This window comes from Paenibacillus sp. J22R56 (assembly GCF_056269375.1).
The window spans coordinates 288,358-345,284 of sequence record NZ_JBWDNV010000008.1 but is presented as its reverse complement, the minus strand read 5'-3'; the positions used below and the strand labels follow the sequence as shown (position 1 = coordinate 345,284).

The following is a 56,927-nucleotide window of genomic DNA, read 5'->3' as shown; positions in this document are numbered from 1 at the left end:
ATTTAGTATTGGGGTTTGACGATATAGGCTGTTTACTATCAACAATGCGTAACAATAAAAAAGAACCTTCTACATGGGACATTATAAACAAACAAAACTATGACCTGCATTTTAAAACATTTATATTGCACAGACTGACTAAAGTTATCTCAGAATATTCTTTTAACATCATTATTGATACTGTTTTAGATGCAGAAAGCGATATCGCGGATTTTTTAGAGCAGTTCAAGGATGAAGATGTATTATATGTCGGCGTGCATTGTCCGACCGAAGAATTGGAAAGACGTGAACGCCTTCGTGGTGACAGAACTATCGGTATTGCAAAGGAACAATTGAAAATTGTACATCAAAATATGAAATACGACGTTGAGATCAATACATACGAGAATTCAACGGAAGAATGCGTATCAAAAATATTGAATACCTTAACAGTTAACCAAATTGTCTAGTTGAGAGAAGATCGAGGATTGAGTTTTTAAATACCTTATAGCAACTTTGATTATTACGCTAACTGGGAACGATAGTTTAGAACACGACAGCAGCTGATTACTCGGCTGCTGTTTTTGAAAGTGAAGGCAATTCTGCCGCATGGGTTCCTCACTACGAACGGGCAGGTTAACGCAACAATACGATGAAAGCTTCGTCTGTATAAGTAAGATATTGAGGGGAAGTGAAAAGTTGCGTAAAGCGATACTTTTTTGGATAGTGCTGTTGCTACTTACGGCATGTTCAAATGGAAATGGTGCTTCGCAAAACACCGAATTTTCTGAAAATCACGCAATTTCCAAAGTGATTACAAGCGAAAGAAGTGTAAGTTTTTCTTCAAATGTAAGTTTTCCTACTGAGGCGAGTAGAGTCAAAGGTATCATACACGGCGGGGGACCAGCTCCAGGAATAACGATTCCTGGGGAGTTTGAGTCCTCTGCAAAAAGGGTGAGTGAGGATACATTTATCGTTACTTTAACAGAATATTGGAAGGCAGAAGACTTTCGAGATTCAGCAGGAAAAAAAGGTACTCTGAGTGCATATTGGAAATATGAAGTTACACCAAATAAGATAAAATTTCTCGAACAAGGTGGGGACTCGTCTCCTGAACTTATCGAGTAGCATGAATCGTGTACGCTAATACTTCATCGATTAAGCTAAATGGAAACAATAGCGGAACAGCGGATGCCGATGAATCCGTTTTTTGTTCGCTGAGCGAACGGGCAGGATAGTTGAATAACTCAAAAAACCATTCAACCTTCTAATTCCATTTATCGTCTACAGATTAGAGGTTTTATGGAGGTGATTATTGTGAAAAAGTATTTACTTACCTTCTTGTTGCAACGAGAAGAATCAGGACTCTATTCAGGAAAACGGTGGAGTTTCAGTTAATCTGATATGTAGTCGGCAGGACAATACAAATAAATGCACAGACCAGCAATTCAATGATATCCAATCATTCCAAGTTTTCAAAACAGCTATAGATGGTGCAGAGAAAATGCCGGGTATACTTAATTATATAGCAGAATACAATTTGAAGATTAAATTTCAGGATCAAACAACAAAAACTTACCATCTATCATTAGGTACAAATAGTGATATGAAAGGGCTATTGGTAGACCTTGAAAATACTAATCAAGGTTATGAAATTCCTGTAGTAGATGCAAATAAATTAAGGGAATTGATTAAGGGTTAGTAAATTTTGCATTAAGCTATCGGTGAACTTTAGCTTAATCAATAAAGTATGGCAGTTGGGCAATGGCCGGAAGATATTATGGATGATACAGAGCTAATTACCTTAGTCACTCATGATCCTAATCTCTTCGATTTACTCAATATTGGTGATGTTGGAATTGCAGTTGTAAGAGGGAAAACATTGGTCAAATTTCAGAATGATAAAAATAACTTCTAGTAAAAATAGAAATTGTCTTAAGCTATCGGGAAACGATAGCTCCATACTCACCTACGACGAAGCTGCCGGTATATCGGCAGCTTTATCACGTTTTAACGGGCAGAATAACCTAATCCATTTTGTAAAAAATATCCATGAGGTGAGTTTGATTGTTTGCCAAGGTACTATTGTTAACAAGCTTGCTGTTTGGACAAGCACATATGCCTGGAAGAGCGATAATCGGAAATGTGTCCACAAATATGCCTTCGGGAGGCGGCATATGGTCATTCATACCAAGTGGTGTTACAAAGATGACTATATATGTTGAAGCTGAAAATACAGAAACAGTTTTGTTCTGGCTAGTCCCCACAGGAACACAAACATGGGGAGAGAGAGAACTCATTGGTTACGATAAGAATGGAAGTGATGGTTGGTCATTAACGTGGGAATTTGGAAATCGAGTACTTCATGACCACATTCATGTTCAAGCTTTGGGGAGTGATAGGTCTTCTCAATCCAATGATTATATTAACGTAATTACAGAATTGAAGTAACTGGGAACTCTAGCTTAATAAAAATGTCTAAAACCTTCTATTAGAAGCAAACTAGTAATAGATGCTCTAATGGGAGGTTTTTCTTATGCTTATAATCGATTTATGGTCATTGTATGAGGCAGATAAACGTATCCAGGGATTTAGCACGAATACTTTGAGAGCTTATGCATTGCAACTAAAAATATTAGTTAAAGAGCTTGGTGATCTGGATATTACTGAAGTAACCTTAAATTTATTGAAGGAGTATTTGGCTAAGCAGTCTAATCGATTAAAGCCAAGTAGCCTAGGACACCGCATTCGATTTATTCGTTCTCTTTTCCGGTTTGCGTTTGAGGAAACGTATTCCGAAATTTCTTGTGGAGGAAGACGTTATTCATCTTAAGATCTCTTGTAAGTCACTCCGGGAAAGAGCACTTCTAGAGTGTCTTTATAGTACAGGGTGCCGAATAGGAGAGGTAGAGAAAATAAACATTGAGGATCTGAATTGGGAGAACTGCTCAGCTATTGTCAATGGCAAGGGTGCCAAACAAAGGGAAGTTTACTTTACTACCGAGTGTAAAGTATGGCTCAGAAAGTACTTGGCCAGTCGTGATGACTCGTGTAAGGCTATGTTTGTTACTGATAAATATCCAGTGAAACGAATGGCTATCCCTACTCTTAGATGGACATTAAAACGGCTCGCAGACCGGGGAGAGCTTAAGGCAAATGTATATCCACATCGATTCGTCATACCTATGCATGTCAACTCCTAGATAACGGTGCACCGCTTGATTTCATCCAGGGCATGTTAGGACAAGCAGCTGGCTTATGAATAAATTGCTGTTACTCAACGAAGGGCAGATTAGCTTAATTATAAGTATTCTTTAAGCCCCAAAATATGGGGTTTAATGGTAAACTCAAAGTATTATCTATAGCATGGTTGAGGGAGTGATCTGCGTGGAATTACATAGCGGAGCATGTAATAAATAATTATTCTACTTAGAAAGGACAACACTTTTCGATGATAATACATAGTTATGACTACAAAAACCATGACGAGTACCGAGCAAGCTTCAATCGACTTTCCAAACTAGTATTTGGGATTGACTTCGAAGAATGGTACCAAAAGGGAGCCTGGGGCGAACGCTATATTTGCCATTCATTTGTTGAAGATGACCAAATAATCGCGAATGTTTCGGTAAGTAAAATGGATTTGGTTATTAATGGTGAAAGCAAAAGAGCACTACAAATTGGAACGGTAATGACTCATCCCGAGCATCGGGGTAAGGGATTGTCCAGACAACTGATGGAGTATGTATTGAAAACCTACGAAGGCACATGTGATTTGCTTTTCTTATTTGCGAACAGCACCGTGCTCGAATTTTACCCCAAGTTTGGATTTACGGTATTACCTGAACATCAATTTTATTTAAACATAGCTGTTCAGCCCGCAGGTGAACCAACTTTACTGGAAAAACTGGATGTTTTGAAAGAAAAGCATTGGGATTTAATTAAACAAATGCTTTCTTCCCGTAGACCCATTTCAAAACATGTTGGTGTCACAAACAGCGAAGGTTTATTTCAATTTTATGCTTTGAACATCTTCCACGAATGCCTATATTACTCGCGAACTGACGATGCCATTATCGTTTTTGAGCATGAAGGCGATTTGCTGCATTTGTATGAAGTGATCAGCGACAAACAGGTGAACATGGAAACGTTGGTCTCGCGAATTACTACGAAACAAACAAAGAAAGTACGGTTTCACTTCAGACCTGATCAACTCCTCAACAAAGCTTATGTAGAACCCTATGGTGAGCATGAAGATGTCTTGTTTATTAGACCGCTTTCTGATTTGGGAAAGCTACCCGTGTTTTGTATACCTACGCTGGCTCATGCTTAGCGGCTAAGTTAACGATTCCGGTCGTGACAGGGCCATCATCCAGCAAAGGATGGCCCTAAAACTTGCCGTAATAAACAGCGCAGAGAACCGTATTATAAGTAACCGTCACGCTAACAGGAGACTTTAATTAAACAAAACTAGGTAAACTGCCGAAATGATTCTCTTCAAACATCTAATGACCGTTAGGAAGTGACAAATTGATTGTATTGTTGGAGAAAATTATGGAAGAGGGATTAGATGTTCTAAAAAATCTCTTTGAATTTGCTGCTTATGATCTGTCAGAGCTAAGTAGATCCACTATTAATGAAACGGGATCGTATATCTCGAATCTCAATTACAGAGAATGGTATGGAGATCCAAACTATAATTTATATTTTATTCGAGTTGATGGGGAATTAGCTGGCTTTGTAATCATTAAGTATTTATCCGTAGAAGGAATATACTATCTCAATCACTTTTTTGTCTTGAGGAAATATCGTAGGAATAATATTGGCAAGCAAGCTGCAATAAAGGCATTTAAATTATATACGGGAAAATGGAGAGTGAGTGAATTCGATTGGAATACTCCAGCACAAATCTTTTGGAGAAAAGTTATTAAGGAGTATACAAACGGTCAATACAATGAGATCAGGAGAATTGATAACAAAGGTCCAGCACAAGAGTTTACAATGTGAATTAGATTAATGTTACACAAATGATAGTGTCAGGGATTGAATTAACGGGGAACTTTTAGCATAACAACTAAATAGGCTTACGGGCTGCTGCTTCCTGATTTTTTGTTACTTTTGAAACAAGCGATCAGAGTCAGAAGCAGCAGCGGGACAAATCCGGCTACACCAATCCATAACGGCCATATGTTCGAGACAATATCGTTCCATTGAATTTGGCTGTCGAACATGACGACCGACAGGAATAGGGTTATAAGAGCAAGAGGGAATACCAGAAGCCGGTCGTTCTGCAGGCCAAAGAGGCGTGTTAAAGTTAAATTTAAAACGAACAGTGCAACCGTTGCTTTCATGTAAGAAGCGGCAATTAATGTCATGCCAATAACGGATTCGATACGTTGAATAATGTCTTGAAAGTCAATCAGACGTGCAACCATATACAAAGAATATTTGACGTCACCTGAGACTGGTCCGGCTACAAAAATCACGCAAATCACGGCTAGGATTAAGATGATAATGTTGAGAAGCAGTGCGATAAACATCCAGCGGTTTAAACTGTATTTTTTGTTCGGATTTTTCTTTACGAACGGTAGCAGCATGGCAAACAGGATTGATTCCGCGTACGGAAATCCAAACGTAAAGAATGCCCCGTGCAAAACCGGCTTTATGCCATCCGGCATGATCGGCAAGATATAGTTAGGATGATAATTGGGTATCGAAAGCAGCAGCACAATAAACACGAAAAACAGCATAATCAGAATAAGGTTCGTGAACATGCGCACCATCACTTCAATGCCGGCTCGCACCGTAAACGCAATGAGTGTGAAGGTAAAGGCGTTAAATACAAAGATGGGCGTTTTTTTCATCATCGTTGTGGTCAGGAATAATCCCATATCAAGAACGATTCCGGAAGCCATATGACATACAAACAGGATAAGAGGGACGGATAGCAAAGCAGTAAACCAAGGCCCAAGCATTTCCTTGGCATAATCGATATAAGTAAAGCCCGGATATTTATTGTGCAAATAAAGAATACAGGCCATAGCTAAGAAACCAAATGTGCTCGAAATAAGAAGAGACATCCAAGCCCCGTTTTGTGCGAAACCAATGAGCGGACCAGGGATGTTGATGATAGCGGATCCGGTCATGAAGATAAAATACAAGGTGGACATTTGCACGGGACTGACCGTTTCTTTTACATTCACAACATAATCCCCCTTAGGATATTTAAAACATGTCACGGCTTGGATTCAAAATAGGTCGCGATCATTTTCGCCGGTGCGGAAAAAATGAAATTGGCGAGGTCAGGGAGATCCGGCCAATCTTTTCCTATCGCATAATCAAGTCCCAGATAGACAGCCGCCACCATGGTCATCCCGTAAACGGCACGCCCTCGCTTGTTGCTTTTTTTATAATTAGGAGCGTCAAAGACGAATACGACCGCGAAGACCATGATCACAATACCGAGTCGGATTATCATTCATTTACTTCTCCTTATACTTGGAGTACGGTTTTCCAACATTCACGCCAGTATGAAGCACTTGGATCTCAACATGACTTTCGAAATGAGCAAGGGCGAAACGCTCGTCCCAGTTCTCTTCCCATCGTTTCCATACTGCGGGATGCCTGGCGAATATTTTGTTGCCAATGCCTAACGCATCTAGTCGTTTGGTTTGTAGTTCCGCTATCAAACCCAAAAATTGCTGCTCGACCGTATTCTTAATTCTTTCTTTGTACGCGACCTCGTCTTCTCTCTTCACGATGGAAGAACAATGCAATTCGCTAACCGTTCCTGTAATTCTCGTATTGAACTTAACGGTCAGTGAATCCCCCTGAATAGTAGGCACAACCTTCGTTTTTGCCGAAAAGACTTCGAGACCGTCCTTCATATGTTCGTTCTCTTTACCGCAAGGGATTTCAATATTCCCCCCCTTGTATTGATTGTTCAGCATCAAGAATAGCTGAACTTTAGTTGAAGACAGGGAGCTTACCTGTTTACCTCCTTTTAAAATAGAAATGCCCGAGGCTGAAAGCTCTGTGGAATTTTTGGATAATCGAATGTAGGGCAGCAGGGCAATTCCAACCTCGCTGTTCAGTTGGATGCTCAGCTCCAGAAGATTCGTGTGAACGGACTTTGCCGAATAACGGGATGCCGCAATCTCCATGGATCGCAGCTGCTCACCAAGCGTAGACTCAATTATTGGTTTTACTTTCAGATAGTCAGCGGCTTCTCCCTTTGTAACGAGAACTAAAGTCGTTCCCCGCGGCTCATGATCCCTGGCGAAAAAATCCATGATATCCCCGATATCCCTCTGCTGGAGCGTTTTTTCATTAATTAGAATGACCCGCATATGATCCCATTTGGCTTTACGTCCGAAATGAATCGAGATGTCTCTGACTGCCTCAAAAACCGTATGAGCTTCGGATTGAATCGTGAATGATCTTGAGCCTAATTGATTGCCATCCTCGCTGCTTCCGCTTCCCCCAGTTGGTTTGAAGAAAAGCGTGGTTAATTTCAATTTGCCGTTTTTCGCTGTATCAAAGGCTACAGCCTGAACATAGGCGAACTCAACCAGTTCGGCCTTATCCCAGCACCCGGTTAAAAGGAACAGACAGAGGAGTATAATGGTCATCGATTTGATTGTTCTCATAATCATTTTTCTCCTCTAGGGGATCGAGTCGTTATGATTTCCGCTGTTTGTGCATGTGCTTGTTCCGCGGCGACCGGAGAAGAATCTTCAAAGGAGCACGTATCCATACATCACGCAGCTCGCGTATGCGAAGCGGAGCGAACGTTGCCAAATAAGGCTGCCCAAGCGATCTGAGAGTCGTAAGGTGCAAGTGAATAAATAGCAGCCCCATCATTAATCCGAAGCCGCCCAAGGTCCCAGATAGGATCATTAACGGAAAGCGCAGCACTCTGAGCGCTACCCCCAACGAATATTGCGGTATGGAAAAGGAAGCGATTCCTGTTAAAGCTACGATAATAATCATAATCGGCGAAGCGATTTTAGCTTGAATGGCAGCTTGTCCAATGACGAGAGCACCAACGATACTAACGGCTGAGCCGACAGGACGGGGAAGGCGTATACCGGCTTCACGCAGAAGCTCGAAGAAAAACTCCATTAACAAAGCTTCCACAAGGGCAGGAAACGGGATGCCTTCCCGAGTTTCAAGAACAGCCATCAACAATACGGTAGGGATAAGCTCTGAATGAAAGGTGCTCATTGCGATATATATACTTGGCAGCATAAGCGCCATGAAGAAGGCAATAACCCGAAGCTGCCGCAGCAGAGAGGCCTCGACCGTCCGATAATAGTAATCCTCGCTCGTTGCGAAAAATTCGGCAAACAGACCAGGACAGATCATAATGGACGGCGAACCTGAGACCATAACGATTATTTTGCCGTCTAATACTGCGGCGATTCCCGTATCCGGCCTCTCCGTATAGCGATGCTGTGGGAAAGGGGAATAGGTGCTGTCTTCAATTAATTCCTCTATAAAAGAGGTATCTAGAATTTCAACATCTTTTGTTGCGACAAGTCGTTTTTTGAACTCTTCCAGCGTTTCCGGATTAACGGCGCCTTCTAAATAACCGAAAGCGACTGTAGTCCGGCAATCTCCACCCGTAGAAAACATCTCAATCTTAAAAAGGTGGTTTCTTAATCGCGTCCGAAGCAAACCGATGTTTTTTGTTAAATCCTCGGTGGTGCTGTCATGGGGACCACGTACGACTGGCTCCGTAATTGGTTCGCTTACCGGTCTCGATTCAACAGAAAAAGCGTTAAAGCTGAGCGCTTTATTCCAACCATCAAAAAAGATAACGACATGTCCGCTCATAATTTGCTGTACGGCATCAGTCATAGCTTCCACGACTGAGACACGATTCGAGGTTACGCCACGATTTTCAAAAAAAAGGATGATATTCTCAGATGCTATGGAATCAAATGCCCCTGATTCTTGGGTAGCAATATCCAGGAAAGCAGATTTTAAGAAAAGAACTTCCTTCTCTTCGACAATCGTGCTGCAATGAACCGAAAGAGCCTCATATTGAAACGCGTCACCGTATCGGGATGGCTGCATGACAATGTCGTGACTATGCGAAAAAAGCTTTTCCAATTCCTCTCGTGTATAGGACAAGCTTTGTGAAATTGACTGTTGGATCATAGCTGTGTGCTGTGTCCTTTCTCATGGTAATCCTAGGAAGTATTGTGCCAATATCCGGTAAAATTATTCATTTCAAAGCGAACATTGATAGTTGAATAGCGGACTGAATGAAGCTGCCGAATTAATGCATAGAACCGGCACAACTTAACGATCGTTTATAACGTCTAACTTACATGGGATTAATTGTAATTAGGGGTGAGGAAATATGCTTCATACAGGATCAGTTATAGCTCTCTTAATGATTCAAAATATTTATATTCTAATGATGAAACCAGAATATCGATCAAAGCTAATCGGATTTAATATAGTTGCAGGTCCTATGTCAGTCTTTATGGCTATTATTTATTATTGGGGTTCTTATAGACCAAGGACAGGTCCAGTTGGAAACGGTCCAAATCATGATTTGATTTGGACTAATTTTCTAGTCATGATTATAACTGGAGGGTGCTTTATCCTTGTTGGTATTCTCGGTTTTGTCATAACAAGAAAAGTCCATTCAATACCACAACGCTATTATTTAGGAGCCGTTATAACAGTAGTCCTAATAAGTCTATTAAGCCCATTAATAACAAATCATAAAGACACTTACCTATCAGCAGAAGAAGCTGAAAGGATAGCGCTTAATCAAGCGAGAGTTGATGGATATAACGAGGTGACGATATGGAACCTGTTTGATACGGAGACAAGGACGGCATATACCTTTTCCACGGCAAAAAACAAAGATGTTAAGGTGTGGGAAGTGTTTCTTAATGCTGCCGGGCATCCAGCCAATCTGAATACGCCGGCAATCATTTATTACATCGATTCTAAAGATGGTTCAATCGTGTCGAGTGTGAAGAGTTAGCGGAATGAGGTATGATTAAAGGGTTCCTGTTGTTATAAGCATTCGAAAATAAGAAGGTGATGTTTATGCTGGTCATTTTAATTCTGATTGGTGCAATTGCAGTGATCGTTATTGCGGCAATGCTCGTCCTGCGCTTTAACCCCGTGTTTGGGGGCAGACCTAATGAGGACACGCAGGCACGTATGCAACGTTCCTCCCAATATGAGAGAGGAAAGTTTGTAAATATCATACCGACATCGATGCAAATGTCGATGCGCGACAGTCTTTTGGTCCTGAGGGAGTTCGTCTTCGGGAAGCCAGGCAGTAAGCCGGAGAAGACAGTAGCGATTAAGTCAATAAATCCTGGATCACTGCAACAGGGAGATTCTGGTGCTAAGGTCACTTGGTTTGGGCACTCAGCGCTGCTGCTTGAACTGGATGGAAAGAGGATGTTGCTGGATCCAATGTTCGGCCGCGCACCATCTCCCTTTCCTTGGATCGGAGGGAAGAGATTCAGCGACAAGCTGCCGATCGATATAGAGAACCTGCCTGCCATTGATGCCGTCATTTTTTCACATGATCACTACGATCATTTGGATTACGGCTCGATTAAACGTTTGAAGGACAAGGTTGGTCGGTTTTTTGTTCCGCTTGGGGTTGCTGCTCATCTCGAGCGCTGGGGCGTTGCCGCTGATCGGATTGAGGAGTTCAATTGGTGGGAAGAAATCGTCTGGGAAGGGATTGTATTAGCCTCTACACCGGCACGTCACTTTTCCGGACGGGGACTGACGGATCGAAATAGCACACTATGGTGCTCATGGGTCATTCTTGGCAGAGAAGCGCGGGTATTTTTCAGCGGAGACAGCGGTTATGGGCCGCACTTTCAACAGATCGGGGACAAGTATGGGCCATTTGATCTCACACTGATGGAATGTGGGCAGTACGACGAGCGTTGGCAGGCCATTCACATGCTGCCTGAAGAGACGGTGCAGGCGCATCTTGATGTGAAAGGCAACGTTATGATCCCCATCCATTGGGGAGCTTTCAAGCTGGCGCTCCATGATTGGCGTGATCCGGTGGAGCGTGCCGTGGAGGCAGCCAGAGAGCGGAGCATCAAGATTGCTACTCCACGAATCGGAGAGCCCGTCACAATTGGAGTTGAGCCATATCCCTCTACTGCATGGTGGCGTGAGTGAAGCAGGTAGCTGATCATTATGATCGGCTGCTTTTTCGTTTTATAGAAAAATGGGTAATTATATTCTAGAACGGAAACACTAGCGCAAGGAAAGAGAGGGATGATGAAAATGAAAGAGCTTTATAAGACAAGTGTCAAGGCGGTCGGAGGCCGTAACGGCAGGCTGGAATCGGATGATGGCCAGCTTGCTATTAATGTGCTGCACCCGAAGGAGCTAGGAGGACCGGGAGGGGCAACCAATCCGGAGCAACTGTTCGCAGGAGGATATGCGGCATGCTTCGAGAGCGCTTTAAATCTTGTGTGCAGGGAAAAGAAAGTCAAACCGGACAGCACGTCAGTGACCGCGCACGTGACACTTGGTAAAGATGATGAAGACCATTTCAAACTTGCTGTTACACTCGATATTTCCTTGGCTGGTGTGGAACAGGGTCAGGCTCAGGAGCTCGCTGAAGCAGCACATGAGGTGTGCCCGTACTCGAGGGCGACTCGCGGCAATATCGATGTTCAATTAAACGTGGTCTAACCATCTGAGTTTTTAGCCTTGCCATAGAGTTAAGGTCCTCGGAGGTCCTTAAACTGTCTCGAGGTTGTGATAATGATGCACTTAAGGTCCATAGAGGGCCTTAAGTGGTCGAGAAACGAGCAAAAACCTAGCAAGATGCAGCGCTTTGCATATAGGTATGTAGAATATTGCAGTTCATTTAATTACCTATGCAATATTCATTTAATCATTTTCCTGATTTGAACTAATTCATTAATATAAAAATCAAGCTGCTGCTGCATGGAATCGGTTTGTCTGAATTGATCAAGCACACTTCGTGATTCTGAGAAGGTCTCCTCTTCCAGTGCTCGAAGGGCAATACCGGCAGCAATTGCAGCAATACCGTCACCTAAAGTAGCGATAATCGCACCAATATATCCAAGCCGAGCGGCTATAAGGTCCATGGATTCACCATTCTGATTGCTGTTGTCGTCGTTATTATTGTTCTTATTGTTCATGAATCACGTTCACCCCGTGCTGGAAATTCATCTCTTCCCTGATAACAGCCTATGCATGATAAGTTGTAAGGGTATGGGCGTGGATGTTTTAACGAACCCTAGAATGCTTATTTGAATCATATGAGGCATTTTGTTTTTCTAACGAATCGTAGACACACTATTACGTGAAAAACCTCACCGAATCAGCTTGAATGGGCTAAATAGCGATACTGTGATTCGTTAGCTTTTTGAAACAGGCCTAATTAGCTGAATAAGCATATGAGGATTCGTTAGATTTGTGAAGCTGCTAATTTGCACGGAAATAGGGATGCCCTGGGCCAATGTCATTAAGTTAAGGCTTAACTTAATGACATTGGCCTTAGGCATCCCTTTGTTTGTTTAATGTTCTATTTCACTTCGCTCAAACGCTCTTCTAAACGATCCCATGTTTCGGTAATACCTTGCAACATGCCCATCTCGATAACGGTCTTAAGCGCATCACCCGAAGAATATTCGGCACGGTTAATCAGCTTTGTGGTGCCATCACCAAGGTCTACGAACTCCAGCACAATCTCGGTCGAAGGCAGCTCTTGATTGATATTACCCTCTGCATCAGAGAAGTAATCGGTGTAGCTGAAGCTGTTTGGCTCGTCGATCTCTTTATAAACACCTTTGCCCCAGGATTCCATACCGTAGAAATCGCCTTGGCTCTCATCCATACATTTCATGCAGTAGTGCCAAATGCCGCCTGGACGGAAGTCGATTGTACAAACCGGCACTTCCCAACCTCTAGGACCCCACCATTGCTTCAGATGCTCAGGCTCTTTGAACATCTTGAACACAAGCTCACGAGGCGCTCCGAATACACGCTCAAGCACCAGTACATTTTCGTTCTCTACTCTTGAAACCATAGCGTTTGTCATTATTATTCCTCCTCATTATTGTTCGGTTGTTTTTGTTGTAATTGTTCCTTGCTTTGCAGCTCCCGCAAGTAATTGTCCAGGTTGTCGTAACGTTCTTCCATGATGCGGCGGAAGGAGTTGACCCACGAATCCATAGCATGGAAGGGCTCGGGCCGCAGCTTGTAGATCCGGCGATTGGCTTCAGCCTTCACTTCGACAATGCCGCTTTCGCTAAGTACCTTCAGATGCTTGGAAGCTTGGGGCTGCCTCATCCCTAGGCGATCGGCTATTTCTCCTACCGTCAAGGGACCTTCACGCAATAGCTCGACAATATGCATACGATTTGGTTCGGCTAATGCGCTCAGCGTCGTCATTTCCATGCCTGGATGATTACCTGACATGCCCTTCACCTCTTTAAGTGTTAGTGTCGCCTGTTGTTGATTTAAATATACACCATAAGGAATATTCCTGTAAAGGAATACTTATAATTAACTTTGAATGGCTTGTATGCAACAAATTCTCACAGGTACCCGTTAACAAGATAAAGAGGAGGGCGAAGGATGAGAAGACTGTTTATTACTGCACTTGCGCTGTTGTGTATGATGACGACTGTAGCTGCTTGCAGCCAAAAATCTAAACATGAACAATCCATCCTCAATCTTCAGATCAGTAAATCTGAACCTGATGGACGGAGTTATACCGTTTATAAGAAGATTGAAGATAAAGATACGGTAACAACGGTATTAGATATTTTATCAAATGCATCTTGGGAAAAGGGAGATGTCTCGGTATCGATGTCCCGGCAGCAGGACTACAAAATTCAAACCGTTAACACGGACACGACTGTCAGTTTCGAGCCTGTAAGGTATGACATATGGCTTTCACCACAAAAAGACCAATTAGAAGTGGTCATTGATAAGCAGTCCAAGTATGGAAAAGTTTCAAAGAAAGAAACGAAGAAGCTGCTTTCGATTTTGGAGACGCCCTAAACGGGCGTTTTTTTGTTAAAGGACATAGACCCTTTTCTTTAAATACCCCTTATTTCATACAATAAACAGCAAGGCAACTGGAGGGGCTGTCCCAATCGCTGTTTCTGGCATTTGGAGCAGCTCCTTTTTTCATACAGAGAAACTTTAGCCTACCAGCTAACGAATCTACAGCACTCTATACTGGATTTGTAGCGAATCCTCATAGTGCTATTACTTCGCCATTTGGTGGGATGCGGATCCGCTCAGAGAACTGCTTGATCATCAGTGGGATTCGGTTGTGAAAGCAGGCACAGGCAAGATCGACAAATGGAATTACCAGACGCAAACAACTGAAAACCTGCTGACAGCAGAAGGTACATTATCAAATAACGGAACGAAAGGTAATCCTTCTCTGCAAGCTGACTTGTTTGGCGACTGGCGTGAAGAGGTTGTATGGCGTTCGGCGGATAGTTCCGAGCTGCGCATCTATACGACAACGGACCTGACCGATTTGCGCATTCGGACACTGATGCAGGATCCCGTCTACCGCCTTGGTGTAGCTTGGCAGAACAGCGGCTATAACCAGCCTCCGCATACAAGCTTCTTCCTTGGTGCGGGCATGGAAATGCCAGCTGCGCCACGAATTCAATACACAGCACCACAGCCGGAAGAGAATGCGATGGGTGTACCGGGAAAGCCAGTCCTCGCAAGCGACAACGGTTATGATACGGGATTACTGGACGGCAGCTACAAGGTTACGATGAACATGTGGTACGGCTACAACGGTACAACTTATAAGCTCTATGAGAACGGCGTACTAATTGATACGAAAAAGCTGACCGATAACTCGCCTACGGCCCAAACCGCTGCTACTGCGGTAAGCGGTAAGGCGAACGGCACGTACACGTATACGTGCGAGCTGATCAATTCATTTGGCACAACAGCCTGCTCGCCGTTGACCATTACGGTTAAGGACGCATCGCCCGGCAAGCCGGTGCTGTCGAACGACAACTGGGATAACAATGGCGACTATAAGGTAACGATGAACATGTGGTGGGGCACTAATGCCACGACATACAAGCTTTACGAGAATGGCACGCTTATCGACAGCCAATCGCTGACGGCGAAGACGCCAAATGCACAAACAGCGGTGACGAATATCACGGGTCGTGCGAAGGGCGCTCACGAATACCGCGTGGAACTAATCAATGATGCTGGTGTAACGGAAAGTACAGTTATGAAGGTAACAGTGAAATAGCTTTTATCGAAAGAGGGCGGGCAGCTGATTATTATAGCTGTCTGTCCTTTTTCCTTTTTCGCTACCAACCTCTTTATCTGTACGTATGAGGGTATAATAAGAACAAAGGATAAAGGGAGCATAGCACGAGACAATGAAATCAATGAGTAAGCAAAATAGAGTATTATTACGAGCATTTGCCTTCACAATTATGATTCTAGTTGTATTCGGATGGATTGCGCAGCTCGTCAGCAGGCAAGAGATTGCAGCATTTGATCACAAAATAACAGACGCCATTCGTAATGTACATTCCGATACGATGACAATCTGGATGAAGATCTTCACTGAGCTTGGATCGGAATTTTTAGTTATTCTTTTGATCGTCATCTTTGCAGCGGTATTGGGGTTTATCGGTTATCGGAGAGAGCTTATCTTCTATCTCGGCGTTATAGGAGTTTCGGCGCTGCTCAACCTGCTGCTGAAGGCAATCTTCCAACGGGCGAGACCGGATATTAACCGGATTGTTGAGGCTTCCGGGTTCAGTTTTCCCAGCGGGCATTCGATGTCAGCCTTTACGTTATACGGAATCACGATCTATTTCTTGTGGAAGCACTTGAAGCATAGATGGATGCGAACGGCTGTTATTCTGATCGGAACTGTGCTCATCGTGATGATTGGGATCAGCAGAATTTATCTTGGAGTTCATTATCCGAGTGATGTAATTGGCGGGTATTTGATAAGTGCGGCATGGCTGATCATGAGTATTGGATTATATGAGCGTTTCCTGGAACAAAGGTGGCTTTCACGGAAGTTCCGGCTTCAGGAAGAGAGAAATGAAGGACCGTCCCCTATATAGGATGGTCCTTTTTCATGTGCAGCGGATCATCTTTTCCTCCACATAAGCGGCTTCATCATGTGCAGCAGAGGAGTTGCGAATTTACGGCGTGACTTTTTCAAATCGTCATCGTGCTTCACATATCGGCCAGAGCGAATTGCCCGGTTGATCTCTTCTTGGCGCATTTTGTACAGCAGCTCAGTCGTATGGTAATTATGGTATGGCATAGGAACATCTCCTTTATTTTTTTGGTGGATCTCGCTTGTTAATTTCATTATGCAGGTGAAAGAAAGGTGTAAAAAGTGTAGAATATGCTCAATAGATTTCCCCTTTTAAGCGAGGTGAGGAAAAACGATGTTAACGATCGAACGTTATTTGACGCTGTATGAGCGGTTTGCGAGTGAGCTTGGAGCTGGGGCAGCGGCTGAGGCGTCCATTGTGCAAGTAGCGGAGGCGCTGTATTGTACGGAACGAAATGCCAAGCTTGTTCTCCGCAAACTGTCCGAGGAAGGCTTCATTGAGTGGAAGGCCGGTAGAGGCAGGGGCAACCGCTCGCAGATTACCTTCCGGGAAGACCGGGAGAAGCTGCTTCACGACCTATCACGGCAATATGCGGAAGACGGCGAATACAATAAGGCCTTTCATCTTCTCCAGACCTTTGGGGAAGGGACGGCGGCGAATGAAAAATTTATGGAGTGGATGAGCGATAGCTTTGGCTTCCACAAGCAGCTGGGGAAAGAGGCCGATGTGCTTCGTCTTCCGATTACGAGGGTTATTACGACGCTGGATCCGGCAGAATGTGTCTTCTCGTTTGATTCCCATTTGATTCAACAGATCTTTGATAAGCTTGTTGTGCTGGAGGAGAATACGGGACGGATCTTGCCGGGAATTGCCCATGATTGGGAGTGTAATGAAGACGCCACGACGTGGACCTTTCACTTAAGGAAAGGGGTATTATTCCATGATGGAACGGAGTTAACCGCTTCAGATGTCGTCTATACGATAGAACGTCTAAGAAGCGGGAAGTTCAACAGCTGGATTATGCGATCGCTTGGCAAGGTTGAAGCAGTATCCGATCGGATTGTTCGTTTTCAACTGGATAAATCGAACTGGTTATTTCTCAAATACGCCTGCTCGAACGTAATGGCGATCCTGCCCTCCGGGCTGCGAGGACAAAATGAGGAAGTGTTCTGGAAGATGCCCATTGGAACGGGTCCTTTCCAGATTGACGAGTGGACCAGCGGAAGGCTGCTGCTTGGAGCGAACCTGCATTATTTTCAAGGACGTCCTCACCTCGATCAAGTCGAGATTATACTTGTGCCGCAACATGAGGCGCTTATGGAACGAATGGTAACCTGGCAGCAGCTGATCTGTGATCCAAAGCAGCAGGCGGTTACGGTGGAGAACGGCTGGATCAAGCTTGAATCCAAGAATGTCTGCACAAGTATGCTCAGTTGGAACATGCAAAGGGAAGGGCCGCAGCAGTCCGAGTTATTCCGAAGCCTTGTAGATCAGCTGCTTGACCGGAAGCTTATGATTCAAGAGCTTGGAGGATATCGACATTCTCCAGCGAATGGCTTTTTTCCTGAGTCAGAACCTTCAGCATCATTAACAACGCCAAGCAGACTTCCATTTTCTCCGGAAGAGCTGCGAAAACAGATTAGTGATAACGGATTTGATCAATCGCCGATTACGTTATGTGCACATACAGCTCATTCGGCGGATGCCTTTTGGATTCAGAAGCAGTGTATGGAATATGGCATTGAGGTAAAGGTTCGTATTGAAGGACCGGAGACAATTCATAGTGTCCTTGACGAGGTCGATCTCACGTTTCATTCGCTTGTATTTCCGGAGGATGAAGTCAGCTTAATCGAGAGCTGTGAACAGGATAATAGTTTCCTGAAAAGACTGATGACGCCAGCACTGTCTGCCTGGACAATCGAGAGATTTGATGAGGCGCTTGCTTGCAAAAATTCGCAAGACCGAATGGCTATCTATGCGGATATTGAAAGTAGACTTCACGGGGAGTACCAGGTCTTATTCCTGCTTCATAACCGGTTTTATACTGACTATCACCCAACGCTCAAAGGTGTCCGAATTAATTCACTAGGATGGATTGATTTCAAGCACATTTGGCGTGCCTAACAATTAGCATGATTAACAGCCTGCATTCAGCAGGCTTTTTTGTATGCAATGAGCAGCTATTCGGCTGATGCCGGAGCAAGACCGACCGATAAGGCACGGTTTCCCCACATGACTTTTTGCACAGCATCAGCTTGTAAGTCCTGGCATTGCACAATGACGGTAACGTCTGACTTATGTTTGTCCTGCTGCCGCCTGTTTTTCTTGGAGAGAATCACATGTATTCCGAACCCTAGACCAAAGCCGATAAAGGCGGCGATAATCCCCCAAATCACCGGTCCCCATGTCCATATAAACCCAAGGCAGGTTCCAATGACAGACAATGCCGTAGCGCATGCAATACCAATCTCGACTCTAATGAATATGATCAGCTCCAAAATATAGATAGTCCCGGCAATACAAATATAGTAGGGGATGATCATGGAGCTTCGAGCTTTAACCCACGAGAAAATAAAGAAAACAATACTGGTTATTGTAAGGAGCAGATAAGGGACATAAGAAGGGATAAGATCAACTCCTAAAGCAAGGTATAGACTTATTTTTCCAATCACATCCAGATTTATTCCATTGATATTCTCTTGAGGGCTGAAGATAGTATGATGACGATCACATCAAACCTTCAAGCTCACCAAACATTCACGTAATCTTTCTTTAATATGATGGATGTGTACCATATTTTACCTATTGGGAGAGTGAATTGATGTACACATCACCACTGCAGCGCTTGGTGAAAACAGCTTTAGTTGGGACGGTAGCGGCCGCTTTACTGACTGCTCCATTCCTCTATTCGCAATCGGCTTTCGCAGCTGTCGGCACGCCAAACTACGAGGTTAAGCTGAACCTGGATCCGGCTCTTGTGCTGGATTCGAGTCACAATCTGGTGAGCTCAGTCAGAAGTGAGTTCGATACGGGGAGCTCCTACAAATCTTACAAAGTACAGTACATGGATACGGCAGCTCAAAGCATGCAAGGGCAAGGATGGGGCGAGCGGATTCGTAAGCGCGATGATCAAAGCACGCATGAAATTCAATTCAAGAAACGGTACGATGTGGCCAATGGTGACATTAACGCGGCATTGACGCAAGCTGCCGGTGAAGGACTTGATTCGTCTTCTGGCTTCGACTTCCAAGTCGATTGGGGTTATTCCAAACAAACGCTCAGCGTTGCATATGAAAAGGATGTTGCGGTGTCCGGCTCCAGCGGCAGCGGACTTAAGATGCCGAATGAAGCGACCTCCCGCACCGTATCGGTAGCTAATGAGCCGAGCAAATTCGCCAATTGGACAAGCACAGGCTGGGGAACAAAGCAGCTGAATAATTCGGTTGTATATGGTCCGGTAGACTTCAAACGTTATGAAGGAACGTTCGACGATCTTGATCTGGACATTGAAGTCTGGACAGTGCTGAACGAAGCGAAGACGGGCAATGAGTACTGGGTAGAAGCTTCCTTTAAGGCGGATACTTACAGTGAAGCCAATTCGGCTCGTACAGATCTGATTAACACACTGAACAGCAAGGGCTGGCTCATCCCGCAGGATCTGCTGCGGACAACCCAAATTATTGAGCGTTATGCACCGGCTCCTGTAACACCGGATACAACAGCTCCAACGGTGCCAACGAATGTAACTGCAACAGCGGCATCAAGCAGCCAGGTCAATCTGAACTGGACTGCTTCCACTGACAATGTGGGTGTAACGGGCTATAATGTGTACCGCAATGGTTCGCTTGTTGGCACTTCAACATCGGCTTCCTTCAGTGATACTGGCCTGACGGCATTAACAAGCTACTCTTATACGGTAAAAGCAAAGGATGCGGCTGGTAATGAATCGGCTGCAAGTACAGCGGTTAACGCAACGACTTTGGCTGCAGGCAGCGGCGGTACAACTGGCGGTACGTATAACATGGATGGAAGCACGGGTGCTTATATCGAAGCGGAGAACTATACGTCCAAGAACGGGACTTTCGTCGATGCGGCATGCTCCGTATGTTCGAACGGGCATGATATGGAGACGGCAAATGGCTCGGGCGACAGCAGCACGAACTATATCGCCTATACAATTAACGTAACAAATGGCGGCTCCTTCTATGTTCATATGCTGAGCAGCGGCGTCGACACAAGCTCGGACAGCTTTACGGTTGCGATTGACAGCACCTCCGGCTCGCAGCTGACTACGACCTCGAACAGCACATGGGCTTGGAAAAAACCTAGCAGTTCAATCTCGATCGCGACTGGTACGCATACCCTATACATCAAAGTCAGAGAAGACGGCGCGAAGGTAGATAAAATCTACCTGTCGAAGTCGAGCACGGCTCCAACTGGTTTGGGCGGCACAGCTGTAACGCCAGTAAGCTAGGAAGATATAGAGCTGACTATTCACGCTATTCCTCGAAAAGAATCTTCGGCAAATAAGACCCTCGGAGGGTCTTATTTGCTTTTATTGCTCTATTCCCGAGATGAATAAGACCCCCTCAGGGTCTTATTCATCTTAAGAATGGGGATTTCTATGGCCATATCGCCCGCTAGCCTAGAAATAAGACCCTGAGAGGGACTTATACATGACGAGTCGTCTAATTCCTGAGCAATAAGACCCTCTCAGGGTCTTATTACTTTTAAGAAAGGCTCAAAGAACAATCCACCTTCAGCAAGTCTTTCAACTAAATGATCAAGACCGGTAACCTGGGTTACTAGTTTTTCGACATAGCAGGTTCATTCTTCAGCAAATACGATTTTCCTGAAATCGGAAACGCCAGCTGCATCACCTGCGTATATGCCCAATATTGGCTAATGCTGCATGTTTTTAAAGCGTTGGACGAATTTGCTAGGAATTAAACTTATATCCATAAATTACTCGCCCCAAGATTTAACATTATTGTACAATGATAATGAGATGAGAGAATTCTTTCGGCAGAGGGGAGGCGGTTGAGCTTGACCAGATACATAAAGCTGCTTGGTTTGACACTTGGTGTCGCAGCGTTGAATATTGTCGTTTTCTCCAGCGGACTTATCGGGATCGAGATTGGTACCGATGCGCTTTCTTCGGCAATTGGCGTAACTGTTCTTTTCGCCAGCGCCATTACGCTGACCTATGGGTGTTACTTCCTCGTATTTAAAGCCCCGGTAACTCTGCCGGTGAAAGAGATTAAGACGCATGAAGATTATATTGAGGCATTATCTCGCTTCAGGCGTACTAAGGTTTTAGAAGAAGATATCGAATTGGCTTTGCGTCAACTGGAACGAATGAGGAAGAAAAAGAACACGCTGCTCGAGGTATTGAAACAGCGATTCGATCCCGCGGAATTGAGCTATAAGAAGTTTTCTTCCGTCATCTACGAGGTGGAGAAGCTCTTCTACCTGAACGTCAGGAGCATCCTTAATCGGCTGCATACGTTCGATGCATCGGAGTTCGAAAGCGTTGCGGGCCGGAAGCCGTCGGCATTGCCGCAGGAGTTGCTGCAAGCCAGAAAAAACGTGTACGGCGAATACCTTTTCTTCACCAAGCAATCGCTCGGCACAAACGAGGAAATCTTGTTAAAGCTGGATCAGCTCATGCTCGAGATCTCCCGCTTGGATAGTTTGGAGCCAGGCGACATCGACAGCATGCCTTGCATGCAGGAGATCGACACGTTGATCAAACAAACCCAATACTACAAGAATTAAGAGGTGGCCTGGATGCAAAAAAAGAGTAAGTTTTTGTTGATCTCTACTGTTCTTCTGGTGGTCGTCTTCGGGCTTGTATATGCCGGGGTAACCTTGACCTCCAATCTGGGCAAATCGAAAGCGGAGGTGACGGCAGAAAATGCCGGGGATCGTTTGAGCAATCTGTTCAAAAAAATTTCCCCGACTACAGAAACACCAGTGAAAGGCCAAATCGACTTGGATCCCGTCGATGTCGCCGCGTCCTTGCCCGACATCAGTAAGTTTCCCGTCACGGTGAACAATACGAACGACAATTTCGTCGAGATTTTCTCGTCCACGGAAAAGTCGGGAACGGGCGTCGACGGCTGGCTGACGGACGTGGCGACCGAGTTTAACAACGCGAATATAACCGTGAACGGAAAACCCGTGTCGGTCAAGATTCGCAATATCGCCTCGGGCACGGCTGCGGACTATATCAAATCCGGCAAGTACGTCCCTGATGCGTTCACCCCCTCGAATGAACTATGGGGCGAAATGGTTCAGGCAAGCGGGGTTAACACACAGCTCGTGACCAAACGTTTAGTCGGCAATGTTCCTGGAATTGTTATCGCCAAAGCGAAGTACGACGCCATGATCGACAAGTACGGCTCCGTCAATATCCAATCCGTCACGGAAGCCATCGCAAATAACGAGCTCTCCATGGGGTATACCGATCCTTTCGCGAGCTCAACGGGCTTGAATTTTCTCGTAACTGCACTTCATACCTTCGATAATACGAATATATTGAGCGATAAGGCGGTACAAGAGTTCGAAAAATTCCAGTCCAATGTACCGTTCATCGCCTCCACGACCATTCAGATGCGCGATGCGGCTAAGACCGGCGCCCTGGACGGATTCGTACTTGAATATCAGACGTACGTTAACGCCGCCGATTTGAAAAGTGGATACGTATTTACACCATTTGGGTTCAGACACGATAGTCCACTCTACGCATTAGGCGATCTACCGCAGGAGAAGCTGGATATTCTCAAGAAATTTGCCGAGTTCGTGACGCAGGACAAATATATGAAAACCGCGCAGGAAAAAGGATTTAATGGCCTTGATACCTACAAGTCGGAACTCGCCTCCGTGGATGGCGACCTGCTTATATCCGCGCAGAAGGTATGGAAAGAGAAGAAGAATGGCAGTAAGCCAATCACGGCTGTTTTCGTCACAGACGTTTCCGGGAGCATGGACGGCGAGCCAATCAATCGTTTGAAAGAGTCGCTCTTGAAAGGGCAGAAATACCTAGGCAGAGATAACAGCATCGGTCTCGTCTCGTATTCGGACGGCGTTACCATCAAGCTGCCGATCGCGAAGTACGATACGAATCAGCAGTCCCTGTTCGTCGGAGCGGTCAATAGTCTGCAGTCTGGTGGCGGGACGGCCACCTTCGATGGAATCGTCGTAGCTCTGAAGCTGCTCGAAGATCAATTGGCTATCGACCCGAACACCAAGCCGATCATCTTCGTCCTAAGCGATGGCGAGACGAACCAGGGCTATACGCTGCAGGACATCAAAGGATTAATCGAGACGTATAAGATTCCGATCTACACGATCGGCTACAACGCTAATATTCAAGCGCTGCAGAATATCTCCAGCATCAACGAAGCGGCAAGCATTAACGCGGATACGGACGATGTCGTATACAAGATCGGCAATCTATTCAATGTGCAAATGTAAACATTCCGAGGGGGAATTTCAATGGCATTTTCGATGAACGTATCTAGTCCAGAGGAGCTGACGGCCGAGATCGAGCCTACGATAAGGCCATTACCGGAGGAAGAGGTTAAGCTGAAAAAAGAAGCAGATTCGAACGTCGAGATGATTATGGCGATGGATGTCGAGTCCCTGGACCAGCGCAAAGAGATTCTTCAATCGATCGATGCCTTCGGTCTGAACACCATGAAACGATCTTCCGACAAAAACACGCTGCTGCAGGTATCGGTCGGCAATCTTGCGAAATCGGGTGATGAGGGCGGTCCGGTTGCGAAGGGACTTGCCGAATTGCACACGCAGCTGAAGGATCTGGATCCGAGCATGATCGACTTTGCCAAGAAGGGATTTCTCGGCAAACTATTCAATCCACTGCGGTCGTACTTCCTTAAGTTCGAGAAGGCAGACGATGTGATCGCCGATATTGTAGTGTCGCTGGATAAAGGCGGTGCTGTGCTCAGGAACGACAATACGACGCTGGAGCTTGAGCAGCATGATATCCGAAAGCTAACCAAAACGCTCAAGAAGGAAATTCAGCTCGGGATGCTTATGGACGAATCCATCGAAGCCCAGATCGAAGCGGCAAAAGGCAGCGGTGAAGACCCCGAGAAGATTCGGTTCATAACCGAGGAAATCCTGTTCCCGATGCGCCAGCGTGTCATGGATTTACAGCAAATGCTGGTCGTTAATCAGCAGGGGATCCTGGCATATGAGGTCGTCATCCGCAATAATAAGGAGCTCATTCGCGGCGTGGACCGAGCGAAGACGGTCACGATCTCTGCTTTGAAAATTGCCGTTACGGTAGCGAGCGCCTTGTATAATCAAGGCATCGTTCTCAAGAAAATCGAACTTTTGAATCAGACCACTACGAATCTTATCGCCGGAACGTCCCGGATGCTCAAGGAACAAGGAGTAGCCATTCAACAGCAAGCGATAGAAGCTACGGTCTCGGTCGATACCTTGAAACAAGCGTTTGCGGACGTACTGTCCGCATTCGATTCGATCAGCTCGTACAAACAGCAAGCACTTCCGAAAATGAGGGAAACCATCAACCAATTCAGGACGTTGGCTGACGATGGCGAGAAGCATATTTTACGGCTTGAGAAGGGCAACGCTTTGGGGTTGTAAAGAAGCGTTAGGAATTCCATAGTCTCCACCTCAATTCCTTGGTATAGTCAATCTATGTCTATATGAAGGAATTGAGGTTTTTTTTCATGTCTATCAAAACAAACGCCTGCCGGAAACTAGATTCCATGCGTATTTCCTACACCTTACATGAGTACGAGTGGGATGAGGATCAGCTCGACGTCGATACCGTTGCTGTTAAGGTGGGTTTACCGCCCAGCCATCTATATAAAACGTTAGTTCTAAGAGGAGATAAGACAGGAGTAATTGCTGCCTGCATCCCCGGTGATAAGGAACTGAACCTGAAAAGTCTCGCGAAAGTGAGCGGCAATAAGAAGGTAGAGATGGTCGCGGTCAAAGAGATAGAGGCTCTTACCGGCTACATCCGTGGTGGAGTATCACCTCTTGGAATGAAGAAGAAGTACCCATTCTACTTGCACGAATCCGTGCTGTCGATGGAGCTGGTCAGTATCAGCGCTGGTAGGCGCGGGCTGCAGATCTTCCTCAGTGGAAATGATCTGGCAAAGGCTTCAGAAGGAAGTTTAGTTGATATTGTAGATTAAAAAGATTGAACGATTCTCGAAACGGCAAGCCTGATGATATTAACTTGTCAGTTGAAGGATCGGTGACCCGATTGAAGATTATTAGAAGAATAGGTGTATCCATTCTGTTCTCCTTATTGCTAGCCTGGGCTTTACTTTTTCTCAACTACTACGGTAATGTTCTATGGAAACAATTTAAGGCGGAACGGAATGTCAGTCATTTTCTGAAAGCTGTTCAGCAGCAACATTACGATGAGGCGGTCAGTCTGTTTGGTGGTCCTTTTAATAAGGAAAGCCTACAGCAGCTTCAGCCGTTTCGCTTAGTGAAGTATGGCCGTATTAATGCTGATTTTGATGATGGCTGTGTATGCAGTGGTCACGCTGAACTGACATTTCAGGCGGATGGCTTGCCGATTACAGTGCCCGCTATCTTTGCGCTGAGAGAAGGCAATAAGCCGGGCCAAATCTGTGCCCTAACGACTAAGGAACAGCGAGCAGCCATGCCACAGTTAGCAGAATGGAATATTGTGGTTTGCGGGAGCGATTCTTTTTAGAATTCTCCCTTATTCCGCCGCATATAGATGCTTCTTTCTCTGAATCCAAGCGATTTCCAGAAAGCATAGCCCGTCTCATTCCCATGCATCACATCGATATCGATATCCTCTGTATCTAACCGCTCAAGCAGTATCTCGAAAGCCAACTTGCCATATCTATTCCTTCTCTGTTCACGACAGATGAAGAACTGTCTTACATACAAAGGCTTCCTAGTATGATCTACTAACGCATAACCGATCATTTCGTCTTCCCTCTTAAACAGGTAGGCGTTATAATCTGTACGAATAAACTGCCGCATTCTCACTTTCAGTTGTTCGATATTCATTGTATTATCGTGACGCTCATCCTCAATAAGCTGCTTATTCAGCTCAGCCAGAAGCTCCAAATCTTCTTCTGTACATACTCGCAACGTTAACATAAGAATCACCTCAATGAACCATTCGTGAAACAGAGAGATAACCCTGCAAAAACTTTTTTGAAATTCTTTTCATAACGATGTCGATCTTCACTTTGCTCGTTCGTTGTTATAGTAAGAAGCGCAAAAACAATCGTTAGGGGAGATACAAAATGAATACTGTAATGTCAAAGGACGGCACCAGGATTGCTTATGATAAAACCGGGCGTGGTCCAGCGCTCATACTGGTAGCGGGGGCGTTTAGCTATCGGAAGTTTCCGGGTCAAGTTGAGCTTGCTCAAGCTTTGTCTAAGCAATACACCGTCTACAACTATGACCGCCGTGGCCGCGGCGACAGCGGCGATGCCTCGTCTTATGCGATTGAACGTGAGATCGAGGACCTGAATGCCATCATTCAGGAAGCAGGTGGTTCCGCCTATGTCTGGGGATTATCCTCCGGTGCGGTGCTTGCACTGCAGGCGGCAGCGAGTGGATCCAGCATTACGAAGCTCGCGCTGCATGAGCCGCCGTTTATTGTTCAAGCCTCGGATCCCAAACCGCCGAGTGATTTTACCGAATATGTCGAGAAGTTAATTGCTGCTGATCGGCGCGCCGAAGCCATCAAATATTTTATGACCAAGGGTATGGGGGCACCTTCCTTCGTTATTCCGTTAATGAGGATCATGCCAGGAGTGTGGTCGAGGCTGATGGCTGTTGCACATACTTTGCCTTATGATGCGGCCTTGCTCAAAGGTTATGTTGGTGGTCAATCGCTGCCTCGGGAAAAATGGAAGGCCGTGACGATGCCAACGCTTGTGCTGGAAGGCACAGAGAGTCCAGCAACGCTGCGCCATGCTGCGCAGGAAACGGCCGAAGTACTGCCGAATGCACAGCTCATCAGCAAAAAGGGGCTTGGCCATACGAAGAAGCTGCATACCACTATGGTGTCGCAGGAGCTCATGTCATTTTTCGCAGTCTAAATTATATAAACCAGGAGGTTATGGATATGAGATTTATGATGATTGTAAAAGCAACAACGGATTCGGAAGCGGGCGTTCTGCCAAGCCAGGAGCTAATCGATGCGATGCAAAAATATAACGAAGAGCTGGTGAAAGCAGGTGTTCTGCTGGCCGCCGATGGATTGATGTCGAGTGCAAGTGGTATCCGGATATCGTATCCGGAGCCTGGAGGGAAGCCGAAGGTGGTAGATGGTCCGTTCACCGAAGCGAAAGAAATGATAGCCGGGTATACGCTCATCGAAGTGAAATCAAGAGAAGAGGCCATTGAGTGGGCGCTTCGTATGCCGGACCCACATGGCTTCGGACAAGGTGAGATTGAGCTTCGCCAAGTATTCGAGTTTGAGGAACTTATGGAAGACCCCGCATCACGAGCTAAGGAAGAAGCTCTTCGCAAGCAGGTAGATGAGCTTAAAAAGGCGTGAGCGCCTCCCAAACCCATCGCACCATTGATACGATCTGGCGTATGGAGTCGGCGAAGCTGATTGCCGGATTAGTACGGATGGTGAGAGATGTGGGGCTTGCAGAGGATTTGGCTCAGGATGCCTTGGTTATCGCACTTGATCGTTGGCCGGAGTCCGGCATCCCTGACAATCCGGGGGCTTGGCTCATGACCACGGCGAAGCGCCGGGCTATTGATTTGCTGCGGCGTAACAAGCTTCGTGATCAGAAATATGTCGAAATAGCCCGGGAAATAGATTTATATACAGAAGACGATATCGATCGTGCCTTGGATGGAGAGATCGAGGATGATCTCCTCCGTTTGATTTTCATGACCTGTCATCCCGTGTTATCACAGGATGCCAGAGTTGCTCTAACCCTTCGCTTGTTATGCGGGCTGACGACCGATGAGATTGCACGTTCTTTTCTAACGGCGGAATCAACGGTTGCCCAGCGGATTGTCCGGGCGAAAAGGACGTTAAATGCAGAGAAAGTCCCCTTTGAGGTACCGGTGGGCAAAGAGCTGGCGGAACGATTGTCCGCTGTGCTTGAGGTCATCTATCTCATGTTTAACGAAGGGTATTCCGCAACCTCCGGACAGAATTGGACACGCCCGCTGCTCTGCCAGGAGGCGCTTAGACTAGGACGTATCCTTGCCGCCATTGCACCAGGTGAACCGGAGGTTCATGGACTAGTTGCCTTAATGGAAATCCAATCTTCACGACTCCGAACACGGATTAATGCAAAAGGGGAACCTGTGCTTCTCATGGATCAGAACCGGGCGCAGTGGGATCAATTACTTATCCGCCGTGGGCTTACTGCCTTAGAACATGCGCGGAAGCTGGGACGAACGCTTGGTCCGTATGCGATTCAGGCTTCCATCACGGCTTGCCATGCGGTGGCTCGTACCCCGTCCGAAACGGAATGGATTCGAATTGCCGCCCTATATGAAGCGCTGCTCAGAATAACGCCTTCACCTATTGTGGAGTTAAACCGTGCTGTCGCCATCGCAATGGCATTTGGTCCTGCCTATGGACTGCAGCTTGTCGATGAGTTGTACGGGGAGCCTTCGCTGCAAGGCTATCATCTGCTTCCAAGCGTTCGGGGTGATCTATTGGAGAAGCTGGGACGTTTGGAAGAAGCCCGTACCGAGTTTGAACGTGCTGCTGCCATGACTCGTAATGAGCAGGAGCGAACGTTATTGCAGAAGCGCGCAGCAGCATGCTTGCAGGAAGGAGGATAGCCATTATGCGATATATGCTCATGGTGAAGGCAAATGGATATACCGAGGCAAGAGTGAAACCAAGCGAGGAACATAACGCCGCCGTGCTTGCGTATAAGCACTCTCTGGCTGAGGCAGGTGTACTGCTTGCCGCCGAGGAGCTTCGGCCAAGCTCAGCAGGGATACGGATTACGTATGCAAAGGGCAGCGAAAAGCCGGAGGTTTTGGCGGGACCTTTTCCAATCGATCCGGCGCTTGTTGCGGAGTTTACGTTGATTAATGTCGATACGGAAGAAGAGGCACTCGACTGGGCGATGCTTATGCCAATTCCAGCAGAACGTGGTGCTTCCTATGCGATTGAACTACGAAGGCTGGAGGATAAGAAGGAGAATTCGCGTGATCCAAAGCTGTTCACGCTGGAGGCTGAATTAAAAGATTATCTTCGATTGTAGTTTCAAGGCTTATGCTTACAGTTGACGGGCAATTATGATAGCATAGAGCTTGGCAATTACTCTAATTTAGGGAGTGTTATAGTTAATGATTAATCAACTTGGACAAGTGATGTTGTACGTGAATGACCAGCAGAAGGCAAAGGAATTCTGGACAGAGAAAGTTGGCTTTAAAGTTGTTGCTGAGGAAGAAGCAATGGGCCAGAAATGGATTGAGCTTGCTCCCGAAGGCGCACAAACATCGATCATTCTCCATGATAAAGAAGTAGTTGCCAAAATGTCGATGGGAGTAAACCTTGGCACGCCTTCGCTCATGTTCTTCTCCGACAAGCTGGATGAACTGTATAGCGAATTCAAGAATAAGAACGTTAAAGTCGGAGAACTGGTAGAACTACCTTTCGGACGAGTATTTAACTTTGCTGATGAGGAAGATAACTACTTCGCCGTGATGGAAAGAAAATAAATCAATGACAGGCCCTGATGATCATGTAGATCATCAGGGCTTTTTTATTTGGCATAAGCAAGCAACTTCTGATCCCCCTATCACGTTTTAGGTGTAGGTGAGTAGGGGAGGAATGACTGATGAAAATAAGCATGATTACTATACTGTTCATTGTTATATTGCTATCTGGCTGCGGCAACGGAAACGATACGAAAGGCATCAACAATGCTAATGGCGTCACAAGTGCTCAAGGTACTGAAGATAAGCTAAAGCAATCAAACGACACGGTCACAAGCAGAGATGCAAGCTGGCCTTTTAATAAAATGATCAAATTTCAAGACAGAATTTATGTTGGGTCGGATGAAAAAGTAGAGTCGGTAGACGGCAAGATCGGTTCGATCAAGCAGCTTCTAACGGAAGAGGCCTATCACGAGGATGATGAAACGTCCAACTACTATAAAGAGGGGACGGGACTCTATCACATAACAGGCGTTCCTGTCGAATCCGCCATTGCGGTCGAGGCGGCGCCAGGCCAATATGTGAGAGCAGTACCTGTTCAGGACATGCTTGGAGGAGGAGAAGGAGAAGGAGAAGGAGAAGGAGAAGGAGAAGGAGACTGAGCTGAAAATCTCAGAATCATATGTATTATCGGAAGGGAGTATTCTTCAATTGAAATCTCGCAAAAGATTATTTCTTCTGTCAGCCCTATTCATTATTGCTCTATTTCTCGCTTTTAGGCCATGGGATTACTATCATTTAGCAACAGAAGGTATGGCTGCGATTGCCAATAATACAGAAGATTATACGGACCAGAATGGTCAACTGATAAAAGGACAATATTCTGTAGTCATTGACTTGTCTGATCTAGAGAGCAATGTCGGGAAAGAACTGTACAACGATGGTACAAACAAGATTGTTGTCTTGTCAGTTGATAATACAGGTAATGCTAATTCTGGAGGATACCGAATTAGTTTTAGATCAAAGGGGACCTATTCTTACAAAGGTGCGTCATTAATTTCTGGCGTTCAGCACAAAACCGTCTCCGAACATTCGTTTACTATGGATATGTCAGCGAAGATGACTGCCATCTATAAGAACAAGCACTACGAGAGTTCGTTGTTCGGGACAGGTGGAATCAATTATAAAGATGGAGATGATTTTGCCTTTTATATCTTCCCATCCGAAGCCTATGAGCAAGAAATATCGTTACAGGAAACGGGTATCGTTGAACTGACTGTAACGAATCTTTATAAAAATAGTTGGAGCAAGAAGTAGCCGGTCCTGGCATGTATCCACCATCCCTACTCCGATAAGACCCTGCCAGGGTCTTATTCCGTATATCTAGGCTGCTTTTGGACTGGATAAGACCCTCGTAGGGTCTTATTGACTTGCAACTGGCCAGATTCAGGACGATATTCCGCCATTTCTCTCTGATAAGACCCTGCCAGGGTCTTATCTCGTTTATCCAACCTTCTTTCGCATGAGATAAGACCCTCGCAGGGTCTTATTTCCATATACCTGCTAAACAACTCCCACCAAATATCACATCATTTACCTCATGTCAGCAATCTCACCAATCTCCTCCACTCATCAAGTTTAACCCCCCTTGAAGTATGGTCATAATGGGAAGGATAGACATTCATCCAGGGGGTTGCTTACTTATGTCTCGGAAAAATCGTTCAAGCTCCAATGACAACAATAAGATGCCCGTGTACGCTGATATCTCCATAGATCCTACTGTTGAACTTAATTTACATCGACTGAAGCATGATCTTGGCGGCAGCGACGATCTGATAATGCGGGAAATCCGTTATGATGGCATGAGGTTTGCATCCGCAGCGGTTGTGTATATCGACGGGCTGTCTAATGCGATGGCTATTAATCAATATATTTATGATGTATTGGACTATTCTTTATCTCATCATCATGCGGAAAACCCCTCTTCTGTTGATGCCGCTGGTTTGGCGAAAAAGCTGATAAGCGGGATGGGGGCAATCAGCACCGTATCGGAGATGGCCACTCTTTATAAGAACCTGTTGTCAGGCCAAGCCATTATATTACTTGCGGGACAAAAGATCGCATATTGTGCGGATATCCGCGAATGGAAGGGCCGTGACGTCACGGAGTCGACGAACCAGACTTCTATTCGTGGACCCCGGGAAAGCTTCACCGAGACGCTCCGCACCAACACTTCCCTTATCAGGAGAAAAATTAAAGATCCAAGACTTTGGCTCGAGACCGTAACGATAGGCCAAGTTACAAAAACAGATGTGACCTTGATGTATCTGAACGGAGTGGTCAAGCCTTCTGTTCTTCAAGCGGTCCGCTCGAGGCTTAGCAAGATCGAGATCGATGGTATTCTAGACAGCGGATATATCGAAGAACTGATTGAGGATGGCAGATGGTCTCTGTTCCCCACGGTCTACAATACAGAGCTGCCGGATAGTGCCGCAGGCCAACTGCTCGAAGGGAGAGTAGCTATTCTGGTAGAGGGGACGCCTAACGTCTTAATTGTGCCCACACAGCTTGTAGCCTTTTTTCAATCAACTGAAGATTATTACCAGAGAACGTTCTATGCGAGCTTACTTCGGATTCTCCGGTTTGGGAGCGTCTTTATCTCACTGTTGTTCCCGTCTCTCTATATCGCGATTACAACCTTTCACCGTGATATGCTCCCTGCCTCACTGCTTATTTCGCTGGCTGCCCAACGGGAAGGAGTACCGTTTCCAGCCTTCTTCGAGGCACTCATTATGGAGATTACGTTCGAAATTTTGCGGGAAGCAGGCCTGCGTATGCCGCGTGCGATCGGGCAGGCGGTATCCGTTGTTGGTACGCTCGTAATCGGACAAGCGGCGGTGGAAGCAGGAATTGTATCTGCAGCAATGGTTATTGTCGTATCCATTACCGCGATTTCAACCTTTACGGTACCGGCATATAGCATGTCGATACCGATACGTATTCTGCGTTTTGTTTTCATGGGGGTGGCGGCAAGCTTTGGCCTGTTTGGGATCATCATGGGCTTCTTTGTCCTCATGCTCCATCTGTGTGCTTTGCGTTCCTTCGGAGAGCCGTTTATGGCTCCACTATCGCCATACAAAAAAACGGATATGCAGGACGCCTTGTTCCGTTTGCCAAGATGGCTTTCGTTCAAACGGCCGGATACCTCACTCGAAGCCAACTCGAGCAGAATCCGCAAGAGTTAAGGAGGCATCATCATGCTTTACAAATTTGCCATATCGATGCTGTGCCTCCTGATGCTGACAGGCTGCTGGAGCAGAAGGGAGCTGAACGAGCTTCTGATAGTGCTGGGGATTGGGGTAGATTGGGAGGACGGACACTATCTTGTTTCGTACCAGGTTGTAAACCCAAGCGAGATCTCCAATCAGCAAAAAAGAGGGGATCGTCCGCCGAGCACTCTTTTTCAGGGAAGAGGAAGAACGTTGTTTGAGGCCGCCAGATCGGTAACCACCGAAGCACCACGTAAGGTGTACTTAGGGCATTTGCAAATGTATGTTATCGGTGAGGAAGCAGCAAGAAGAGGCATTAACGAGTTAATAGACGTCTCCGCCCGCGATAATGAAACACGGCTGGATTTCAATATTATTATCGCTAAAGGAAAAAAAGCGGAGGATGTTCTGAAGATTTATACGCCGCTGGAGAAGCTGCCGAGTTACAGCATGCAGCAGTCGCTGCAGACCTCCGAGAAGAATTGGGCGCCAACAATTGCCGTGACGTTAGATGAGGTCATAAATAAACTCTCTTCGCAAGGGAGTGAGCTTGCTTTGACCGGTATACGGATCATTGGCAGCCCTGAAGAAGGACAAACAAAGCAAAACGTAGAGAAATTTTTGCCGCCGAGCCGATTCCGCTATTCGGGTATTGCAGCGTTCAAGAATGATAAGCTCATAGGCTGGCTAAACGAAAGGGAGAGCAGGGGCTATACCGACATTACGAATAATCTGGATAGTACTACGATCGCTATACCATGCGGGGAACAGCGATATTTAGGAGTAGAGGTGACTTCTTCGGATTCAAAAATCAAAACAAAGGTTGTAGACGGAAAACCGGAGGTGCAAGTTGACATCCGGACAGAAGGAAATGTCGTCGAGAGAACATGTGAGGATGTTGACTTATCCAAGCCTGAAACGATCGAGCTATTAGAGGTTAAGACGAAACAAATAATTCTATCCAATATTGAATCTGCCGTTGCACGGGCCAAGGAGATGAAGTCGGATATTTTTGGCTTTGGCACCCAGATGGAGAAGGAGCATCCTGCTTTCTGGAACCAGGTCAAGGATCGTTGGCGCGATGAATATTTTCCGGTAATTAAGGTTGATTACAAGATTCAGATGTATATCCGGAATACCGGCACGGCAATGAATAGCACGATCAGATAAGGAAAGGGGAGCAGCAAGAGATGGCATCCGTATTAGCGGTTCTGGCTCTAGCGGTGGGCACCTTCTGGCTGGAAGCGCCTGGTCTTATCCGCCGGAAGCAATTCCGCGAGTTAGTTATATTCCTTGTGCTTCTTTTGGCGGGAAGTGCATTGTATAGTGCTCTGATGCTTCAAGTGAAGCTCCCCAATCCTTTTATGCTTATCAAATGGATGTACGAATGGACTGGAGGGTCAACAACGTAAAGGGAAAGAGGGAGGTCAGGTATGTCAATTTATAAGAATAGTAAAATATCGGTCAGGCAGTTTTGCATCCTTATCATGATCGGAGCGGTTGGAGATCCGATCCTTATTATGCCTACTATTACGGCGGCCTCCTCCAAGCAGGATGCTTGGCTGTCCATGCTGCTTGCCTTTATTGGCGGGCTTGCCACAGGCGGATTGTTCGCGGCTATTGCCAATAAGCTTCAGCGGGTAAGCTTATATGAAGCGATCAGGCAAAGGCTGGGCGTATGGTTCGGGGGCTTCTTTTTTCTTCTCTTTCTATTTGCCTCATTTATGTGTTGCTTGACCTTGCTTAGCGAGATGAGCCAATTTATGACGATGCAATTGATGCCGGAGACTCCTGTTACGGCAATTATTTTGTTTTTTTTAACGGTCGTTATCATTGCTTACCGGTATGGTATCGAAGCTTATGCAAGAATGGGAGAGCTGCTGTTTCCGGTCTTTATAGGGCTGTTTGTGATGCTTGTTGTCTTCCTGCTGCCCCAAGTGGAATGGTCGAATGTTCAACCGATTATGTCGAAGGGTATCTTTCCGATTATGTTCGGGGCGCTGCCGGCTTATTGTACGGGGTTTGTTGAAATGGTTGTGCTGCTTATGCTTGTTCCGTATGTTGCGGGCAACAGCAAGCTGACGAAACCGATTCTGACGGGCTTTGCAGTAGGAGGCATGGTCTTGTTCCTGATTGTACTCCTCTGTGTTCTTGTACTCGGGCCAAGTCTGATGGAGACCAAGTATTATCCAACCTTTGTTCTCGCCCAGAAAATTATGATCGGTCATTTTCTTGAACGGATAGAGGCAGTCATGGCCTTTTTGTGGATTATTACGGTGTTTTACAAAACCCTGCTTCATTTTTTCACCATTACGACAGGCCTTGCGCAAGTATTTCAACTGCAGGAGAGCAAGATGCTGACCATTCCTCTTGGCATGATTTTGCTGGTTGGAACGGTTGTAGGTACACCAAATATCGTCATTTACAACAAGATCCTGATTGAGTATTATCCGTGGTTTGATCTGACCTTTTTCCTTGTGCTGCCGCTCATTATTCTGATTCTCTTACTTGCGTTCAAGCAGAAAAAGCAGCAGAAAGAGCAACAGCAGCAACAGCAGCAGCAAAATTAGGCGAAGTTTTTTCCAAAAAACTCTTGTTCCTGGCGCGTGAGCATGTTAATATGGGTCTATAAATAATAAAACATGAAATATGAAATATTATAGAGGTGACCCAAATGGCACGCTACAATTCCGAAGAAGAAGTTCTCGCCCATTACGATCCGAAGAAATATCGGACACCAGATGGCTATACAAGTGACATTGCCGTATTCACAATCATTAGCGAGCCGATCGCTCCAAATAAACCGCCGAAGAGGATACTTAAGCTGATGCTGATTCGCCGGGCCCAGCTTGATGGCGAAGGAAACCCGAATATTGAAGGTGGGAAATGGGCGCTGCCAGGAGGGTTTATCGATCCTGAAGAAATTGCTTACGAAGCAGCAAAGCGTGAGCTGTCGGAGGAGACAGGTGTTGAGGGCATTCACATTCAACACTACGGTGTCTATGATAAGCTTGGCCGAGATAAGAGAGGTTGGATTATATCCAACGCCCATTACGCTATCGTCCCAGAAGATTATCTGGAGAAACGTAAAGCAGCAGATGATGCTGAGGATGTTGCCTTGTTCACGATCGAGGAGCTTAAGGAACTGAATCTGGCCTTTGACCACCGTGAAGTCATTCAGGATTCGTACCGAATTATTCGCCAGCATATGCTGCTCTCTACGGTTGCACGCAACTTCCTGCCGCAAGAATTTACATTAAGTGAATTGCAAAGCGTGCTCCTGACTGTCACTGACAGCCCGAAGGTTGCGAAATATTCGACGTTCCGCAATCGTGCAGAGAGACTCCCATTCATCGAAGTTGTAAGGACAGATGGCGAGACAAAAACTACATCAAGAAACTCCAAGCGGCCATCAAATTTGTACCGGTTCAAAGAAGGTGAACCACTGGAGTCCATCTACTTCTAAGGGTATTGTCACAATACCTGTTCTTTTTAGTAATAATATTTCATAAATCATGAAATAAGGAATAAAAGGAGAGATTTTGAGATGACAACAAATAATCTGATCATTACTCCGTTTGATCGGCTGTTCCAAATGCAGGAAATTGGCGGGAAAAGCTCTATTACCGTAAATGAAGTACTGGCTCATGCGGCTGAAGAGCAGCTTACACCAGCAAGCGAAGATACCGATCGAAACCTGCTGCTGGTCATCGATCAGCAGAACAGCTTTATCGAAGGCGGGGATTTAGGCGTACCTGGCTCAGTACAGGACACTGTTAGAATTGGGAAATTTATGTATCAAAATTTGCATAAAATCACACAAATAGCGTTGACGAAAGATGTTCATACACCGCTGCAAATTTTCCATCCTTGCTGGTGGAAGGATCGAAATGGGCAGCATCCGAAGCCTGTAGAAACGGTCATTACAGTCGAGTCGGTTATAAGTGGAGAGTGGACGCCCGTCTTCTCACCGGAAGAGAGCTTAGCTTATCTTCATGAGCTGAAGCGCGGCGGGAAGCGGGAACTCCGAATTTGGCCATATCATTGCCTTGAAGGAACAAGCGGCGTGGAATTCGAGAGCCAATTCATGAATCTTGTCTACTTCCATACTGGAGCAAGAAGAAGCACGCCGGTTATTTTGGCGAAAGGACAGGATCCTTTAAGCGAGATGTACGGAGCGTTCTATCGGGAGGATGGCATAGCAAGTGAAGCCAATCGAGCTTTCCTCGATGGAATGATTGCATATAACAAAATTTATATTGCAGGTCAGGCGTTATCACACTGTGTACTCGATACTTTGAAGCATATCTTGGAGCATCATGCGGCGAACCGGACTTTTACGAGCAGTATTCATCTGTTAATGGATTGTTCCAGCCCGATCCCGGGTACTGAACAACTGACGGAAGCTGCAATCAAAGAGTTAGTTAATCAATATGGCATTCAGCTTGTGGAAGCAGAAGGCTTGAACATATAACATAGCGGAGGTAATGGGAGATGGAGAACATGATGGTTACTACGAAGCAGTATGCGGACGACAGCCTCGCTCTGCATACGGATCTATACCAGGTTAACATGGTGGAGACATACTGGGCAGAGGGGATGAGTGAGCGGAAAGCGGTGTTTGAACTCTTTTTCCGCAAGCTGCCTTTCGGAAATGGCTATGCGATATTCGCTGGACTACAGAAAATTATTGAATATGTGCAGAGCTTTGAATTCTCGGTATCAGATATCGCTTATTTGAAGGATGAGCTTGGTTATGAGGAGGATTTCCTGGAGTACCTTGGGAAGCTACGTTTCAACGGTAAAATAACCTCAATGCGTGAAGGGGAGCTCGTATTTGGTAATGAAGCGATTCTCCGTGTGGAAGGAACGCTGGCGGAAGCTCAATTTATTGAGACTGCGCTGCTCAACATCGTTAATTACCAGACCCTAATTGCAACAAAAGCATCGAGAATCCGCAATGTGATAGGAGAAGACGCGCCGCTGCTCGAGTTCGGAACACGCCGTGCCCATGAGATGGACGCTGCACTGTGGGGTTCGCGGGCAGCCATTATCGGCGGCTGCGATGCGACATCGAATGTACGCTGTGGCAAGCTGTTTGGCGCGAAAGTGTCGGGTACCCATGCACATGCCATGGTGCAGGCGATGCTGGATGAATATGAAGCCTTTCTCCGGTACGCGAGACGCCAGAAGCAGATGAACCGCAAATGTGTGTTCTTAATTGATACGTACGATACGCTTAAATCGGGTATTCATAACGCAATTCGAGTTGTGCAGGAGCTTGATATTAAAGACTTGTTCGAGGGTGTTCGGCTTGATTCGGGCGATCTCGCCTATCTGTCGAAGGAAGTCCGCAAGCTGCTTGATAAAGCGGGCTTCAAGAAGACGAGAATCTACGCGTCGAATGATCTCGATGAATACACGATTATGAATCTTCAATCGCAAGGGGCTGTTATTGATGCATGGGGAATTGGTACAAAGCTCATAACCGCGTATGATCAGCCGGCTTTAGGTGCAGTCTATAAAATTGTGGCGATTGAAGATGAAACTGGAAATATGGTCGATACGATCAAAATTTCGGGTAATCCAGAGAAAGTGACAACACCGGGCATTAAGAAGTTATACCGGATTATTAATCTGGTGAATCAACGTTCGGAAGGCGATTATATCGCGCTGGAGGACGAGAAGCCGCAGGAGGAAGGACGTCTGAAGATGTTCCATCCTGTCTACACTTATATCAGCAAATTCGTGACGAATTATGAGGCGAGGGAGCTTCATGCGGAAATTTTCGTAGATGGCAAGCTGGTCTACGAGCTGCCGCAGCTGTACGAGGTGCAGGCTTATGCGAAGGGGAATCTGGGGCTTCTGTGGGACGAATACAAGCGTAATCAGAATCCAGAAGCTTATCCGGTTGATCTAAGCCAGCGCTGCTGGGATAACAAAATGAATCTCATTCATGCGATGAAGGAGAAGGCGGAAGGAGTGGCAAAAGGCCAATGACAGTGAGCAAAGCCCCGCGGAAAATCGGCATTTACGGCTCATCGTTTGACCCGATTACGAATGTACATTTATGGACTGCTTCAACAGTAGCACATCGCAAAAGCTTGGATCTCGTTATTTTTCTTCCTTCCTCAAGCATGAGGCATGACAAGAAGACAAGTACAACCGATGAGCATCGGGTGAACATGATTAATCTCGCGATCGGTGACAATCCGAAGTTCGTTATGGATCCGTATGAGCTGAACGTACTAGCAGGCATGCAGTATACGTTCCATACGATGCGGCATTTTCGTGAGAAATACCCGGAGGATGAGCTTTATTTTATTATGGGAGCCGACCTTCTGGTCGATATTTCGGAGGGCAAATGGTCGCATGAGAAAGAATTGATTGAGGAAAATAAGTTTATCATAATGGCACGTAATGGCATTGATATGACGGAAGCGATATCCCGTTCGCCATTGCTCCGTAATCATGATGATGGCCGTTTCCAACTAATGAGCAAAGGGCTAGCGATGGAGATCAGTTCGACCTATATCCGGGATGAGTTCGGACGAGGCGGGGAGCCAAGATATTTGCTGCCGGATGCTTGTTATGACTATATTAAGAAGAATGGTTTGTACCGCAATTAACCAAAATTGAAGGAGGCGCATGGTGATGACCTTGCAGCAACAGATTATTGATAAATTGGGTGTAAAGGCACAAATTGATGCACAGGAAGAGATTCGGAAAACAATTAATTTTATTAAGGACTACATGGTATTCGCGAGAAAAGCAGCGCTTGTACTTGGTATTTCGGGCGGACAAGATTCGACACTTGCCGGCAAGCTTTGCCAAATGGCTGTTGATGAATTGAATGATGAATCGGGAGAAAAGACCTACCGTTTTATCCCTGTCCGCTTACCTTACGGCAATCAAAAGGATGAGCAGGATGCGCAGGATGCGATTGCTTTTATTGGTGCGGATGGCTTTATTACGATCAATATTAAAGCAGCAGTAGATGCGGGAATGGCGGAATATGAAGCACGGACAGGGAAGAAATTAAGCGACTTTACGAAGGGTAATCGGAAGGCCAGAGAGCGGATGATCGCACAGTTTGAGATCGCTGCAGAAGAGAATGGGCTGGTCATTGGAACGGATCATGCGGCCGAGGCGATTACTGGCTTTTACACGAAATTTGGCGACGGTGCGGCGGATCTGACGCCACTCTACCGACTGAACAAACGGCAAGGAAGACAACTCCTGAAGGAGCTTGGCTGCCCGGAGCATCTCTACCTGAAGACACCTACTGCCGACCTGGAAGAAAATAAGCCGCAGCTCTCTGATGAAGTGGCGCTTGGTGTGACCTATGACGATATCGATAACTACTTGGAGGGCAAGGAAATCGCGGAGGAGGATCGTCAAAAGATCGAAAATTGGTACACTCGTACAATTCATAAACGGGAGCAGCCAGTAACGGTATTTGATGATTGGTGGAAGGTTGTTGCTGATAAATAAGAGGGTGAAAAACGAAGTCTGTCCCAGTTAATGGGGCAGGCTTTTTTGTTAGGAATAAGGGGATTTAATATATAGTCCATTAATACTAAATGAAAATAATTGTAAGTGATTGTTTTTATTTTCTGAAATATCTGCTATTCTACTGTTGATCTTGATCAGCTAATGGATTGGGGAGTGAATCATTTTGAAACCGGTTACAGTGTATGATATTGCCAAGGAAGCTAATGTATCGGTTGCAACGGTGTCTCGCGTTTTGAACAACACCGCCCCTGTGAAAAAGTCTACGAGAGATCGCATTGTAGAATTGATGAACAAGTACCAGTTTCAACCTAATGCATTAGCTCGAAGTTTGTCGAAGAAGGAAACAGGGATGATCGGCATTATTTTGCCGGACATTACGAATCCTTTCTTTCCGGCTGTACTTGCCGGGCTTGAGCAGGAGGCGAGGAGCAAGGGTTACACGTTCTTTCTATGCGATACGGTGTCGACGAACGGGGATTCGAAGGAGCAATATGAACGTGAATCACAATATCTCAGCCTGCTGATTGAGAAGCAGGTAGACGGTATTGTTATGATTGGCGGACGAATTAATCTAGCGAGACCTAGCGAAGCTATGGTAACCGAAGTGGTTGATATAAGCAAACGTGTGCCAACTCTGCTTATTAACGGTCATTTGCCAGGTCAGAATATCCATTCAATCTGTGTGGATGAACGCGAGGGAGGGGAGCTCGCTACGCAGCATCTGATTGACCTTGGTCATAGGGATATTGGATTCATTGGCGGCTACCAGAGCATGGCGAACTCGATCCACCGTGTGCAAGGTTTTGTGAAGACGATGGAGAAGAATGGGCTTAAAGTGCGCAAGGAATGGATTCTTGATGGCGGCTTTTCCGTTGAGAAGGGGAAGCTGTTTATGAATCATCTTCTTAGTCTGCCCGAGCGGCCTACTGCGTTATTTTGCGCGAATGATCTTGTAGCCATTGGTGCGCTTAAGGCGGCTTATAATGCTGGTCTTCGTGTGCCGGAAGACTTATCTTTAGTTGGCTTTGACGATGTTCCATATGCGTCGAACAGCATACCCGAGTTAACAACGGTCTCTCTCAAATGTTATGACGTAGGCAAATCTGCAGCCGAACATTTGCATCAGATGATTACGAAAAATAAGGTGAGCCGAAAGACCAAGATCAGGCCGGAGCTTGTCATAAGAGAGTCGACAGCCCCTCCAAAAGGACTAAATTGAAGTTCTAGAAAAATATTTCAAAAAACTAATTGACAACGCTTTCAATTGTGATTTATTATCAAGGTGTCAAGTAATCCACTGTCCGAACAAAAAATGAAACCCGTTTCAATGTAACCGGCTATCATCATATTTTTCCCAAAGAATGCACGTAAGAATACCGTAATCAAAAACAATTATTGTTTTGTCGGATCTAATGTGTATTTTATTTTAACCAAAAATGAAACGGGTTTCATGAAACGGGATACATAGCAATAGATCGGGGGTTATCTCATGAGCTTAGATACACAGGCAATATCGGCTGTTCAATTCGAAGCTAGTGCAGTACGCATACATGGAGAGCCAAAGTTCTTGCTTAGCGCATCGCTCTTTTATTTCCGAATTCCAAGGTTGCTTTGGAAGGAAAGAATGGAACAGTTGAAGGCTTATGGCTATAACAGTATCGATGTATATTTTCCATGGAACTACCACGAGCTGAGAGAAGGCGAATGGGATTTCGCAGAAGAGCGGGATGTTGAAGCTTTCTTGTCCGCTGCAAGCGACGCAGGACTTTGGGTAATCGCTAGACCGGGACCATACATTTGCTCGGAGTGGGATGGCGGCGCACTGCCAGCGTACCTGCAAGCTCAAGGAATTGAGATTCGCCAGAATGATCCGGTGTTTCTCAGTCGAGTAGCCGCTTGGTTCGACCGCATTATACCTCTTCTAAAGGCTTATCAAGCCGGCGAAGGCGGAACCGTTATAGCGGTTCAACTCGATAATGAGCTGGACTTCTACGATTGCAAGGATCCAAAAGGTTATATCGGCGCCTTACGTGATTTGACCCTAAGCCATGGCATTACAGTTCCGCTGTTCGCATGTGCTGGTCAAGGAGGTTTGCTGCAGGCAGCTGGAATTGCCGATGGCGTTGCTCCAACCTGCAACTTTTACCCGGATAACCGAGATCCTGAATTCGAGCAGAAAGTTCTTCATTACGGAGGAATCATGGAGGAGCTTGGGTATCCGCTGCTCGTTACGGAGACGAACAGAGCACATTACCTGCTTCGCCGCTTGATGGGATGTGGTGCCAAGCTTCTTGGTCCTTATCTTCAGGTATCAGGCACGGACTTCGGATTCACGAATGCGACGAATAACTGGGGTAAGCCGCTTGCTTTCATGACATCCGATTATGACTTCGGAGGAATGATTTCGCCGGAAGGACATATTCGGGCCGAAGCATATGAGGGACGGCTGCTTGGCCGATTGATTGAGACTTATGGCATAAAGCTGGCTGAGGCAAAAGCAGTTGGAGCAGTTGGTGATCTTCAAGAAAACATCGCTGGCCCTTATGCACTGGAACTGAAGGACGGCGGAAAGTTGTTGTTCTTCACCAATCTGGATGACCAGGATAAAGAGATTTCTCTTGGTGATGGCACCTTTACCTTACATGGTGGACGATCACTTGCATTACCGTTGCAGCTTCCGCTCACAAGCTGGGGAATGGAAGGGACGCTTGAGCAATCGACGGCCGAACTGTACTTCGCAAAATCTGCTGCAGGTAAGCTGAGTCTAGCATTCCATACAGAGGGTACAGGACAAATTCAGTTAAGTATTGAGGCAGCTGAGTTTGAAGCAGAAGGTTGTTTGGTTGAGCAGCAGGATGGCCGACTAATTATCAGCTTCAATGGTGAAACGGATGCGGTATGCCGCGTGAAAGATCATACAGGAAGTCTTCTGACGGTAGTCATACAAGATAGATCTAAAGCGCTTTATATGGTTGAAATGGATGAAGAAGGATTAACAATCCTTGATTCACTGGAGAACAATCTGGTGAAGGAAGAGCAAGCCGTTAAAAACTGGCTGCTTAGCAGCTTTGATGCAGCAGAGCCAATGACATCTACAGAGGCCCGGCAGTCTAGTGAGCATGCTTCATACTTGGAGCAAAAAGGGATCTATAGAGGTTACGCATGGTATGAAGCGTTGGTTCCACCTCATAGTGAGAACGAAGTGCTAGGAGTACTCATTAAGAACGGCAGTGATGTCCTATCGCTTTATGCGGATGGTACCTACCTAGGGACGATCGTACCGGGCGGCAGCAGCAGTTACCTTCCATTAACGGGAGGGCTGGAGCAAGGAAAGGTGCTTGCACGGACTGAGATATGGGGCCACTCGAACTTTGATGATTCCAGATTGCCAGGCTTACGGCTCCATGCAATGAAAGGGCTTACAGGAATGTCGCTTGTAACGAAGCAGCATGATCTCAGCCGCAATTGGAGTGTGTACCGGGCCACGGATCGCATCCTGCGAGAGGAGCTCACGGCCGAAACCGATCGGAAGTTATGGCCTGTTGTGAACTTAGGCGGCTGGTTATCACCAGATCATCCGGCATTTGAATATTACCGGAAGAGCTTTATTCCGGGAGACGAAGCAAACAGCTGGACGCTTTATTTTGAAGGAATGCAATCGACGGCTCAGGTTTATGTAGACGGTACATTCGCAGGGGATGTCAATCCGTTTGATCCTTATCTTGATCTGTCACCGTACCTAACGGCTGGACAGACGGCGGAACTAGCGATATTCCTTGAGAGAGTTATCGGTCTTCCTCCAGGAAGAAGAGCGATCATGTACGAAGGTATCCAAGCATCGAATTGGACCATCAGTGGAGCAGAAGAGCCAGAGCTTCTGGCACATGCTGAAGCAGCACGGACGCAGGGACTTGAGGTCGAGCTGCCGCTGCAACTAGAGCCGGGTCAAACGGCTTGGCTGTACGGAGCGGTATCGAATTCAGAGAACGGTGCCGGCTGGCATGCAAATGTTTCAGGCTCAGGCCTTAAGCTGACCGTGTTTTTCGAAGGACATCTTGTTGGACGTATTTGGACACCTTCTGAGGAGGGACGGCCAGTCTTAACCGGAGGCGATCCGCATTCTGTATATCTGCCAGGTGTATGGTTCGATAAGAAGGAAGGCGAGATTGCAATCTTTTTGGAAGCAGTCGATCAAGCTGGACCTTGCAAGCTGGAAGCGATAACGCTTCAACCGGTGTAGTCAGAATTAATGCTTAAGATGTAAGAATCGCTACAAAAAAGTGTAGCAATTCTTTGGATGATGCTTACGAAGTAAGAATTTCCACGAAAAGCATGTGGAAATTCTTTTGAGGAGGGACTCAAATGGAAAAGGTTTTACAACCAGCTGTCCAGGCTAAGCCGATTAAGGAAAGCTCCGGCAGGATGAAACGATTTTGGAACAATAAAACACTGCTCCTAATGTGTTTACCGGCAATTGCATTTTTCATCGTCTTCGCATATCTGCCGATGCCAGGCGTGTACCTCGCCTTCATTCAGTACAATTATGCGGATGGGATATTCAAAAGCCCGTTTGTTGCCTTTGACAACTTCCGCTTCCTCGTTATGAACGGCGATTTGTGGCGGTTGACCTTTAATACCGTAGCTTATAACCTTGCCTTTATCCTGCTTGGGAATGTGCTGCAAATATTCGTAGCTATCCTGCTTAACGAGCTGCGCCGTAAATGGTTTAAGAAAGTAGCTCAAACCTTATTGTTCCTGCCGCATTTTATCTCAGCCGTACTGATTGGTCTGATTGCTTACAACATTCTCAGCTATGATTACGGTTTGCTGAACCATATCCTTGCATCTATCGGCATGGATCCAGTGAAGGTTTACTCCAATACTCATGTATGGCCGTTCATTATCGTAATTACCTACCTTTGGCAGACAACAGGTTATGGCTCTATCGTATACTTCGCTGCCATTATGGGTCTTGATAGTGAGATTATTGAGGCTTCTGAAATCGATGGTGCAAACGCTTTCCAACGAATTATTTACATCGTTATTCCATGGCTTAAGCCAACTTTCATTATCTTGCTGCTCTTCTCGCTTGGCGGCATTATGAAAGGGAACTTCGGTTTGTTCTACAACTTGGTTGGAGCAAACAATACGGCATTATACGCATCGACTGATATTATTGAAACTTATGTATTCCGTTCACTTATGACAAACTTCAACTTCTCTATTGGTAGTGCAGTCAGCTTATATCAATCGGTGTTTGGCTTCGTTATTGTTATAACGGCCAACTGGCTAGTTAAGAAGACGTCACCAGAAAACTCGTTATTCTAGGGGGTGCTTTAATGGAAGAAAATATTGCAGAATCCAGAAGCATTCGGACAGATGCGAGCGAAGTCATTGTTAGAGCGTTTGGCTATATCGTGATTTCCATCTTTGCGCTTTGCTGTTTGCTGCCGTTCCTTCTCATACTGGGAACATCGTTCACCACGGAGTCGGCTATCAAGAAATTTGGCTTTAACTTCTGGCCGAAGGAATTTAGTACCTTTGCTTACAAAATCGTATTTGAGAATCCCGATATCATCGTAGGTTCTTATGTCGTAACGATCCTTATAACCGTAGTAGGTACAGCAATTGGCTTGTTCCTCGTAGCGATGACTGGCTATGCGCTGCAACGTCCGGACTTTGGTTACCGGAATGGAATCTCGTTCTTTATCTACTTCACAACCTTGTTCTCTGGCGGACTTGTTCCTTTCTACCTGCTTGTTACGCAATATCTAAGCCTGAAGGATAATTACATGGCGGTACTGCTGCCAGGACTTCTCAGTCCGTTCCTAATCATTATGATGAAGAGCTTCGTACGCTCGATCCCGCATGCGATTACGGAATCAGCAAAGATCGACGGAGCAGGGGATTTTACAATCTTCATCCGCCTCATTCTTCCGATGACAACACCAGCGCTCGCAACCATTGGTTTGTTTATCGCGCTAGGTTACTGGAATGAATGGTATAACTCGATGCTGTTCCTATCACCTAATATGGATTACCGCCCACTTCAGCTGTTCTTATATAACGTAGTTACCAGTGCCGATTTTGTTCGTAACTCTGCTGCAGCCTCCAATGTCTCGCTTCGGGATGTGCCGCTTGAGTCCATGAAAATGGCAACAGCCGTTGTTGCAACAGGTCCAGTTATCCTGTTCTATCCGTTCGTACAGCGTTACTTCATTAAAGGTATTACGGTTGGCGCTGTTAAAGGCTAATGTGCCGAAGGCCCAAGAGGCCTCTTCACATAACGGGCAAAGCCCGATATTGAAAAACAAAGGGGAGACGTGCATGTTTAAGAAAAGTTCTGCAATTTTGCTGTCTATCTTGATGGCTTCCAGCTTGGCAGCCTGCTCTGGTAATAACAACAAAGAGAATAAACCAGCAGACACAGCTAAACCAAGTAACAGCACAAACACAGAAGCATCAACAAACACTGGCGGCGATGCTGCAGTTGATACTTCTAAGTTCGTTAAAATCACCTATATGGTGCTTGGTAACAAGCCGACAAACGGACAGTTCGAAAAGGTACTTGCTGAAGTCAACAAAATCATGAAAGAAAAAATCAATGCAGAATTGGAATGGAAATGGATTGAATGGACAGACTGGCAAACGAAATACAACCTTGCGCTTGCTTCCGGTGAAGCTATTGACCTGATCACAATCGGTACAGACTGGCTTGATACGTGGGGTAACGCGCAACGTGGCGCCTTCATGAACCTGGATGATCTGCTTCCTAAATATGCACCTCAAACCTTTAACTCAATCCCAGCAGAAGATTGGGCAGAAAGCAAATACAACGGCAAAATCGTCCTCATCCCTGAAAATGATTATACACAATGGGTTAACCATGGCTTCTTCTACCGCGGTGACTGGGCGAAAGCAGCAGGCATCACAGAGCCAATTAAAGATTGGGATGGCATTGGCAAATACCTGCAATACATCAAAGACAACATGCCTGATGTAATCCCTTGGGACGCTGTTTCAGGAACAAGTACATTTGGTGGATTTGATACTTCTTACACAAATAACCTTGAGCTGCCAATCTCGACAGGTTACCTGCCGGTATTCACGGCCAAATCGTTTGATGAGAAATATACAATCAATAGCCCTGTCTTCGAAGATACAATGGTAAAATATGCAACAATGATGAAAGAATGGGCCGACAAAGGCTTCTGGCGTGAAGACGTACTGAATAACAAAAATGATACCCGTGCTTCACTTCGTGCAGGCCTGACCGGTATGGACCAGCATCACACGCAAACGTTTGGCGGTCTCCGTGTCCAAATGGATAAAGACCAACCAGGTTCTGAGCTGCAGATGTTCCCATTTGCTCGTCAAGGCGGTAATAACCTGACTGAACTGTCTATCACTCACGGCGGTACTTCTGTTGGTGCAAAATCCAAAAACCCAGAGCGTGCTCTGATGGCTTATGACCTGATCCGTAACGATGAACAAATTTACCACCTGCTCAACTACGGTATCGAAGGCGTTCAATATGAAGTTGTAGATGGCAAACGTCAACAGCCAGCAGGCTATGACGAGACTAAAGACGGCTTCTATGCAGACTTCTGGGGCGGCCGTGTTGACAAGTTCGAAATTCCAAGCGTAACGGTATGGGATCAACTTGAAGAAACACTGTATGCAGAATACGATGGTATCAAAAAACCATACCCTTATGGTCAATTCGTATTCGACAAAACGCCGGTTGAAGCTGAGCTGACGGCGATTACACAAGTTACAGGCGAGATGGGTCCAGCTATTGCCTATGGTAAAGCAGGCGATCCAGTTAAAGCAGTTGAACAATTCCGCAGTAAGCTGAAAACAGCTGGCTATGACAAAGTTCTTGCTGAGCTGCAAAAACAAATGGATGCTTACAAACAACTTATCGAAAGTCAAGGCTAATAGGTAAGGAAGAGAGCCAGGATTAGACGTCTAACGTCTGATCCTGGCTTTTTACTATTAAAATAGATAGCTGTTACTTAGACGGGATATAAATATCAATTTGGCTATCTGCATTTTCTAGTGAGTGAATATCCTTCCAATATTCAATATCAATGGGTCTGACGCCAAACGTGTTATTAATGTATTCATAAGTTGATCCAATGTCGGATTCAGCGCCTGTATGTACGATTTTGATAAATCGTCCAGCTGGCAATGTATAAGTAATCATGTCGGCAGGGATTTTTCCATGGGAGCTTACTTCAAGAGCAATCACATGCTGATAAGGCGTATTATGAGTCCATTGACCATCTTGATTATAAATTTGAAGGAGATAAATCCCGGATCCATTCGCATTTTCTATCTCATCTGTCCGTTTGGCGAGGTCTTCACGTAACACGCCAACAATCCGTGATTCCAGAACATGATTTAGACTTTCAGTGATTGAAAAACCAACCAACTTGATCTCGCCTTGTTGGATCTTGTCGACTTCATAGGTTTTCACTGCAGCTCCTCCTAGTCTATGGGAAAATTACCCATAAATAGAATAACGAATACACGTTCGCTTGTAAAGAAGATTTTTGAATATCTATATTTACGTTAACGTTGACGTTAATTTTTAAGAAGAGTATGCTAAGGGTGTCATTGATGTTTGAAGCAGCGCAGAAGTGGGTATCAAAATGGTAAAGAGTATATTTTGAAGGAGGCATTTGTTGTTATGTATAATCATTTACTAGTTCCCGTTGACGGATCGGAGCAGGCGAGTAAAGCACTTGATCAAGCTATTCGATTAGTGAAGGCGATTGGCTCACAGATTTCGTTGTCCGTTATTCATGTAACGGGACGTGTTGCGATAAGCGAGCCTTTTATCTATTTTGATTTAGGCCAAACACTGGATGATGAAGAGAACGCAGTTCTTGCTGAGGCGGCTAATAAGCTGAAGGATTCAGGCGTTAGCTATAATTTGCTAAGAGCGGATGGAGATCCAGCAATATTGATCTGTCGGACAGCGCAGGAAAGAGGATGTGACCTGATCGTCATGGGTAGCCGTGGTGTCGGACTTATGTCCGAAATTCTGCTCGGCAGTGTCAGTCACGCCGTATCTCAGCATTCCCATTGCCCAGTCTTGCTTGTAAAATAAATAATCGATTTATAGAAAAGCTGCCCAAGGGCAGCTTTTTTGCTTGAATAAATTCATTAAATAATTTGGAATATAGGACTGGTCGGAATAAACGTAACAGGTACATCCGGATACTTTTGCCGCAGTTCCTCGCTTAAAGCACGCATACCAGGTTCTTCGCTCTCGGCGTGACCGAGGGTGAGCAGAGCTTTGTTAGCGCCTTGATGGGCTGCATCCCGGATATATTCCGGTGTCTCCCATTCAGGTCCTTCGCCAACGATAAGCAGGTCGAGATTATGCTCGCGCATCAATGGAATTGCCGTGGAAGCTCCTCCACGATAACCAACCAAAATACCTGCACGTTTGCATGGAGTTGAGAAGTCACCGGTAATACGCAGGAAGGGCATGCCCAACTTTTGTTTGACATGTGTTGCAACGTCGCTTACTGTCATAGACGAAAACTGGAGAACAGCTGCAATAGGCAGCATTTCAACTAGATTCGCCTCCCATTCCAGTGCTTCAAGCAATCCAGTCATGATGATATCGGGCTGCTTCTGATGGCAATAATCATGATAACGGAAGATCGCCATTCCACTGTCCTCGATCACCTGCTGCTTTTTCAAGAAAACCTGGTCATTCTCTACAAGCTTGTCATCATGACGATGGCTATAGGAAAGAGGCTCATGAGTAATGAGGAGATTAGCTCCCTTTGTAATGGCTTCCTCTATGACTTGCTGAGTTGGCATAAAAGAAACAGCAATGCCGCGCACTTCTGTATCGGGCTGGCCGGCCATTAGAATATCAACAGTGTTGTTAATAGTAGGAACCGATGAGCGCAATTCATCAATAACGTTCTGAATTGTTAGTGGCATAAACGAGATCCTTTCCTTCTGAGAACTGGTTGTGGGGTATAAAAAGGCGCCTTCAGATAAAGGCGTCTATTTGCTGCTTGGGTAGATTTTTTCACCCTTCTCGAGCATTTCAATGAATTGATGAATTTTTTTCACCCGAGTCTCTTGCTTCTTAACGTTATGAATTCGGAATAGAATGGCATACCTATTCTGCTTGTCCAATGTATCAAAAAACTGCTGTGCTTTCTCATTACGTGCTAACGCAATGGCGAAATCTTCTGGAATGGTCGCATTAGACTGCGATTCATACGCTTTATCCCATAGTCCATTTTGTTTGGCTGTTTCAATGGATTTGAAGCCGCTTGGCTGCATTTTGCCAGCAGCAATTAGGCTTTCGGCTTTATCTTTATTGACCTTGGACCATATACTCTTCGGCCCTCTAGGAGAAAATCGTTGAATCCAGCTTTCTTCGTGGAACGTTTTTTTATGGCTGTCGATCCACCCGTAGCACAAAGAAACATCGAGAGCCTCATGGTAAGTAACGGATGGACGGGCCGCATTCTTTTTAGAAATCTGCAGCCATATGCCGGGCGATTGATCATGATGACTTGCAAGCCACTCTTCGAAAGCCGATTGATCCGGGAAGAAGAGAACAGGCAGTTCTATTTTGCTCAGTGTGGTCATCTCCTTTATGCCTTTTTCTATAACATTATAGCACTTGGCTAATAGTTGGAATAAATCTTGAGTTTACAAACTTTTCCTATAAAATAAGATTACGAAAGAGGGTATAAAAGATGAGCCATGTTAGAGCCATGCAAAAAGGTGAGCTGCAGGAGCTGCTGGACTTATATCAGCATCTGAATCAAGATGACCCAGCGCTTCAAGCAGCGGAAGTGCAGGAGCTATGGGAACAAATCCAGCAGGACCGAAACATGCACTATCTGGTTGTGGAAGAAGAGGGAAGAATAGCGGCAGCTTGTGTCCTGATCCTTATTCCGAACTTAACTAGAGGAGCTAGACCGTACGGTCTAATTGAAAATGTAGTTACACACCCTGACTTCCGCAGGAGGGGGTTTGGAACTGATGTACTAAATGAAGCTTTAGCCATTGCATGGGGGCATGATTGCTACAAGGTTATGCTCCTAACGAGCTCGAGGCAGGAAGGAACGCTTACCTTTTATGAGAAGGCTGGTTTTGTGAAAGGGATTAAGACCGGGTTTGTAGCGAAGCCTTCCAATGAGGGTTAATCATCAGTCTAAGATTATCTGGGGGTTTATAGAGTGAGAGTCATCATTGTATCTTTCCTTGTTTTCTCTTTCATTCTGCTGAATGGCTGCTCCAATAATGAAGGGGCGGCTACTCTATTAATCGATGACATCAAGCACAGCTTAGCTGAGGCCAATGTTCATTATGAGGAAGTTGTACATGTTGAGGTCGTGCAAGCTGGATTTCTTGTTTTTTATCGTGATGGCGAGGGACTGGATGTGGGGTTTATCAAGAATGAGCCCAAAACTCATAAGTGGATGGTGCTTTCATTAGATTATGATAACCTCAATCCTGAGAACGGTCTTTCCTGAAGTGCTAATAATATTGAAGACATTCCCCTAAATTTCTTCTACGGAGTAATTACAAATCCTGATATTACCCGGGTTATCACCCAAAAACCGGATGGATCAAAGGAACAATCGGCAAAAATCATTACAACTGACAGCGGATTAACCTTGTGGTTCACGTACTATGATGAGCCGGTCATCGCGCCAATGGACATCATTGGACTGGATAAGGACAGCAATATAGTCCAATAACCGTTGAACTTCACAGATCGTTGCTATTTGATGTGATTACAATCACACCAGGGAGGCACCGCAATTCGCTATACTTTTAACATATCAGGTTGAAGAAAGCGAGGAGAGCTTCATGCTAAGTGAAAAAACGATCTCCATTATAAAATCGACAGTACCGGTACTTGAGGTTCACGGAGTGGCGATTACGAAACGGTTTTATCAATTATTGTTTACGAATCATCCCGAGCTTATGAATGTATTTAATCATGCGAATCAAAGACAAGGTAAACAGCAGGCGGCGCTTGCGAATGCGGTTTACGCTGCAGCCCTATATATAGACAAGCTTGAGACAATCCTTCCAGCTGTAAAGCAGATCGCACATAAACACCGCAGTCTTGGCATTACGGCAGACCAATACCCGATTGTCGGGCAAAATCTTCTTCAAGCCATTAAAGAGGTGCTTGGTGATGCCGCAACGGATGAAATTCTTGGTGCATGGGCAGAAGCTTATGGCGTAATCGCTAGTGTATTCATTAGTGTGGAAGCGGGGATGTACCAAGAAGCCGAGCAGCAGCAAGGAGGCTGGGCAGGTTATCGTGCATTCCGCGTGGAACGCAAAATACAGGAAAGCAATGTTATTACTTCCTTCTATCTTGTTCCGCAAGACGGTGGTTCTATTGCCTCATTTAAGCCAGGGCAGTATGTCAGCGTGAAAATGGATATTCCGGGTGCAAAAAATACCCACATCCGTCAATATAGTCTGTCGGATGCGCCAGGTAAACCTTATTACCGGATATCGGTAAAACGGGAAGATACATTGCCAAGCAAGCCTGCCGGAGTGGTCTCGGTGTATCTGCATGAACAAGTGAAGGAAGGCGAGGTGCTTTGGTTGTCAGCACCTGCTGGAGATTTCACGCTTGATCTTGAAGATACACGTCCAGTTGTCTTGATCAGCGGGGGAGTAGGCTTAACGCCAATGGTCAGCATGCTTAATACGCTTGCGGATACTAAAGCCAGCCGCCAAGTTACCTTTATACACGCTGCGTTGAATAGCGAATTCCATGCGATGAAACAGCAGGTCGAGGAGACTGTAAGCCGAATGTCAGGTGTATCCGTACATTGGTGCTATGAGAAACCGACGGCTAATGACAGAGAGCTGCATGCCTTTGACAAGGAAGGCTATATCGACTTGTCATGGCTGCAAAAAGTGATTCCGAATAAAGACGCTGTCTTCTACTTCTGCGGACCGGTTCCTTTTATGGCTCATATTAACCGACTGCTTCTTGAGTGGAATGTTCCTGCAGAGCATATTCATTATGAATTCTTTGGTCCGTCCGGCAGCCTTGATCAACCTTCAGAGCAAGCGGCTGTGCCTCAGCAATAGGAATTGTCCAATCAGCCTTCTTTCTGGGCACGAAGCAGCCGGTTTATCGTCTCTCGACGCATGCCAATAAACTGACCGATCTCATCTTGAGTCAGAACATCGGTCAGCACGGCTGGTGAGATGTAATGATCAAACCAGGCTTGCAGCTTTCGAAGCTTGTCACCGGGTGCAATCGAGGTCAATTGGTCGATCCGCTGCTGCATCATGCGTAGCTTATCCTGTAGCTGTAAGGCAATGGAGCGATATCTGTCGGGATGCTGCTCCAGCTCTTGATACCATGCAGCGGCAGGGATCATATCGACTTCGCAGGTCACAAGGGCAGTCGCGGTACCGAAATAAGGGTTGGGACTAATAAGAGAATGATGCGGAATGATTTCATCCGGAACGATGATGTTCACGAGAATTTGTGAGCCGTCCGGGTGGATACGAACAATTTTGAGCAGTCCGCTTCGCAGATGGAAGAGTGGTCCTGACTCCCCTTGCAGGAATAACGTCTCGCCTTTATGTAAAATCATTGAGCCTCCATAAATACACGTGAAGCCCGAATGACCGGGGCTTCGCTTTTTTGTCTTCATTATACGATAGTTTGCAATTTGATGTTGCATTGCCTTCCAGTTATTGTATCCTAATAAAGAACCTATGTTCGATAAGGAGGAGCATGATGCGAAAGCTGGAAACGGAACAGGACATTATTCAACTCGTGATGGAGGATGAGTGGATGATGTCTGTTTTACATACAGCAAAGTCACTTAACCTGCCCGATTGGTGGGTTTGTGCAGGCTTTGTAAGGTCGAAGGTATGGGATTATCTGCACGGTTATACGGAGTGGTCTCCTTTGGCGGATGTTGACTTGATTTACTACGATCTTTCCGATCAGGATGAAGCCGTGGAGAAGCAGTACGAACAGCAATTAAGAAACATGATGCCGGCTGTCCCTTGGTCGGTGAAAAATGAGGCGAGAATGCATCTTATCAACGATATTCCACCTTACTCTTCATCTGTAGATGCGATGTCCAAGTTCCCGGAGATTGTTACCGCACTAGGTCTAACCTTGGATGAACAGAACAAGGTTATTTTATCTGCACCTTGGGGGATCGAAGATTTGCTGCATTATGCTGTCCGTCCAACACCTCATTTTGCAGAATCACCGGAATTGATGAAACGCTACGAAGACCGTCTTGTGAAGAAAAACTGGAAGAGCAGGTGGTGGAAGGTTGAAATCATTCGATAACCTGGAGACGCAGATTTACCTCGTGAGGCATGCACATTCCATTTATTCAACTGATGAACTTAACCGTCCTTTATCTTCATCAGGTGAAGAGGCAGCTCTACAAGCTGCGGATCTTTTGAAGGATGAACAGATCACAACGATAATCTCCAGTCCGTATAAACGGGCGGTCCAGACGGTAGAGCCTTTAGCGGTTCGTAACGGTCTAGCGATACATATTGAAGAAGGATTTAGAGAACGGTTATTATCCGATGAGCACCTAGAGGACTTCAATCATGCCATTACGAAAGTATGGGAGGAAGAATCCTTCTCTTGGCCGGGCGGTGAGTCGAACCTTGCTGCGCAGCAAAGAGGTGTACAAGCTCTCGAGAAGATTTTACAGCAACATCAAGGTCAGAAAATTGCGATTGGTACACATGGCAACATCATGGTGTTAATCATGAACGCTCTTAATAGTAAATATGGTTTCGAATTTTGGAAACAGCTGAACATGCCGGATATTTATAAGCTCAGCTTTAATGGGTTCGCACTTCATCATGTAGAACTGATTTGGAAGTCATGAATAGTTAAACCCGATGCTTCACCATCGTTACTGCACATTACTTTTTTACTCGAGAAGGTTGGTGGGGAGCTGCGTCTTCCGTCGAATGAATTTGACCAGAATCCGATTAACGATGTAGCATTTGTTTCGATCACTGAACTCATTGAATACGGCTTCTCCGATACCTTTGAGCAGCTTGTCCAAGACGGGTTTCCTGAAGCCGGAAGCTACAAAGGGTTGAAGAGTATGATTGGTTTGTAAATCGAAGTCATACTCTATCAAAAATCTTAATAATATGTAACTAAGAGAGGGATGTCCCTCTCTTTTCATTCTAATCTCGTTCATTATAGTAGTTATAAGCTTTCGACAATAACTCAGCAAGAATTCGGCTTTGCTCCTCGCCCAAATGCTCAATGAGTCCACCAAGATGCTGGTTAAACAATTCGTCTGCTTCTTTAGCAATTTCCTCACCTTTAGCAGTCAGTTCGATTCCTACAGCTCGCCGGTCATCAGGATCTACCGTTCGTTCGACAAGCCCATCTGCGATCAGCTTCTTAATGAGCTGGGTGACGGTTGGTGTTGTGACAAGCAGTCTTTTGCTAATTTCGGACACTTTGATTTTGGGATTGCCCTCATCGGTATTCGCCATGATACAAAACAATAGACGCAGCTCACTCCGGTTTAGTCCTCTTACCGATTTTTGTCGCCACTCCGCTTTGGCGAAGCGGGTAAAAGAACTTTTCAGTTGTTGTATGATCTCTTGTTGGTTGTCTTTGTCCATACCTGCTCCTATTCCTCAGTTGTTAATTGTTAATACTTGAAATATATCATAATTCTCATTATTATTATAGTTAAGTTGGTAAACTAAATATTTATCACCAAAATAATGGGGTGAAACGATGGTTAACGTAGGAGTAATGGGTACAGGGTACGTTGGACTTGTTCATGGCGCTGTACTTTCCAGTTATGGGTTCCGAGTTACCTGCATGGACGTAGATGAGCACAAGATCGAGCGTCTAAACCAAGGCATTTCACCGATCTACGAGCCAGGGCTTGAAGAGCTTCTGCATGAGGGCTTGGAAAAGGGGACTTTATCCTTCACAACAAGTGCGCAGCAAGTCGTTCAATCCAGTGATGTCCTGTTTATAGCTGTTGGAACGCCTGCAAAAGAAGACGGCAGTGCGGATCTTTCTTATGTCTGGGAAGTTGTGCAGCAGATCGGTAAATATATAAATGGTTATAAAGTAATCGTCAGCAAATCGACGATGCCGGTTGGAACAAGCAGAAGTATTGCCTTATATCTCGACGGGATTCTTAGAGGTACTTCCTGCCGGGCTGATGTTGCTTCGAATCCAGAATTCCTTAGACAAGGCAAGGCAGTCAGCGATTCGTTAGCGCCATCCCGTGTTGTTATTGGAACGGAAAGCGAAGAAGCGAAGGAACTGCTGAAGACCGTCTACGCTACTCATCTTGAGCAGGATGTCCCGTTTCTATTCACG

At 45.6% G+C, this 56,927-nt stretch carries 63 protein-coding genes and 2 pseudogenes (2 of these 65 only partly in view); 50 read left to right on the top strand and 15 right to left on the bottom strand.

What is annotated here, in order from left to right; genetic code table 11:
• From AC0YNT_RS20670 to AC0YNT_RS20635, 8 genes are all read left to right on the top strand, one after another.
• Positions 1-449, top strand: partial view of a phosphotransferase-like protein gene (locus AC0YNT_RS20670; protein ID WP_475806332.1) — the 3' portion only. Its footprint begins 91 nt before the window's first position; the window shows 449 of its 540 coding nt (coding positions 92-540); the start codon falls outside the window, past its left edge; it ends in the stop codon at positions 447-449.
• Between the two features lie 229 nt (positions 450-678).
• Positions 679-1,107 (top strand): hypothetical protein, encoded by a 429-nt coding sequence (locus AC0YNT_RS20665; RefSeq protein ID WP_475806331.1) that lies wholly within the window; start codon positions 679-681, stop codon positions 1,105-1,107.
• A gap of 199 nt (positions 1,108-1,306) precedes the next feature.
• Positions 1,307-1,681 (top strand): YhfM domain-containing protein, encoded by a 375-nt coding sequence (locus AC0YNT_RS20660; RefSeq protein WP_475806398.1) that lies wholly within the window; start codon positions 1,307-1,309, stop codon positions 1,679-1,681.
• A gap of 365 nt (positions 1,682-2,046) precedes the next feature.
• Positions 2,047-2,430, top strand: coding sequence for a hypothetical protein (locus AC0YNT_RS20655; RefSeq protein ID WP_475806330.1), 384 nt, complete (start codon positions 2,047-2,049; stop codon positions 2,428-2,430).
• Between the two features lie 85 nt (positions 2,431-2,515).
• A complete protein-coding gene (locus tag AC0YNT_RS20650; protein ID WP_475806329.1) occupies positions 2,516-2,812 on the top strand; it encodes a site-specific integrase in 297 nt (98 codons plus the stop codon).
• The gene (locus AC0YNT_RS20645) at positions 2,787-3,182 is read left to right on the top strand and encodes a tyrosine-type recombinase/integrase (RefSeq protein ID WP_475806328.1); all 396 of its coding nucleotides are present in this window, start codon (positions 2,787-2,789) and stop codon (positions 3,180-3,182) included. The genes AC0YNT_RS20650 and AC0YNT_RS20645 overlap by 26 nt, the downstream gene beginning before the upstream one ends.
• 248 nt (positions 3,183-3,430) lie before the next feature.
• Complete coding sequence (locus tag AC0YNT_RS20640) at positions 3,431-4,312, top strand: GNAT family N-acetyltransferase (RefSeq protein ID WP_475806327.1); 882 nt, start codon at positions 3,431-3,433, stop codon at positions 4,310-4,312.
• A gap of 197 nt (positions 4,313-4,509) precedes the next feature.
• The gene (locus tag AC0YNT_RS20635) at positions 4,510-4,986 is read left to right on the top strand and encodes a GNAT family N-acetyltransferase (RefSeq protein ID WP_475806326.1); all 477 of its coding nucleotides are present in this window, start codon (positions 4,510-4,512) and stop codon (positions 4,984-4,986) included.
• Between the two features lie 77 nt (positions 4,987-5,063).
• On the opposite strand, the gene AC0YNT_RS20630 is transcribed toward AC0YNT_RS20635, so the two are convergent.
• From AC0YNT_RS20630 to AC0YNT_RS20615, 4 genes are read right to left on the bottom strand one after another with little or no spacing between them, the layout of a single operon-like run.
• Positions 5,064-6,182, bottom strand: a complete 1,119-nt coding sequence (locus tag AC0YNT_RS20630; protein ID WP_475806325.1) for a GerAB/ArcD/ProY family transporter — start codon at positions 6,180-6,182, stop codon at positions 5,064-5,066.
• Positions 6,183-6,214: 32 nt separating this feature from the next.
• Positions 6,215-6,457, bottom strand: a complete 243-nt coding sequence (locus tag AC0YNT_RS20625) for a hypothetical protein (protein WP_475806324.1) — start codon at positions 6,455-6,457, stop codon at positions 6,215-6,217.
• A gap of 4 nt (positions 6,458-6,461) precedes the next feature.
• Positions 6,462-7,628, bottom strand: coding sequence for a Ger(x)C family spore germination protein (locus AC0YNT_RS20620; protein WP_475806323.1), 1,167 nt, complete (start codon positions 7,626-7,628; stop codon positions 6,462-6,464).
• 31 nt (positions 7,629-7,659) lie between these two features.
• On the bottom strand, positions 7,660-9,096 hold the full coding sequence (locus AC0YNT_RS20615) for a spore germination protein (RefSeq protein WP_475806322.1): 1,437 nt from the start codon (positions 9,094-9,096) through the stop codon (positions 7,660-7,662).
• 253 nt (positions 9,097-9,349) lie between these two features.
• On the opposite strand from AC0YNT_RS20615, the gene AC0YNT_RS20610 reads away from it, so the two are divergent.
• The 3 genes from AC0YNT_RS20610 (at position 9,350) to AC0YNT_RS20600 (ending at position 11,685) form a co-directional block, all read left to right on the top strand.
• Entirely contained in the window at positions 9,350-9,988 is a 639-nt protein-coding gene (locus AC0YNT_RS20610; protein ID WP_475806321.1) for a hypothetical protein, read from the top strand.
• Between the two features lie 65 nt (positions 9,989-10,053).
• On the top strand, positions 10,054-11,163 hold the full coding sequence (locus AC0YNT_RS20605; protein WP_475806320.1) for an MBL fold metallo-hydrolase: 1,110 nt from the start codon (positions 10,054-10,056) through the stop codon (positions 11,161-11,163).
• A gap of 108 nt (positions 11,164-11,271) precedes the next feature.
• Positions 11,272-11,685, top strand: a complete 414-nt coding sequence (locus AC0YNT_RS20600) for an organic hydroperoxide resistance protein (protein ID WP_475806397.1) — start codon at positions 11,272-11,274, stop codon at positions 11,683-11,685.
• A 197-nt stretch (positions 11,686-11,882) separates the two neighbouring features.
• Here AC0YNT_RS20600 and AC0YNT_RS20595 read toward each other — a convergent pair whose 3' ends face one another.
• The 3 genes from AC0YNT_RS20595 to AC0YNT_RS20585 form a co-directional block, all read right to left on the bottom strand.
• Positions 11,883-12,161 (bottom strand): translation initiation factor 2, encoded by a 279-nt coding sequence (locus AC0YNT_RS20595; protein ID WP_475806319.1) that lies wholly within the window; start codon positions 12,159-12,161, stop codon positions 11,883-11,885.
• 386 nt (positions 12,162-12,547) lie between these two features.
• Complete coding sequence (locus tag AC0YNT_RS20590; protein WP_167279495.1) at positions 12,548-13,066, bottom strand: SRPBCC domain-containing protein; 519 nt, start codon at positions 13,064-13,066, stop codon at positions 12,548-12,550.
• Positions 13,066-13,443, bottom strand: a complete 378-nt coding sequence (locus AC0YNT_RS20585; protein WP_475806318.1) for an ArsR/SmtB family transcription factor — start codon at positions 13,441-13,443, stop codon at positions 13,066-13,068. Before AC0YNT_RS20585 ends, AC0YNT_RS20590 begins: the two co-directional genes overlap by 1 nt.
• Positions 13,444-13,602: 159 nt before the next feature.
• On the opposite strand from AC0YNT_RS20585, the gene AC0YNT_RS20580 reads away from it, so the two are divergent.
• The 3 genes and pseudogenes from AC0YNT_RS20580 (at position 13,603) to AC0YNT_RS20570 (ending at position 16,103) form a co-directional block, all read left to right on the top strand.
• The gene (locus tag AC0YNT_RS20580) at positions 13,603-14,031 is read left to right on the top strand and encodes a YhfM domain-containing protein (RefSeq protein ID WP_475806317.1); all 429 of its coding nucleotides are present in this window, start codon (positions 13,603-13,605) and stop codon (positions 14,029-14,031) included.
• A 214-nt stretch (positions 14,032-14,245) separates the two neighbouring features.
• Positions 14,246-15,268: pseudogene (locus AC0YNT_RS20575) on the top strand (rhamnogalacturonan lyase family protein); the annotation flags it as partial.
• A 142-nt stretch (positions 15,269-15,410) separates the two neighbouring features.
• Positions 15,411-16,103, top strand: coding sequence for a phosphatase PAP2 family protein (locus AC0YNT_RS20570; protein WP_475806316.1), 693 nt, complete (start codon positions 15,411-15,413; stop codon positions 16,101-16,103).
• Positions 16,104-16,129: 26 nt separating this feature from the next.
• Here the strand turns inward: AC0YNT_RS20570 and AC0YNT_RS20565 are convergent, their stop codons facing one another.
• Positions 16,130-16,309: a hypothetical protein gene (locus AC0YNT_RS20565; protein WP_475806315.1), complete on the bottom strand. Its 180-nt coding sequence runs from the start codon at positions 16,307-16,309 to the stop codon at positions 16,130-16,132.
• 127 nt (positions 16,310-16,436) lie between these two features.
• On the opposite strand from AC0YNT_RS20565, the gene AC0YNT_RS20560 reads away from it, so the two are divergent.
• A complete protein-coding gene (locus tag AC0YNT_RS20560) occupies positions 16,437-18,227 on the top strand; it encodes an ABC transporter substrate-binding protein (protein WP_475806314.1) in 1,791 nt (596 codons plus the stop codon).
• A 56-nt stretch (positions 18,228-18,283) separates the two neighbouring features.
• On the opposite strand, the gene AC0YNT_RS20555 is transcribed toward AC0YNT_RS20560, so the two are convergent.
• The gene (locus tag AC0YNT_RS20555) at positions 18,284-18,601 is read right to left on the bottom strand and encodes a hypothetical protein (protein ID WP_475806313.1); all 318 of its coding nucleotides are present in this window, start codon (positions 18,599-18,601) and stop codon (positions 18,284-18,286) included.
• A 323-nt stretch (positions 18,602-18,924) separates the two neighbouring features.
• Between AC0YNT_RS20555 and AC0YNT_RS20550 the strand changes: the two genes are divergently transcribed.
• From AC0YNT_RS20550 to AC0YNT_RS20525, 6 genes are all read left to right on the top strand, one after another.
• A complete protein-coding gene (locus AC0YNT_RS20550) occupies positions 18,925-20,577 on the top strand; it encodes a fibronectin type III domain-containing protein (protein WP_475806312.1) in 1,653 nt (550 codons plus the stop codon).
• Positions 20,578-21,149: 572 nt separating this feature from the next.
• Positions 21,150-21,881: a hypothetical protein gene (locus AC0YNT_RS20545; protein WP_475806311.1), complete on the top strand. Its 732-nt coding sequence runs from the start codon at positions 21,150-21,152 to the stop codon at positions 21,879-21,881.
• 12 nt (positions 21,882-21,893) lie between these two features.
• A complete protein-coding gene (locus tag AC0YNT_RS20540) occupies positions 21,894-23,582 on the top strand; it encodes a vWA domain-containing protein (protein ID WP_475806310.1) in 1,689 nt (562 codons plus the stop codon).
• A 21-nt stretch (positions 23,583-23,603) separates the two neighbouring features.
• Positions 23,604-24,743, top strand: a complete 1,140-nt coding sequence (locus tag AC0YNT_RS20535) for a toxic anion resistance protein (RefSeq protein ID WP_475806309.1) — start codon at positions 23,604-23,606, stop codon at positions 24,741-24,743.
• 86 nt (positions 24,744-24,829) lie between these two features.
• Positions 24,830-25,303, top strand: coding sequence for a Cys-tRNA(Pro) deacylase (gene ybaK, locus AC0YNT_RS20530; protein WP_475806308.1), 474 nt, complete (start codon positions 24,830-24,832; stop codon positions 25,301-25,303).
• Between the two features lie 5 nt (positions 25,304-25,308).
• Positions 25,309-25,836 carry a hypothetical protein gene (locus AC0YNT_RS20525; RefSeq protein WP_475806307.1) on the top strand — a complete coding sequence of 176 codons (528 nt, stop codon included), beginning with the start codon at positions 25,309-25,311 and terminating at the stop codon, positions 25,834-25,836.
• Here the strand turns inward: AC0YNT_RS20525 and AC0YNT_RS20520 are convergent.
• Positions 25,833-26,255: a GNAT family N-acetyltransferase gene (locus AC0YNT_RS20520; protein WP_475806306.1), complete on the bottom strand. Its 423-nt coding sequence runs from the start codon at positions 26,253-26,255 to the stop codon at positions 25,833-25,835. The genes AC0YNT_RS20525 and AC0YNT_RS20520 overlap by 4 nt on opposite strands.
• 149 nt (positions 26,256-26,404) lie before the next feature.
• Here AC0YNT_RS20520 and AC0YNT_RS20515 point away from each other — a divergent pair, with 149 nt between their 5' ends.
• The 21 genes from AC0YNT_RS20515 (at position 26,405) to AC0YNT_RS20415 (ending at position 48,484) form a co-directional block, all read left to right on the top strand.
• A complete protein-coding gene (locus tag AC0YNT_RS20515; RefSeq protein WP_475806305.1) occupies positions 26,405-27,211 on the top strand; it encodes an alpha/beta fold hydrolase in 807 nt (268 codons plus the stop codon).
• A gap of 26 nt (positions 27,212-27,237) precedes the next feature.
• Positions 27,238-27,672: a YciI family protein gene (locus AC0YNT_RS20510; protein WP_475806304.1), complete on the top strand. Its 435-nt coding sequence runs from the start codon at positions 27,238-27,240 to the stop codon at positions 27,670-27,672.
• Positions 27,669-28,931: an RNA polymerase sigma factor gene (locus AC0YNT_RS20505; RefSeq protein ID WP_475806303.1), complete on the top strand. Its 1,263-nt coding sequence runs from the start codon at positions 27,669-27,671 to the stop codon at positions 28,929-28,931. The genes AC0YNT_RS20510 and AC0YNT_RS20505 overlap by 4 nt, the downstream gene beginning before the upstream one ends.
• A gap of 5 nt (positions 28,932-28,936) precedes the next feature.
• On the top strand, positions 28,937-29,362 hold the full coding sequence (locus tag AC0YNT_RS20500; protein ID WP_475806302.1) for a YciI family protein: 426 nt from the start codon (positions 28,937-28,939) through the stop codon (positions 29,360-29,362).
• Between the two features lie 85 nt (positions 29,363-29,447).
• Positions 29,448-29,822: a VOC family protein gene (locus AC0YNT_RS20495; protein ID WP_475806301.1), complete on the top strand. Its 375-nt coding sequence runs from the start codon at positions 29,448-29,450 to the stop codon at positions 29,820-29,822.
• Between the two features lie 119 nt (positions 29,823-29,941).
• The gene (locus AC0YNT_RS20490) at positions 29,942-30,421 is read left to right on the top strand and encodes a hypothetical protein (RefSeq protein ID WP_475806300.1); all 480 of its coding nucleotides are present in this window, start codon (positions 29,942-29,944) and stop codon (positions 30,419-30,421) included.
• A 49-nt stretch (positions 30,422-30,470) separates the two neighbouring features.
• On the top strand, positions 30,471-31,076 hold the full coding sequence (locus AC0YNT_RS20485; protein WP_475806299.1) for a hypothetical protein: 606 nt from the start codon (positions 30,471-30,473) through the stop codon (positions 31,074-31,076).
• A gap of 386 nt (positions 31,077-31,462) precedes the next feature.
• On the top strand, positions 31,463-33,004 hold the full coding sequence (locus AC0YNT_RS20480; RefSeq protein ID WP_475806298.1) for a spore germination protein: 1,542 nt from the start codon (positions 31,463-31,465) through the stop codon (positions 33,002-33,004).
• A 12-nt stretch (positions 33,005-33,016) separates the two neighbouring features.
• A complete protein-coding gene (locus AC0YNT_RS20475) occupies positions 33,017-34,198 on the top strand; it encodes a Ger(x)C family spore germination protein (RefSeq protein ID WP_475806297.1) in 1,182 nt (393 codons plus the stop codon).
• A 20-nt stretch (positions 34,199-34,218) separates the two neighbouring features.
• Complete coding sequence (locus AC0YNT_RS20470) at positions 34,219-34,440, top strand: hypothetical protein (protein ID WP_475806296.1); 222 nt, start codon at positions 34,219-34,221, stop codon at positions 34,438-34,440.
• A 21-nt stretch (positions 34,441-34,461) separates the two neighbouring features.
• Complete coding sequence (locus AC0YNT_RS20465; RefSeq protein WP_475806295.1) at positions 34,462-35,598, top strand: GerAB/ArcD/ProY family transporter; 1,137 nt, start codon at positions 34,462-34,464, stop codon at positions 35,596-35,598.
• Positions 35,599-35,702: 104 nt separating this feature from the next.
• A complete protein-coding gene (locus tag AC0YNT_RS20460) occupies positions 35,703-36,494 on the top strand; it encodes an NUDIX domain-containing protein (RefSeq protein WP_475806294.1) in 792 nt (263 codons plus the stop codon).
• 81 nt (positions 36,495-36,575) lie between these two features.
• Positions 36,576-37,502 (top strand): cysteine hydrolase family protein, encoded by a 927-nt coding sequence (locus AC0YNT_RS20455; RefSeq protein ID WP_475806293.1) that lies wholly within the window; start codon positions 36,576-36,578, stop codon positions 37,500-37,502.
• A 29-nt stretch (positions 37,503-37,531) separates the two neighbouring features.
• Positions 37,532-39,028 carry a nicotinate phosphoribosyltransferase gene (locus AC0YNT_RS20450; protein ID WP_475806292.1) on the top strand — a complete coding sequence of 499 codons (1,497 nt, stop codon included), beginning with the start codon at positions 37,532-37,534 and terminating at the stop codon, positions 39,026-39,028.
• On the top strand, positions 39,025-39,657 hold the full coding sequence (nadD, locus tag AC0YNT_RS20445; protein ID WP_441892297.1) for a nicotinate-nucleotide adenylyltransferase: 633 nt from the start codon (positions 39,025-39,027) through the stop codon (positions 39,655-39,657). The genes AC0YNT_RS20450 and nadD overlap by 4 nt, the downstream gene beginning before the upstream one ends.
• 25 nt (positions 39,658-39,682) lie before the next feature.
• Entirely contained in the window at positions 39,683-40,522 is an 840-nt protein-coding gene (gene nadE, locus AC0YNT_RS20440) for an ammonia-dependent NAD(+) synthetase (RefSeq protein ID WP_475806291.1), read from the top strand.
• Between the two features lie 184 nt (positions 40,523-40,706).
• The gene (locus tag AC0YNT_RS20435; RefSeq protein ID WP_475806290.1) at positions 40,707-41,762 is read left to right on the top strand and encodes a LacI family DNA-binding transcriptional regulator; all 1,056 of its coding nucleotides are present in this window, start codon (positions 40,707-40,709) and stop codon (positions 41,760-41,762) included.
• Positions 41,763-42,032: 270 nt separating this feature from the next.
• Positions 42,033-44,783 (top strand): beta-galactosidase, encoded by a 2,751-nt coding sequence (locus tag AC0YNT_RS20430; RefSeq protein WP_475806289.1) that lies wholly within the window; start codon positions 42,033-42,035, stop codon positions 44,781-44,783.
• A 122-nt stretch (positions 44,784-44,905) separates the two neighbouring features.
• Entirely contained in the window at positions 44,906-45,871 is a 966-nt protein-coding gene (locus tag AC0YNT_RS20425; protein ID WP_475806288.1) for an ABC transporter permease, read from the top strand.
• Between the two features lie 11 nt (positions 45,872-45,882).
• Entirely contained in the window at positions 45,883-46,797 is a 915-nt protein-coding gene (locus AC0YNT_RS20420; RefSeq protein ID WP_475806287.1) for a carbohydrate ABC transporter permease, read from the top strand.
• Between the two features lie 73 nt (positions 46,798-46,870).
• On the top strand, positions 46,871-48,484 hold the full coding sequence (locus AC0YNT_RS20415; protein ID WP_475806286.1) for a DUF3502 domain-containing protein: 1,614 nt from the start codon (positions 46,871-46,873) through the stop codon (positions 48,482-48,484).
• A 73-nt stretch (positions 48,485-48,557) separates the two neighbouring features.
• On the opposite strand, the gene AC0YNT_RS20410 is transcribed toward AC0YNT_RS20415, so the two are convergent.
• Positions 48,558-49,025, bottom strand: a complete 468-nt coding sequence (locus AC0YNT_RS20410; RefSeq protein WP_475806285.1) for a GyrI-like domain-containing protein — start codon at positions 49,023-49,025, stop codon at positions 48,558-48,560.
• 213 nt (positions 49,026-49,238) lie between these two features.
• On the opposite strand from AC0YNT_RS20410, the gene AC0YNT_RS20405 reads away from it, so the two are divergent.
• A complete protein-coding gene (locus AC0YNT_RS20405; RefSeq protein ID WP_475806284.1) occupies positions 49,239-49,661 on the top strand; it encodes a universal stress protein in 423 nt (140 codons plus the stop codon).
• 56 nt (positions 49,662-49,717) lie between these two features.
• Here AC0YNT_RS20405 and AC0YNT_RS20400 read toward each other — a convergent pair whose 3' ends face one another.
• Together AC0YNT_RS20400 and AC0YNT_RS20395 are read right to left on the bottom strand one after the other, a co-directional pair.
• A complete protein-coding gene (locus tag AC0YNT_RS20400; protein ID WP_475806283.1) occupies positions 49,718-50,512 on the bottom strand; it encodes a Nif3-like dinuclear metal center hexameric protein in 795 nt (264 codons plus the stop codon).
• A 66-nt stretch (positions 50,513-50,578) separates the two neighbouring features.
• Positions 50,579-51,175: a YdeI/OmpD-associated family protein gene (locus AC0YNT_RS20395; RefSeq protein WP_475806282.1), complete on the bottom strand. Its 597-nt coding sequence runs from the start codon at positions 51,173-51,175 to the stop codon at positions 50,579-50,581.
• Positions 51,176-51,285: 110 nt separating this feature from the next.
• Between AC0YNT_RS20395 and AC0YNT_RS20390 the strand changes: the two genes are divergently transcribed.
• From AC0YNT_RS20390 to hmpA, 3 genes are all read left to right on the top strand, one after another.
• Positions 51,286-51,738 (top strand): GNAT family N-acetyltransferase, encoded by a 453-nt coding sequence (locus AC0YNT_RS20390; protein WP_475806281.1) that lies wholly within the window; start codon positions 51,286-51,288, stop codon positions 51,736-51,738.
• A 33-nt stretch (positions 51,739-51,771) separates the two neighbouring features.
• Positions 51,772-52,068: a hypothetical protein gene (locus AC0YNT_RS20385; RefSeq protein ID WP_475806280.1), complete on the top strand. Its 297-nt coding sequence runs from the start codon at positions 51,772-51,774 to the stop codon at positions 52,066-52,068.
• Positions 52,069-52,408: 340 nt separating this feature from the next.
• Entirely contained in the window at positions 52,409-53,659 is a 1,251-nt protein-coding gene (gene hmpA / locus AC0YNT_RS20380) for an NO-inducible flavohemoprotein (RefSeq protein WP_475806279.1), read from the top strand.
• 11 nt (positions 53,660-53,670) lie between these two features.
• Here hmpA and AC0YNT_RS20375 read toward each other — a convergent pair whose 3' ends face one another.
• On the bottom strand, positions 53,671-54,174 hold the full coding sequence (locus tag AC0YNT_RS20375; RefSeq protein ID WP_475806278.1) for a Crp/Fnr family transcriptional regulator: 504 nt from the start codon (positions 54,172-54,174) through the stop codon (positions 53,671-53,673).
• A gap of 146 nt (positions 54,175-54,320) precedes the next feature.
• Between AC0YNT_RS20375 and AC0YNT_RS20370 the strand changes: the two genes are divergently transcribed.
• The 3 genes and pseudogenes from AC0YNT_RS20370 to AC0YNT_RS20360 form a co-directional block, all read left to right on the top strand.
• Positions 54,321-54,890 carry a nucleotidyltransferase family protein gene (locus AC0YNT_RS20370; RefSeq protein WP_475806277.1) on the top strand — a complete coding sequence of 190 codons (570 nt, stop codon included), beginning with the start codon at positions 54,321-54,323 and terminating at the stop codon, positions 54,888-54,890.
• Positions 54,874-55,449 carry a histidine phosphatase family protein gene (locus AC0YNT_RS20365; protein ID WP_475806276.1) on the top strand — a complete coding sequence of 192 codons (576 nt, stop codon included), beginning with the start codon at positions 54,874-54,876 and terminating at the stop codon, positions 55,447-55,449. The genes AC0YNT_RS20370 and AC0YNT_RS20365 overlap by 17 nt, the downstream gene beginning before the upstream one ends.
• A gap of 6 nt (positions 55,450-55,455) precedes the next feature.
• Positions 55,456-55,689 (top strand): annotated as a pseudogene (locus tag AC0YNT_RS20360) (NUDIX hydrolase); the annotation flags it as partial.
• Between the two features lie 70 nt (positions 55,690-55,759).
• On the opposite strand, the gene AC0YNT_RS20355 reads toward AC0YNT_RS20360, so the two are convergent.
• Positions 55,760-56,209, bottom strand: coding sequence for a MarR family winged helix-turn-helix transcriptional regulator (locus tag AC0YNT_RS20355; RefSeq protein WP_475806275.1), 450 nt, complete (start codon positions 56,207-56,209; stop codon positions 55,760-55,762).
• Positions 56,210-56,327: 118 nt separating this feature from the next.
• Here AC0YNT_RS20355 and AC0YNT_RS20350 point away from each other — a divergent pair, with 118 nt between their 5' ends.
• Positions 56,328-56,927: the beginning of a UDP-glucose dehydrogenase family protein gene (locus AC0YNT_RS20350; protein WP_475806274.1), read on the top strand. 759 nt of this gene lie beyond the right edge of the window; the window shows 600 of its 1,359 coding nt (coding positions 1-600); the start codon lies at positions 56,328-56,330; its stop codon lies beyond the right edge, outside the window.

Bases quoted from the DNA above. Each gene is read 5' to 3' on its own strand.
- AC0YNT_RS20375 (WP_475806278.1), bottom strand. From the start codon at position 54,174: ATGATTTTACATAAAGGCGAGACGTTATTCCTGCAAGGGGAGTCAGGA.
- AC0YNT_RS20400 (WP_475806283.1), bottom strand. From the start codon at position 50,512: ATGCCACTAACAATTCAGAACGTTATTGATGAATTGCGCTCATCGGTT.
- AC0YNT_RS20480 (WP_475806298.1), top strand. From the start codon at position 31,463: ATGTCTCGGAAAAATCGTTCAAGCTCCAATGACAACAATAAGATGCCC.
- AC0YNT_RS20450 (WP_475806292.1), top strand. From the start codon at position 37,532: ATGATGGTTACTACGAAGCAGTATGCGGACGACAGCCTCGCTCTGCAT.
- AC0YNT_RS20585 (WP_475806318.1), bottom strand. From the start codon at position 13,443: ATGTCAGGTAATCATCCAGGCATGGAAATGACGACGCTGAGCGCATTA.
- AC0YNT_RS20515 (WP_475806305.1), top strand. From the start codon at position 26,405: ATGAATACTGTAATGTCAAAGGACGGCACCAGGATTGCTTATGATAAA.
- AC0YNT_RS20625 (WP_475806324.1), bottom strand. From the start codon at position 6,457: ATGATAATCCGACTCGGTATTGTGATCATGGTCTTCGCGGTCGTATTC.
- AC0YNT_RS20465 (WP_475806295.1), top strand. From the start codon at position 34,462: ATGTCAATTTATAAGAATAGTAAAATATCGGTCAGGCAGTTTTGCATC.
- AC0YNT_RS20580 (WP_475806317.1), top strand. From the start codon at position 13,603: ATGAGAAGACTGTTTATTACTGCACTTGCGCTGTTGTGTATGATGACG.
- AC0YNT_RS20460 (WP_475806294.1), top strand. From the start codon at position 35,703: ATGGCACGCTACAATTCCGAAGAAGAAGTTCTCGCCCATTACGATCCG.
- AC0YNT_RS20620 (WP_475806323.1), bottom strand. From the start codon at position 7,628: ATGAGAACAATCAAATCGATGACCATTATACTCCTCTGTCTGTTCCTT.
- AC0YNT_RS20470 (WP_475806296.1), top strand. From the start codon at position 34,219: ATGGCATCCGTATTAGCGGTTCTGGCTCTAGCGGTGGGCACCTTCTGG.
- AC0YNT_RS20430 (WP_475806289.1), top strand. From the start codon at position 42,033: ATGAGCTTAGATACACAGGCAATATCGGCTGTTCAATTCGAAGCTAGT.
- AC0YNT_RS20535 (WP_475806309.1), top strand. From the start codon at position 23,604: ATGGCATTTTCGATGAACGTATCTAGTCCAGAGGAGCTGACGGCCGAG.
- AC0YNT_RS20425 (WP_475806288.1), top strand. From the start codon at position 44,906: ATGGAAAAGGTTTTACAACCAGCTGTCCAGGCTAAGCCGATTAAGGAA.
- AC0YNT_RS20560 (WP_475806314.1), top strand. From the start codon at position 16,437: ATGTTAACGATCGAACGTTATTTGACGCTGTATGAGCGGTTTGCGAGT.
- AC0YNT_RS20605 (WP_475806320.1), top strand. From the start codon at position 10,054: ATGCTGGTCATTTTAATTCTGATTGGTGCAATTGCAGTGATCGTTATT.
- nadE (WP_475806291.1), top strand. From the start codon at position 39,683: ATGACCTTGCAGCAACAGATTATTGATAAATTGGGTGTAAAGGCACAA.
- hmpA (WP_475806279.1), top strand. From the start codon at position 52,409: ATGCTAAGTGAAAAAACGATCTCCATTATAAAATCGACAGTACCGGTA.
- AC0YNT_RS20510 (WP_475806304.1), top strand. From the start codon at position 27,238: ATGAGATTTATGATGATTGTAAAAGCAACAACGGATTCGGAAGCGGGC.
- AC0YNT_RS20370 (WP_475806277.1), top strand. From the start codon at position 54,321: ATGCGAAAGCTGGAAACGGAACAGGACATTATTCAACTCGTGATGGAG.
- AC0YNT_RS20650 (WP_475806329.1), top strand. From the start codon at position 2,516: ATGCTTATAATCGATTTATGGTCATTGTATGAGGCAGATAAACGTATC.
- AC0YNT_RS20355 (WP_475806275.1), bottom strand. From the start codon at position 56,209: ATGGACAAAGACAACCAACAAGAGATCATACAACAACTGAAAAGTTCT.
- AC0YNT_RS20475 (WP_475806297.1), top strand. From the start codon at position 33,017: ATGCTTTACAAATTTGCCATATCGATGCTGTGCCTCCTGATGCTGACA.
- AC0YNT_RS20495 (WP_475806301.1), top strand. From the start codon at position 29,448: ATGATTAATCAACTTGGACAAGTGATGTTGTACGTGAATGACCAGCAG.
- AC0YNT_RS20570 (WP_475806316.1), top strand. From the start codon at position 15,411: ATGAGTAAGCAAAATAGAGTATTATTACGAGCATTTGCCTTCACAATT.
- AC0YNT_RS20600 (WP_475806397.1), top strand. From the start codon at position 11,272: ATGAAAGAGCTTTATAAGACAAGTGTCAAGGCGGTCGGAGGCCGTAAC.
- AC0YNT_RS20490 (WP_475806300.1), top strand. From the start codon at position 29,942: ATGAAAATAAGCATGATTACTATACTGTTCATTGTTATATTGCTATCT.
- AC0YNT_RS20550 (WP_475806312.1), top strand. From the start codon at position 18,925: ATGTACACATCACCACTGCAGCGCTTGGTGAAAACAGCTTTAGTTGGG.
- AC0YNT_RS20540 (WP_475806310.1), top strand. From the start codon at position 21,894: ATGCAAAAAAAGAGTAAGTTTTTGTTGATCTCTACTGTTCTTCTGGTG.
- AC0YNT_RS20415 (WP_475806286.1), top strand. From the start codon at position 46,871: ATGTTTAAGAAAAGTTCTGCAATTTTGCTGTCTATCTTGATGGCTTCC.
- AC0YNT_RS20595 (WP_475806319.1), bottom strand. From the start codon at position 12,161: ATGAACAATAAGAACAATAATAACGACGACAACAGCAATCAGAATGGT.
- AC0YNT_RS20565 (WP_475806315.1), bottom strand. From the start codon at position 16,309: ATGCCATACCATAATTACCATACGACTGAGCTGCTGTACAAAATGCGC.
- AC0YNT_RS20640 (WP_475806327.1), top strand. From the start codon at position 3,431: ATGATAATACATAGTTATGACTACAAAAACCATGACGAGTACCGAGCA.
- AC0YNT_RS20395 (WP_475806282.1), bottom strand. From the start codon at position 51,175: ATGACCACACTGAGCAAAATAGAACTGCCTGTTCTCTTCTTCCCGGAT.
- AC0YNT_RS20455 (WP_475806293.1), top strand. From the start codon at position 36,576: ATGACAACAAATAATCTGATCATTACTCCGTTTGATCGGCTGTTCCAA.
- AC0YNT_RS20420 (WP_475806287.1), top strand. From the start codon at position 45,883: ATGGAAGAAAATATTGCAGAATCCAGAAGCATTCGGACAGATGCGAGC.
- nadD (WP_441892297.1), top strand. From the start codon at position 39,025: ATGACAGTGAGCAAAGCCCCGCGGAAAATCGGCATTTACGGCTCATCG.
- AC0YNT_RS20610 (WP_475806321.1), top strand. From the start codon at position 9,350: ATGCTTCATACAGGATCAGTTATAGCTCTCTTAATGATTCAAAATATT.
- AC0YNT_RS20390 (WP_475806281.1), top strand. From the start codon at position 51,286: ATGAGCCATGTTAGAGCCATGCAAAAAGGTGAGCTGCAGGAGCTGCTG.
- AC0YNT_RS20500 (WP_475806302.1), top strand. From the start codon at position 28,937: ATGCGATATATGCTCATGGTGAAGGCAAATGGATATACCGAGGCAAGA.
- AC0YNT_RS20405 (WP_475806284.1), top strand. From the start codon at position 49,239: ATGTATAATCATTTACTAGTTCCCGTTGACGGATCGGAGCAGGCGAGT.
- ybaK (WP_475806308.1), top strand. From the start codon at position 24,830: ATGTCTATCAAAACAAACGCCTGCCGGAAACTAGATTCCATGCGTATT.
- AC0YNT_RS20520 (WP_475806306.1), bottom strand. From the start codon at position 26,255: ATGTTAACGTTGCGAGTATGTACAGAAGAAGATTTGGAGCTTCTGGCT.